Annotated in this window: 56 protein-coding genes and 3 pseudogenes (1 of these 59 cut by a window edge); 29 read left to right on the top strand and 30 right to left on the bottom strand. The window is 68.2% G+C overall.

All coding sequences use genetic code 11. The annotated features are described in order from the left end of the window. The 6 genes from FCI23_RS09265 to FCI23_RS09240 all read right to left on the bottom strand — a co-directional run. Positions 1-474, bottom strand: the start of a protein-coding gene (locus FCI23_RS09265; RefSeq protein ID WP_136722980.1) for an MFS transporter. Its footprint begins 1059 nt before the window's first position; only the first 474 of its 1533 coding nucleotides appear in the window; the start codon lies at positions 472-474; the stop codon falls past the left edge of the window. Between the two features lie 164 nt (positions 475-638). Next, the gene (locus FCI23_RS09260) at positions 639-1070 is read right to left on the bottom strand and encodes a GlcG/HbpS family heme-binding protein (RefSeq protein WP_136722979.1); all 432 of its coding nucleotides are present in this window, start codon (positions 1068-1070) and stop codon (positions 639-641) included. A gap of 21 nt (positions 1071-1091) precedes the next feature. Further along, a complete protein-coding gene (locus FCI23_RS09255; protein ID WP_246143577.1) occupies positions 1092-2642 on the bottom strand; it encodes a DHA2 family efflux MFS transporter permease subunit in 1551 nt (516 codons plus the stop codon). Continuing rightward, on the bottom strand, positions 2639-3223 hold the full coding sequence (locus FCI23_RS09250) for an NADPH-dependent FMN reductase (protein ID WP_136722978.1): 585 nt from the start codon (positions 3221-3223) through the stop codon (positions 2639-2641). The genes FCI23_RS09255 and FCI23_RS09250 overlap by 4 nt, the downstream gene beginning before the upstream one ends. Before the next feature lie 17 nt (positions 3224-3240). Then, complete coding sequence (locus tag FCI23_RS09245) at positions 3241-4188, bottom strand: fumarylacetoacetate hydrolase family protein (protein ID WP_136722977.1); 948 nt, start codon at positions 4186-4188, stop codon at positions 3241-3243. A gap of 145 nt (positions 4189-4333) precedes the next feature. Then, positions 4334-5182 (bottom strand): hypothetical protein, encoded by an 849-nt coding sequence (locus FCI23_RS09240; protein WP_136722976.1) that lies wholly within the window; start codon positions 5180-5182, stop codon positions 4334-4336. 350 nt (positions 5183-5532) lie between these two features. Between FCI23_RS09240 and FCI23_RS09235 the strand changes: the two genes are divergently transcribed. Continuing rightward, positions 5533-6360, top strand: a complete 828-nt coding sequence (locus FCI23_RS09235) for a FadR/GntR family transcriptional regulator (protein ID WP_136722975.1) — start codon at positions 5533-5535, stop codon at positions 6358-6360. 264 nt (positions 6361-6624) lie between these two features. Further along, positions 6625-7233 (top strand): hypothetical protein, encoded by a 609-nt coding sequence (locus tag FCI23_RS09230; protein WP_136722974.1) that lies wholly within the window; start codon positions 6625-6627, stop codon positions 7231-7233. Between the two features lie 272 nt (positions 7234-7505). On the opposite strand, the gene FCI23_RS09225 is transcribed toward FCI23_RS09230, so the two are convergent. From FCI23_RS09225 to FCI23_RS09210, 4 genes and pseudogenes are all read right to left on the bottom strand, one after another. Then, complete coding sequence (locus tag FCI23_RS09225) at positions 7506-9341, bottom strand: vWA domain-containing protein (RefSeq protein WP_136722973.1); 1836 nt, start codon at positions 9339-9341, stop codon at positions 7506-7508. Beyond that, positions 9338-10399 carry an ATP-binding protein gene (locus FCI23_RS09220; protein ID WP_136722972.1) on the bottom strand — a complete coding sequence of 354 codons (1062 nt, stop codon included), beginning with the start codon at positions 10397-10399 and terminating at the stop codon, positions 9338-9340. Before FCI23_RS09220 ends, FCI23_RS09225 begins: the two co-directional genes overlap by 4 nt. Positions 10400-10518: 119 nt before the next feature. Further along, positions 10519-10861, bottom strand: a pseudogene (locus FCI23_RS09215) (ATP-binding cassette domain-containing protein); the annotation flags it as partial. Then, positions 10845-11036, bottom strand: coding sequence for a hypothetical protein (locus FCI23_RS09210; RefSeq protein ID WP_136722971.1), 192 nt, complete (start codon positions 11034-11036; stop codon positions 10845-10847). The gene FCI23_RS09210 and the pseudogene FCI23_RS09215, both read right to left, overlap by 17 nt. Positions 11037-11245: 209 nt before the next feature. Between FCI23_RS09210 and FCI23_RS09205 the strand changes: the two genes are divergently transcribed. Next, positions 11246-11620 carry a hypothetical protein gene (locus FCI23_RS09205; protein ID WP_136722970.1) on the top strand — a complete coding sequence of 125 codons (375 nt, stop codon included), beginning with the start codon at positions 11246-11248 and terminating at the stop codon, positions 11618-11620. A gap of 100 nt (positions 11621-11720) precedes the next feature. Here FCI23_RS09205 and FCI23_RS56255 read toward each other — a convergent pair whose 3' ends face one another. From FCI23_RS56255 to FCI23_RS09185, 4 genes are all read right to left on the bottom strand, one after another. Beyond that, positions 11721-12035 carry a hypothetical protein gene (locus FCI23_RS56255; protein ID WP_169316731.1) on the bottom strand — a complete coding sequence of 105 codons (315 nt, stop codon included), beginning with the start codon at positions 12033-12035 and terminating at the stop codon, positions 11721-11723. 384 nt (positions 12036-12419) lie between these two features. Continuing rightward, the gene (locus FCI23_RS09195; RefSeq protein WP_136722968.1) at positions 12420-13913 is read right to left on the bottom strand and encodes a CoA transferase; all 1494 of its coding nucleotides are present in this window, start codon (positions 13911-13913) and stop codon (positions 12420-12422) included. Positions 13914-14425: 512 nt separating this feature from the next. Then, the gene (locus FCI23_RS09190; RefSeq protein ID WP_136722967.1) at positions 14426-14737 is read right to left on the bottom strand and encodes a helix-turn-helix domain-containing protein; all 312 of its coding nucleotides are present in this window, start codon (positions 14735-14737) and stop codon (positions 14426-14428) included. Next, the gene (locus FCI23_RS09185) at positions 14734-15108 is read right to left on the bottom strand and encodes a type II toxin-antitoxin system RelE/ParE family toxin (protein ID WP_136722966.1); all 375 of its coding nucleotides are present in this window, start codon (positions 15106-15108) and stop codon (positions 14734-14736) included. Before FCI23_RS09185 ends, FCI23_RS09190 begins: the two co-directional genes overlap by 4 nt. Before the next feature lie 335 nt (positions 15109-15443). Here FCI23_RS09185 and FCI23_RS62325 point away from each other — a divergent pair, with 335 nt between their 5' ends. Next, a complete protein-coding gene (locus FCI23_RS62325; RefSeq protein ID WP_265737731.1) occupies positions 15444-15572 on the top strand; it encodes a hypothetical protein in 129 nt (42 codons plus the stop codon). Between the two features lie 144 nt (positions 15573-15716). Here the strand turns inward: FCI23_RS62325 and FCI23_RS09175 are convergent, their stop codons facing one another. Beyond that, entirely contained in the window at positions 15717-16745 is a 1029-nt protein-coding gene (locus FCI23_RS09175) for an aldo/keto reductase (protein ID WP_136722965.1), read from the bottom strand. A gap of 112 nt (positions 16746-16857) precedes the next feature. Between FCI23_RS09175 and FCI23_RS09170 the strand changes: the two genes are divergently transcribed. After that, complete coding sequence (locus tag FCI23_RS09170) at positions 16858-17436, top strand: TetR/AcrR family transcriptional regulator (protein ID WP_136722964.1); 579 nt, start codon at positions 16858-16860, stop codon at positions 17434-17436. Here FCI23_RS09170 and FCI23_RS09165 read toward each other — a convergent pair. The 3 genes and pseudogenes from FCI23_RS09165 to FCI23_RS63025 form a co-directional block, all read right to left on the bottom strand. Further along, positions 17433-17573 (bottom strand): annotated as a pseudogene (locus FCI23_RS09165) (IS701 family transposase); the annotation flags it as partial. The gene FCI23_RS09170 and the pseudogene FCI23_RS09165 sit on opposite strands and share 4 nt — an antisense overlap. 32 nt (positions 17574-17605) lie before the next feature. Next, positions 17606-18106 carry a GNAT family N-acetyltransferase gene (locus tag FCI23_RS09160; protein WP_136722963.1) on the bottom strand — a complete coding sequence of 167 codons (501 nt, stop codon included), beginning with the start codon at positions 18104-18106 and terminating at the stop codon, positions 17606-17608. Between the two features lie 277 nt (positions 18107-18383). Further along, positions 18384-18758, bottom strand: a complete 375-nt coding sequence (locus FCI23_RS63025; protein WP_322973815.1) for a hypothetical protein — start codon at positions 18756-18758, stop codon at positions 18384-18386. Between the two features lie 920 nt (positions 18759-19678). Here FCI23_RS63025 and FCI23_RS09150 point away from each other — a divergent pair. The 7 genes from FCI23_RS09150 (at position 19679) to FCI23_RS09125 (ending at position 24428) form a co-directional block, all read left to right on the top strand. After that, positions 19679-19927 (top strand): AbrB/MazE/SpoVT family DNA-binding domain-containing protein, encoded by a 249-nt coding sequence (locus FCI23_RS09150; RefSeq protein WP_136722962.1) that lies wholly within the window; start codon positions 19679-19681, stop codon positions 19925-19927. Beyond that, positions 19915-20325, top strand: coding sequence for a type II toxin-antitoxin system VapC family toxin (locus tag FCI23_RS09145; RefSeq protein WP_136722961.1), 411 nt, complete (start codon positions 19915-19917; stop codon positions 20323-20325). Before FCI23_RS09150 ends, FCI23_RS09145 begins: the two co-directional genes overlap by 13 nt. 473 nt (positions 20326-20798) lie before the next feature. After that, the gene (locus tag FCI23_RS09140; protein ID WP_136722960.1) at positions 20799-21272 is read left to right on the top strand and encodes a hypothetical protein; all 474 of its coding nucleotides are present in this window, start codon (positions 20799-20801) and stop codon (positions 21270-21272) included. Between the two features lie 556 nt (positions 21273-21828). Next, the gene (locus FCI23_RS63635) at positions 21829-22299 is read left to right on the top strand and encodes an NUDIX hydrolase (RefSeq protein WP_407645941.1); all 471 of its coding nucleotides are present in this window, start codon (positions 21829-21831) and stop codon (positions 22297-22299) included. Further along, a complete protein-coding gene (locus tag FCI23_RS56250) occupies positions 22193-22429 on the top strand; it encodes a hypothetical protein (protein WP_169316718.1) in 237 nt (78 codons plus the stop codon). The genes FCI23_RS63635 and FCI23_RS56250 overlap by 107 nt, the downstream gene beginning before the upstream one ends. Positions 22430-22431: 2 nt before the next feature. Further along, positions 22432-23847, top strand: a complete 1416-nt coding sequence (locus FCI23_RS09130) for an alpha/beta fold hydrolase (protein ID WP_169316730.1) — start codon at positions 22432-22434, stop codon at positions 23845-23847. Beyond that, a complete protein-coding gene (locus FCI23_RS09125; protein ID WP_136722957.1) occupies positions 23847-24428 on the top strand; it encodes a nucleotidyl transferase family protein in 582 nt (193 codons plus the stop codon). Before FCI23_RS09130 ends, FCI23_RS09125 begins: the two co-directional genes overlap by 1 nt. A gap of 56 nt (positions 24429-24484) precedes the next feature. On the opposite strand, the gene FCI23_RS09120 is transcribed toward FCI23_RS09125, so the two are convergent. Then, the gene (locus FCI23_RS09120) at positions 24485-24934 is read right to left on the bottom strand and encodes an ATP-binding protein (protein WP_136722956.1); all 450 of its coding nucleotides are present in this window, start codon (positions 24932-24934) and stop codon (positions 24485-24487) included. Positions 24935-25082: 148 nt separating this feature from the next. Here FCI23_RS09120 and FCI23_RS09115 point away from each other — a divergent pair, with 148 nt between their 5' ends. Both FCI23_RS09115 and FCI23_RS09110 read left to right on the top strand, forming a co-directional pair. Continuing rightward, a complete protein-coding gene (locus tag FCI23_RS09115; protein WP_136723043.1) occupies positions 25083-25985 on the top strand; it encodes a helix-turn-helix domain-containing protein in 903 nt (300 codons plus the stop codon). Next, the gene (locus tag FCI23_RS09110; RefSeq protein WP_136722955.1) at positions 25982-26188 is read left to right on the top strand and encodes a DUF397 domain-containing protein; all 207 of its coding nucleotides are present in this window, start codon (positions 25982-25984) and stop codon (positions 26186-26188) included. Before FCI23_RS09115 ends, FCI23_RS09110 begins: the two co-directional genes overlap by 4 nt. A gap of 150 nt (positions 26189-26338) precedes the next feature. On the opposite strand, the gene FCI23_RS09105 is transcribed toward FCI23_RS09110, so the two are convergent. Then, entirely contained in the window at positions 26339-27847 is a 1509-nt protein-coding gene (locus FCI23_RS09105) for a hypothetical protein (protein ID WP_136722954.1), read from the bottom strand. Positions 27848-27858: 11 nt separating this feature from the next. Here FCI23_RS09105 and FCI23_RS09100 point away from each other — a divergent pair, with 11 nt between their 5' ends. Continuing rightward, positions 27859-28242 carry a hypothetical protein gene (locus tag FCI23_RS09100; RefSeq protein WP_136722953.1) on the top strand — a complete coding sequence of 128 codons (384 nt, stop codon included), beginning with the start codon at positions 27859-27861 and terminating at the stop codon, positions 28240-28242. A 39-nt stretch (positions 28243-28281) separates the two neighbouring features. After that, positions 28282-29082, top strand: coding sequence for a DISARM system phospholipase D-like protein DrmC (drmC, locus tag FCI23_RS09095; RefSeq protein ID WP_169316729.1), 801 nt, complete (start codon positions 28282-28284; stop codon positions 29080-29082). A gap of 183 nt (positions 29083-29265) precedes the next feature. On the opposite strand, the gene FCI23_RS09090 is transcribed toward drmC, so the two are convergent. After that, positions 29266-32748: a type ISP restriction/modification enzyme gene (locus FCI23_RS09090; RefSeq protein WP_136722951.1), complete on the bottom strand. Its 3483-nt coding sequence runs from the start codon at positions 32746-32748 to the stop codon at positions 29266-29268. A gap of 584 nt (positions 32749-33332) precedes the next feature. On the opposite strand from FCI23_RS09090, the pseudogene FCI23_RS09085 reads away from it, so the two are divergent. The 5 genes and pseudogenes from FCI23_RS09085 to FCI23_RS56245 form a co-directional block, all read left to right on the top strand. After that, a pseudogene (locus FCI23_RS09085) lies at positions 33333-33491 on the top strand (TerD family protein); the annotation flags it as partial. 19 nt (positions 33492-33510) lie between these two features. Continuing rightward, a complete protein-coding gene (locus FCI23_RS09080) occupies positions 33511-33747 on the top strand; it encodes a 3'-5' exonuclease (RefSeq protein ID WP_246143575.1) in 237 nt (78 codons plus the stop codon). Positions 33748-33841: 94 nt separating this feature from the next. After that, positions 33842-35218: an AAA family ATPase gene (locus FCI23_RS09075; RefSeq protein WP_136722950.1), complete on the top strand. Its 1377-nt coding sequence runs from the start codon at positions 33842-33844 to the stop codon at positions 35216-35218. 44 nt (positions 35219-35262) lie between these two features. After that, a complete protein-coding gene (locus tag FCI23_RS09070) occupies positions 35263-35961 on the top strand; it encodes an HNH endonuclease family protein (RefSeq protein WP_246143573.1) in 699 nt (232 codons plus the stop codon). 318 nt (positions 35962-36279) lie between these two features. Continuing rightward, a complete protein-coding gene (locus FCI23_RS56245; RefSeq protein ID WP_169316728.1) occupies positions 36280-36450 on the top strand; it encodes a hypothetical protein in 171 nt (56 codons plus the stop codon). On the opposite strand, the gene FCI23_RS09060 is transcribed toward FCI23_RS56245, so the two are convergent. Together FCI23_RS09060 and FCI23_RS09055 are read right to left on the bottom strand one after the other, a co-directional pair. Continuing rightward, a complete protein-coding gene (locus FCI23_RS09060) occupies positions 36443-37102 on the bottom strand; it encodes a hypothetical protein (RefSeq protein WP_136722948.1) in 660 nt (219 codons plus the stop codon). The two genes, FCI23_RS56245 and FCI23_RS09060, sit on opposite strands and share 8 nt — an antisense overlap. 9 nt (positions 37103-37111) lie before the next feature. Further along, a complete protein-coding gene (locus FCI23_RS09055; protein ID WP_211265255.1) occupies positions 37112-37477 on the bottom strand; it encodes a hypothetical protein in 366 nt (121 codons plus the stop codon). Between the two features lie 339 nt (positions 37478-37816). Here FCI23_RS09055 and FCI23_RS09050 point away from each other — a divergent pair, with 339 nt between their 5' ends. Both FCI23_RS09050 and FCI23_RS09045 read left to right on the top strand, forming a co-directional pair. Continuing rightward, the gene (locus tag FCI23_RS09050; protein WP_136723041.1) at positions 37817-39616 is read left to right on the top strand and encodes a DUF262 domain-containing protein; all 1800 of its coding nucleotides are present in this window, start codon (positions 37817-37819) and stop codon (positions 39614-39616) included. 101 nt (positions 39617-39717) lie between these two features. Continuing rightward, positions 39718-40647 (top strand): CBS domain-containing protein, encoded by a 930-nt coding sequence (locus FCI23_RS09045; RefSeq protein ID WP_136722947.1) that lies wholly within the window; start codon positions 39718-39720, stop codon positions 40645-40647. Between the two features lie 407 nt (positions 40648-41054). Here the strand turns inward: FCI23_RS09045 and FCI23_RS09040 are convergent, their stop codons facing one another. Next, positions 41055-44933 (bottom strand): hypothetical protein, encoded by a 3879-nt coding sequence (locus tag FCI23_RS09040; protein WP_136722946.1) that lies wholly within the window; start codon positions 44931-44933, stop codon positions 41055-41057. Positions 44934-45137: 204 nt separating this feature from the next. Between FCI23_RS09040 and FCI23_RS56240 the strand changes: the two genes are divergently transcribed. Then, positions 45138-45311: a hypothetical protein gene (locus FCI23_RS56240; RefSeq protein WP_169316717.1), complete on the top strand. Its 174-nt coding sequence runs from the start codon at positions 45138-45140 to the stop codon at positions 45309-45311. A 402-nt stretch (positions 45312-45713) separates the two neighbouring features. Beyond that, complete coding sequence (locus FCI23_RS09035; RefSeq protein WP_136723040.1) at positions 45714-46523, top strand: class I SAM-dependent methyltransferase; 810 nt, start codon at positions 45714-45716, stop codon at positions 46521-46523. A gap of 87 nt (positions 46524-46610) precedes the next feature. Here FCI23_RS09035 and FCI23_RS09030 read toward each other — a convergent pair whose 3' ends face one another. Continuing rightward, positions 46611-46763, bottom strand: a complete 153-nt coding sequence (locus FCI23_RS09030) for a CGNR zinc finger domain-containing protein (protein ID WP_246143588.1) — start codon at positions 46761-46763, stop codon at positions 46611-46613. 561 nt (positions 46764-47324) lie between these two features. Next, complete coding sequence (locus tag FCI23_RS09025) at positions 47325-48254, bottom strand: LLM class F420-dependent oxidoreductase (protein WP_136722945.1); 930 nt, start codon at positions 48252-48254, stop codon at positions 47325-47327. Positions 48255-48912: 658 nt separating this feature from the next. Here FCI23_RS09025 and FCI23_RS09020 point away from each other — a divergent pair. Beyond that, positions 48913-49857, top strand: a complete 945-nt coding sequence (locus FCI23_RS09020; protein WP_136722944.1) for an aminoglycoside phosphotransferase family protein — start codon at positions 48913-48915, stop codon at positions 49855-49857. 202 nt (positions 49858-50059) lie between these two features. On the opposite strand, the gene FCI23_RS09015 is transcribed toward FCI23_RS09020, so the two are convergent. Both FCI23_RS09015 and FCI23_RS09010 read right to left on the bottom strand, forming a co-directional pair. Further along, positions 50060-50419 carry a hypothetical protein gene (locus FCI23_RS09015; RefSeq protein WP_136722943.1) on the bottom strand — a complete coding sequence of 120 codons (360 nt, stop codon included), beginning with the start codon at positions 50417-50419 and terminating at the stop codon, positions 50060-50062. A 470-nt stretch (positions 50420-50889) separates the two neighbouring features. Then, a complete protein-coding gene (locus tag FCI23_RS09010; protein ID WP_136722942.1) occupies positions 50890-51228 on the bottom strand; it encodes a hypothetical protein in 339 nt (112 codons plus the stop codon). Between the two features lie 129 nt (positions 51229-51357). Here FCI23_RS09010 and FCI23_RS09005 point away from each other — a divergent pair, with 129 nt between their 5' ends. From FCI23_RS09005 to FCI23_RS08990, 3 genes are all read left to right on the top strand, one after another. Further along, positions 51358-51660, top strand: coding sequence for a hypothetical protein (locus FCI23_RS09005; protein WP_136722941.1), 303 nt, complete (start codon positions 51358-51360; stop codon positions 51658-51660). Beyond that, on the top strand, positions 51657-53243 hold the full coding sequence (locus tag FCI23_RS09000) for an amidase (protein ID WP_136722940.1): 1587 nt from the start codon (positions 51657-51659) through the stop codon (positions 53241-53243). The genes FCI23_RS09005 and FCI23_RS09000 overlap by 4 nt, the downstream gene beginning before the upstream one ends. Positions 53244-53928: 685 nt before the next feature. Next, the gene (locus FCI23_RS08990) at positions 53929-55362 is read left to right on the top strand and encodes a DUF2786 domain-containing protein (protein ID WP_136722939.1); all 1434 of its coding nucleotides are present in this window, start codon (positions 53929-53931) and stop codon (positions 55360-55362) included. Between the two features lie 19 nt (positions 55363-55381). Here the strand turns inward: FCI23_RS08990 and FCI23_RS08985 are convergent, their stop codons facing one another. Continuing rightward, on the bottom strand, positions 55382-55570 hold the full coding sequence (locus tag FCI23_RS08985) for a hypothetical protein (RefSeq protein ID WP_136722938.1): 189 nt from the start codon (positions 55568-55570) through the stop codon (positions 55382-55384). A gap of 13 nt (positions 55571-55583) precedes the next feature. Further along, positions 55584-56360: an SDR family NAD(P)-dependent oxidoreductase gene (locus FCI23_RS08980; RefSeq protein ID WP_246143571.1), complete on the bottom strand. Its 777-nt coding sequence runs from the start codon at positions 56358-56360 to the stop codon at positions 55584-55586. Between the last annotated feature and the right edge of the window lie 130 nt (positions 56361-56490).

Here is a 56490-nt window from a genome sequence, read left to right as displayed (position 1 = left end):
CGGCGGGTACATCTGGTGCATCAGTCCGACGACCTGGGGGGCGATCAGGCCGGCCGAGATGCCCCTGGCGAGCCTGGCCGCGACCAGCCAGGTGGCGTCGGGTGCGACCCCGCACAGGACGCCCGTGATGATGAACAGGACCATCCCTATGAGGAAGAGCTTCCTGCGGCCGAACTCGTCCCCGAGCCGGCCGCTGGGGACCAGGATCAGGCCGAAGGTCAGCGTGTATCCGGCGATCGACCAGGTCGAGTCGGCGGACGTCAGGTGCAGGTGCTGCTGCATCGAGGGCAGCGCCACGGTCACGATGCTCACGTCGAGCAGGGTCAGGAAAGCGGCGGCGATGCAGACGGCCAGGGCCTGTGTGCGTCGCCTGGGGGTCAGTGCGAGCGTGTCGGGTGTTCCCGGTTCCCCGGGCGGCTGTGGTGTTGGCGGAGGTTCGGGTATTTCCGTGAGGCCGTCAGGCGTCTTTGCCATGGTGCACCTCTGTTTCCCATCGGCTGTCCGGGCGGGGAGTTCTGCCGTGGGGGGCGCGTGGTGCGCCCCGCCGGGGAATGCGGCTCCTGCGGTTGAGCCGCATCCGCTTCCGGTAGTGGTGGCCGGGACCGTCCCGAGCGCCGGTCCCGGCCATAGGGCTGCGGTCAGCCCACGTCGGCGACCAGGCCGGCCTTCTCCACTCCGAAGACGGCGACCGTCTCGTCGTTCTCGGGGCGCTCACCGCTGACGCCCACCGAGCCGAGCAGTTCGCCGTCCTGGTCCCGGACGAGCACGCCGCCCCGGGAGGAGGCGACGCGGCCCTCGGAGATCGCCGCCAGGGCGGCGAAGAAAGCGGGGTCGCGGGTGGCGTGCCGCGCCCCGGCGGCGCCGCCCGAGCCGGTGCCGAGGCAGCCCCATGCCTTCGCGTGGGCGATCTGGGGGCGCAGGATGCCGGCGCCGTCCTCCCGCTTGACGACCTGCGGGTGGCCGCCCGGGTCGAGCACGGTGATCGTCAGGGGTCGCAGTCCCAGTTCGCGCGCGTGGCTCAGCGCGGCGTCCACGATCTCGGACGCCTGGGCCAGGGTCAGTCCACTCATTTGTGTCGCTCCTCTGTTTTCTCAGTGCTGGGTTGGTTGGTCGGGTGAGGGAGGGGGTGGAGGCAGGGAATCTCCCTTCTGCCGGGATCGGGTGGCCCTCTTCGTGCTTGCACGTCGAGGGGGGATGGTGCTCGCCGCGTCGGCGTCGCTCACCCGCGTGGCCGCGTAGAGGCCCAGCAGGTTGAGTGCGGCGGCGGTGAGGAAGGCGGCCCGGTAGCCGGACATGTCCGGGGCGCCGCCGGCCGTGGCCCTGCCGCCCGTGGCCGTCACGAGGACGGTCGTCGCCACCGCGACTCCGAGGGCGCCGCCGAGCCTGCGGCCGACGTTGAACAGGGTTGAGGCGCGGCCGGAGGAGGCCGAGGTGACCATGGCGAAGGACGCGGACTGGGTGCCCACGAACACCTGGCCGACGGCGAGCCCCAGGCAGAAGAGCAGCAGCCGGACCAGCCACAGGTCGGTGTCCTGGTGCCACAGGCTCATCAGGGCGATGGCCGCACTCGTCCCCGCCGTGCCGAGCATGAGGTGCCGGCGCGGGCGGAGTCTGCGGTAGAGCAGCCGGCTGGCGAGCTGCGAGCCGATGACCACGCCCATGGCCTCGGGGAAGGTGCTCAGTCCGGAGGCCAGCGGGGTCATGCCCCGCTCGTCCTGGAAGTAGAGCGTGATGGTGAACAGGGTGCCGAGGAAGGCCACCGAGTGCACCGTCATGACCGTGCTCCCGGAGGCGAACAGACGGTTGGTCAGCAGTCGTACGTTGATCATCGGGGACTCCTTGCGGAGTTCGACGACGACCATCGCGGCGACCAGGACGACTCCGCAGGCCAGGCCGACGGCCACCGGGGCCGTGGTCCAACCCTGCTGGGGTCCCTCCGAGACGCCGTACATCACCAGGCCGAATCCGGACGCCGCGAGCAGGAACCCGGCAAGGTCGAAGCGCTCCGTGGGCCGTGCGGGCTCGTTGCGAAGGCACAGCACCCCGAAGACGGTCGCGAAGAGGCCGATCGGCACATTGACGTAGAAGATCGCCCGCCAGGAGACCTCAGTGACCAGCAGGCCGCCGAGCACCGGGCCGAGGGTGGGGGCCAGGCCGTTGGCGATGCTGAGCACGGCCGAGGCCCGCACCCGTTCCGCAGGGGGGAAAGCGCGCAGCAGCATCGCCATGCCGACCGAGGCGAGCATCCCGCCGCCCACGCCCTGCAGGACGCGGAACGCGACGAGCTCGCCGAGGCTGGATGCCGTCCCGCACAGGGCCGAGGCGGCCGTGAAGACCGCGACGGCGGTCAGCAGCGTGCGCTTGCCGCCGAAGCGGTCGCCGAGCCAGCCGGAGGCCGGCACGAAGACGGCCAGGCTCACCAGGTAGGAGACCGACACGGCGTCGACGGCCGTGGACGGGACGGAGAAGGCGCGACCGATCGTCGGGAGTGCGACATTGACGATGGTCGTGTCCAGCGTGCTCAGGAAGAGCCCGGCCACATAGACGACGCCGACGGCCACCTTCTGGCTGATGGCGATCCGCGGGCCTCGCCGCCCGTCCGACGCGCCTTCGGCGGGCACCGCGACCGGGGCCGCGCTCACCCGGCAGGGGCGGCGAGCCGGGCCGCGGAGAGTGCGGTGGTCAGCCGGAGCAGTTCGTCGATCACGCCCGTCGCGTTCTCGTCGAGCCCGGGGGCGGGCTCGAACACCCCGTCGCGGTTCACCGTCTGTCGGATGAACGGGATGTTCACGGAGCGTGTCACGGGCAGCATGCCGAGCGCGCACACCACGGGCAGCAGAGCCTGTACGGCTCTGGCGCCCGCGGCGACCCCGCCGTAGCCGACGAAGGCGACCGGCTTTCCGGTCCATTCCTTGGCCAGGTAGTCCAGGGCGTTCTTGGTGGCCGCGTTGTAGCTGTGGTTGTACTCGGGGACCACGAACACGTATGCCTCGGCGGCGCTCGCGATCGCGCTCCAGCGCCGGGTGTGCTCGTGGTCGTACTGGCCGCGCTGCGGGGGGCGCGGTTCGTCCAGCAGCGGCAGGGCGACTTCGGCGAGGTCGACGAGCCGTACCTCGAAGCCGGCGTGCTGGACCGCCAGGTCGTGGATCCAGGTGGCGACGGCGTGGCCGCGCCGGCCGGGGCGGGTACTGCCGACGATGATCTGCAGGTGCGGTCGGGACATGGCTGACCTCCGGTTGCTCAGTTGTCGAGGACGACTTTGTTCTCGATGACTCCGAGCGCCTCGATCTCGCCGCGGATCACGTCGCCCGGCTGCACGTTGCCGTGGCCGAGCGGGGTTCCGGTCGAGAGCACGTCGCCGGGCGCGAGGGTGAGCGCGGCGGTGAGCCAGGCCAGTTGCTCGGGAATGGAATGGAACATCTCGGCGGTGTTGCCGTCCTGACGCGGCTCGCCGTTGACCCAGGAGCGGATGCGCAGCCGGTGCGGGTCGGGGATCTCGTCGGCGGTGACGAACCAGGGGCCGGTGATCCCGTAGGTGTCGAAGCCTTTGCCGCGGTCCATGCGGTTGTTGTCCAGCTCGGAGACGTCCCGCGAGCCGGTGTCGCAGAACCCCACATAACCGGCCACCGCCTGCAGGGCGGTGTCGGGGGTGAGGAGGCGCGAGCGGGGGCCGATGACGACGGCCAGCTCCATCTCCGGGTCGACCTTCTTGCTGATGGCCGGATGGCGGAGCTCGTCGTACGGGCCCGCCAGGGAACTGACGGCCTTCAGGCAGCCTTGGGGACCTCGCGGCCGCTGCCTCCCTGTGGCGGTCGGTTCGGCTCCGGGCCGCTCGCGGGGGTAGTTGGCCAGCATGCACCAGATGGTCTGCGGCCGCCCGATCGGCGGGCCGAGCCGTCCGGGCTCGTCGGACCAGAGGCAGTCCTCGTCCAGTTCGCCGGTGTCGGCGTGATCGACGGCCCAGTCCCAGACCCGGCGGACGGCGGTGAGCTCCGGGTCCGCCTGCAGGAGCACGGGCAGGTCGCCGGGGACGGCGAGCCGGGCCCGGGCCAGGGCGTCGTCCCGGTGGACACCGCCGGTCTCAAGGCGGCGTACGAAGGCGGCCTGGATGTCGATGAGGTGGTGCGGAACGACTTCGGGGAAGCAGAGTCGGTCGCCGAAGGGGGTCCGCCGAGAGGCGATTTTCACGGGGAGTTGGGTGCTTTCGGTGAGGGTGGGTGCGGGTGAATCGGCCGACGGGAGCTCGGGAGGGCCGCGCCGTCCCGAGCCGCCGCCTGCCGGAGGGCCGGCTGCCTGCGAGCCGGGGTGAGTCCGCGCCGGTCTGCGGCCGTGTTCAGGCGGTGTCGGCGTCCTTGGGGTTGTCGAACCTGATCCCGCCGTCGGTGGTGACGATGTCGAACTGGTCGGAGGGCACGGCCGGCAGCTCGATCGGGGGCAGGCCGACGGTGTACAGCACCAGCTCGTCGGTCGCGACGAAGCGCGCCTTCTCCCCGGGGTCGGCCTCCACCGCGCCGAGCCTGCTGATCTCGGTGTCCTCGACTGTGCCGGCCCCCGAAAGGACCACGGTCAGCCGGCGCGCGTCCTCACTGGTGGAGATCCATTCGGCACCGGCTTGGATCTTGATGAACTCGATCCAGAACTGCCGCTCGGTGTACGTGCCGATGTGCTTGCGCTCCACTCCGGGGTACCCGGGCACGGGCAGATAGTTGAAGTGTGCCGGGTTGCTGATGACTACGCCGTTGTAGCGCGGCCGCGGGAACTTGACCTCCCGGCGCGCGCGCCGCTCGGCCTGTGCCTCCTTGTTGTCGGGGCCGCGACCGCGGCCGGCTCCCATGCCGAGCCCGGAGGCGCCGGCGAACTGCAGCACGAGCTGCAGCTGCTTGGGGTCGCCGATCGGGTCGTCCTGCGGCCCGTAAGTCTGGCCCTCGGGGAAGTAGCCGACCTCACCCTCGTGCAGGATGCCCTGCTCGCCCAGATTCATGTCGCCCACCAGCGGCAGACGGATCTGCTCGAAGGTGTGGCAGTGCCGGGGCATCAGGAAGTCGGCCTCGTTGCGGCCCAGGATGTAGCGGTAGTTCTCGAACGGCTTGCTCCTGTCGCCCATGAGCAGGTAGTTGAACGACACCGTTCCCCTGGGATGGTCCATGCGGAACGCGTTCTCGTCGTAAGGCGTGATCTTCATCGCTGTCCTCCGTTGTCCGGTGGTTGCCCGGGCGCGGCCTTCGAGTCCGATGGGACCTTGGCGCGAACGGGAGTGATGACTGTCTGCGACCGGCCGAGGCGGCATCCGCGCGGTTCCCGCAGCGTCAGCCCTTCTGGATGGCCTCCGGTCGTCATCTACGAAACCTTCTTAGTAGGTTTGTTGTCAAGGTAGGTCGCGAGGTTTTCAGAGAACCTCAAGGGATCACCCGGTGTCCGCGAAGTGGGTTGAGTTAACCTACTAGGTAGGCTAACTTTCTTGGTGGACCACCGTGGTCCCGTGGTCTTGTGGTCCCGTGGTCCGTAACGGTCCGGACGACATTGGGGAGTGACATGTCTGTGCCTCACACCGGGAAGCTGTACCGCGGCCGGGTGGCCGACCAGATCGCCGAGGACCTGCGCGAGCAGATCCTCAGCGGGGACTTGCCGGACGGCTCCCGACTGCCGGCCGAACGGGAACTGGCCACCTCCTACGACGTCAGCGGCCCCACCATCCGCGAGGCGATCCGGGTGCTGACCGCGATGGGCCTGGTCAGTACCCGCAACGGCAGCAGAGCGACGGTCACCGCACAGGGAGACACCCTGCTCGCCATGTCCATCGCCTCCGTCGTGCAGTTCGAGAAGGTCGGCGCCCGCGAGGTCCTTGGCCTGCTGGGCGCCCTCAACGCGTACGCCGCCGAGCTGGCCGCCGAGCACGCCTCCGACGAGGAGATCGCGGACCTGCGGGCCGCGGCCGAGGAAACCGCCTCGACCGAGAACGTGGAGCAGTCCTCCGCCGCGCTACGTCACTTCTTCGTCGTCCTCTCCGCGATCTCCCACAACCCGCTCCTTGCCGCGCTGTGCCGGTTCACCGCGGAGGTCCAGATCGGGCTCGCGGTCAAGCTGTCCCGTGGCGAGGGCGGGAGCTGGGGGCAGGTGGCGGGCGCCCTGCATCCCGAGCGGTTGAGGATCGTGGACGCCATCGCCGGCCGCGATCCGGCCGTCGCGGCCTCCGTGGTCCGCGACTACCACCGGCATGTCGTCGAACGGATCCGATCCGTCCGCAAGGGCGAGGAGCCTGCCGCGTCCGACGCCGGGCTCACCGAGGCGCTCACCGCCTGGCTGCGGACGAACGTGGGGCTGGGCGGTCAGGCCGAGAGCCGCAGGACCCCACAGTCGTGACGCACACAGCGGGGACAAGCCCGGTCGAGACGCACGCAGGCGTGACCGCACCGTCCGCGACGCCTCCTCCGACGTCCTGCGCCTGTCCGGGTTGACCACCGTGTTCGCCAGCCGCGGGCTCGACGGAGGTGTCCCTGCCCGAGGACCTGCCCGAGGACCCGGACTTCGTGCCGGCCCTGCACCAGGGCTCGGTGGTGGGCGCGCCGGCCACCGCCCGGGTCAACCGCGCGTCCCTCGTGGTCCCTGTGGGCCCGCCTCCAGGCCGTGGAGCGCGCCGCGCGCGTAGCGGCCCAACGTCAAGCCCGCGAGGAGCAGCTCCGTCAAAACCGTCTACGCCAGGCTCAACAGGATCACGCCCGCCGGCTGTCCGAGTGGCAGCGACGACGCGACGAACTGGCCGCCCTGCACGCGCTGGCCGAGAACCTCCGGGGCGAGGAAACGAATGTCACCGACTTCCGGTGGGGCCGCCATCGCGCCGGGGAGCGGGTGCTGCTGGTCGCGTCGGTGTCCCTGGTGGAGGCCCGGACCCGCCAAGGGGTGATCTTCACCGAGCAGACCGAGCGTGGGGAGATGGCGGTCACCGACCGGCGGGTGCTGTTCGACGGTGCGGGCAAGCGCCGCGAGTGGGCGTACGACAAGTGGCTCTCGCACGAGCACCAGGAGGGCACCGGCCAGACCATGATGATGGTCAGCAACCGCCAGAAGTCCTCAGGCGTCGCCTACTCGGCCGCCGAGGCCGCCCGCGTCCGCCTGGTGATCGACCTGGCCGTCGCCTCCTCCCGGGGCCGCCGAGCCGAGGTCGTCGAACGAACCCGCCGCGCCCTCTCCGACCACGACCGCACCCGCCCCGCCGCACCTGCGGGAGTCGGGTGACGGTGGCGGCAGAGGTGATAGGCATCAGTCTTTCCTGGGAGCAGACATGACGCCCCAGCGCCGTCATCGCCCGTGAACGTTCGCGAGCCCGTTGGTCGCCAACTGCTGCGGAAACGCCCCAACAAGTGCTGTCACTGGAAGTGAACGAAGCGATGCTCCGTTCCTCAAGGCGCACGCGTATCGGCACCACAGGGTCCGGGGCCATCGCCGTGGGCGGTAGTCCGCGACAGCGGCGAGGGCTTCTCTCGTCGGCGCCTCGGCACCGCGGCGCCTCAGCGCATCCGGAAGACCGGGCCCCGGGCCGTGAACGGCAGCGAGGCGCCCTGCGGAACCAGGAAAGCGTGCTCGCGGCGTACCCGCAGGACGTCGCACTCGCCGTCCGTGATCACCAGGATCGGTGCCGCCGACGGGAAGTCCTCGGCCCGTTGGAGGAGGTCGATGCCGGGCTGCAGCACAGTCCCGCCGCGCCCCCGGACCCTTACCCGGTGGGCGATCTCGGTCACCGGCAGGTAGCCCGCGTCGAATGGGGCCGCGTCGCAGAACACCACCCGGGCCGCGGTGACATCCCGGGCGGCGGCGTACGACGCGATCGCGCCGAGCGCCTTGCCCAGCAGCGTCCGGCTCATGGATCCGGAGGTGTCCAGCACCACACCGAAGGTGCAGCGGGCCACCTCCTCCGGCGGGAAGTAGCGGCCCGCCCGGGGGATGTCCGGCGTGGACGCCTGCCGCCGCGCCGGGCGGGAGAAGCTGCGCACCGCCTCCGGACGCGGCACATACTCGTCGAACCAGCGCGCCAGCCTGGCGTCCCATGGGAGCGGCGGGTGGGACAGCGCTCGGATCTCCTCGACCAGTCCGGCCGGCAACAGCCCGCGCTCGCGCCGGTGCAGCTCGAAGCCCTGCAGCAGCCCGCGCCGGTAGAACTCGTCCAGATCCACCCACGTGGGGGCGGCCTTCCCGGGTCGCGGCAGCGGCTCTCCGAGCACGTCACCGAGCCCCTTGCCGCGCAGCGTGGACAGGCGGCGCAGCCGCCTCTGGTCACGGGCGATGCGGTCGTACACCTCCTCGCTGGACAGTCCCGCCAGCGCCGGATCGTGCAGCAGTCCCTCGGGCATCTGCCCGACGCCCATTTCCACCAGCCAGCCGTTGATCACATAGTCGGCCGCGACGTTGAACAGGTAGGGATCGCGCCCGCCGCGGCGCTCGCCGTGCCGCAGCGCGGCGTGCAGCATCTCGTGGGCGAGGATGAACCTCCACTCCTCGTCGGTGTGCCGACACAGCGGATTGAGGTAGATCTCCCCCGCCTCCGCATTGACCGCGGCCACCGAGATCTGCTGGGCGCGCGCCAGTTCGGCGTCGGCGACCAGGGTCATCCCGGCAGCGATACCGCCCAGCAGCGGGTACGAGGAGACGAACCAGCTCAGCGCACGCTCCCAGGGCCGCTGCGGCCGCCGCGCCCCGGTGAGCTCCTCGCGGCGGCCGCCCGCGACATCCATGGCCGCCGACATCGTCCGGGTGAGGGAGCTCGCAAAGGCGACGGTCCAGTCCTCGGGTGCGGTCCAGAGCTCGTGCCAGGGGCGGAGCAGTTGGTCGGCGTACGGTCCTGCGGCGCCGCAGGCGGCGTACTCGGCCGGTATGCCGTCGCGGCGCCAGCGCGCGGCCAACTGCTCCTCGTCACCGCCCGGATACCGCTCCGGCAGCGCTACGGGCGCACGGCCGACGGGGAAGGTGTCCAGGAAGCGGTTGACCACCGTGCAGCGCGCGGCCAGATCGAAGCGGTCGGGCTGCTCCCGCACGCCCTTGGCAGCCGGTACGTGTCCGAAGCCGAGGTGCAGCAGGCAGTGCGCCAGCACCCACGCCCACTCCTCCGGCTCCGCGCGGCGCAGCGGGTCGACGTGCACGATGCCGTTGGAGCTGACCACGGCCCAGCCACCATCGCGGGGGTGCGCCTCGCAGTCCTTGTCGCGGCACAGGGAGCCATTGACCACGGACAGTGCGGCGAGTGCGGTGTTGCGGCGCAGCAGATCCACTCCGGCGGCGAACGCCTCGGCCGCCGGATCGGGTACGACTCCTTGCTGCGCCCGGGCTTTGCCACCGCGGACACCGCTCACCGGCGCGCCTCGACCAGTCGCGGCATGTCCCGAGCGGCCTCGATGAGGAACCAGGAGGGCAGCACCGGGTTGTCGTCGTCGCCGTCGGCGATCACGGTCTGGGCGACCTCGACCGAGATCTCGGCCAGTTGCACCAGCAACGACTTGGCCCGGTAGGCGGTCTGCCGTACGGCGGGGGAAGCGTGCTCCTTGTTCGTCGGCAGCTCCTTGATCAGGCGGCCGCGGAAGGAGTCGGCGAGGTAGTACAGCAGGTCGCGGTCCTCGATGCGGCGCGGCCAGGACGCGTCGCCCTTGAGGATGGCGTCCAGGCCGTAGGCGTGGCGGACGATCTTGACGTAGCCGCAGAAGGCCGCGGCGTGCGTGGGGGTGAGCGTCCCGTACGCCAGCACCTTGAGCGTCTCCTCGTCCAGGGCGAGTCCGAAGGAGTGCAGCGCGTCGGAGAGCATGTGCCAGGCACGCGGGGTGGAGAACGGCTCCTCGGTCTTGGGCGGAGCGGACCACAGGTGGTCCGGCCGGTCGGTGAGGTGGTCGGTGATCCACGGATGGATACCGGCACCCGCCGCCCAGACCAGCCAGTCCGCGGCGGAGGCCCGCAGATGGACGTGCGCGAGCCGGTTGACCAGCGCGGAGGCCATCGGCCGGGCGAGGGCGTTGTCCGTGGCCCGGTTGCCCGCGCCGATCACGATGCTGCCGGACGGCAGCTCGTACGAGCCGATCCGACGGTCGAGGATCAGAGAGTAGAAAGCCTTCTGCACATCGGGGGTGGCGGCGTTCAGCTCGTCCAGGAAGAGGCAGTACGGCTCGTCGCGGGCGATCGTCTCCGGCGGGCAGAACCGGGAGCGGCCGTCAACAATCTGCGGCACCCCGATGAGGTCCTCGGGGGCCAACTGGGTGCCGATCAGGCTTACGCAGTCCAGACCCAGCCCGGCGGCGAACTCCCTTACCAGGGAGGACTTCCCGATGCCCGGCGCACCCCACAGGAAGACCGGGCGGACAGTGGCCAGGCCGAGCAGCAGCTCGGGCACCTGGGACGGCGAAACCGTGACAACACCCTGCAAGTGCGGGCTCCTTGGCTGATCGGGGATGGCGTGCGCGCGGGTGGCGCATGACCGACCCGACTCGATGAGTCTCACCCCCGCAGCCACCCCGGCGCACCTGCTTTTCGCCCTTTCGCCGCTCAGGCGACCTCGACCGGCTCGACGCCGTCCTCCGCCCGGAACTGGGTGCGGTACAGCTCCGTGTATCTGCCGTCCGTCGCGAGAAGTTCGGCGTGCGTACCGCGTTCCTCGATCCGTCCGTCCTCGACGACGAGGATCAGGTCGGCGGCGCGCACCGTGGAGAGGCGGTGGGCGATGACCACGGCGGTCCGGCCCTCCAAGGCCTCGGTGAGGGCCTCCTGGACCTCGGCCTCGGAGGTGTTGTCCAGATGGGCGGTGGCCTCATCGAGAATGACGACACGACTGCCCGGCCAGGAGCAGCCGGGCAATGGTCATACGCTGCCGCTCACCGCCCGACAGCCGGGACGGCGAGCAGCGCGGTCGCCACCCTAAGCAGCACGAACTGGGTGATGCGGCGGCGGTGCGGCCGCGCGAACGCTCCGACACGGCGCAGCGTGTCGCGGGCCAGGGGGCGGCGGTCCTGCGTGGCGTTCATGACGCTGTACAGCTGGGTCCAGGCCGTGCTCTCCATGCTCATGTACGGACCGTAGAACCTCAACCAGGCTTGAGGTCAAGAAAACAGCACGACGGAACGACAAACCAGTCCTGCGGCCCGTGAAACGGGTGATATTCAGCGGCGCCAGGTGCTGCCGACGGGTACCTTCACGTCATGCCCCTCCGAGCACGCGGCGCCCACGGATTCCGGTAGCCACGCCAGGACCCTCCTGGCGGGCTACGGAGTCCTCCATGTCCCGCACCATCAGCCACATCCCCGCCCGGCACTCGGGCACCGGCGGCCCCTGGTACGAACGCCCTCGCGGCCGACCGTACCGCCAGGTCTCACTGCGGGCGCTGCGGTACAGCGCCGCGCACCTGACCGAGGCCGCCCGCCGGCGCCGACGACCGATCCCCGAGGAGATCCGCCACCACCTCGAGATATACGACTACGCAAGCGCGTTCCGCCCCAGCCCCTGGATGCGTCACGCCGCCGACGTCGCCGAGCGCAGGGCCCGCCAGACGGCGAGGCTCCGCATACGCCGAGCCGTGCTCCTCGCCGACTTCGAGGATGCCGACATCCCACCTTGGCGGCACCGCCACGGTGCTCTCTGGCACTCGTGGTGAGGAGAAGGCCCCCGGCGTGCGACGGCCCCGCCCGGGGGCCGCCGGGCGGGGCCGAAGGGTGCGGCGGTCAGTGCCGGGGGGAGCCGGTCGTCCCCCCGTCTCACCATTCGAACTCCCGCATCCCCTCCTCCGTCGCCGCCCGGTAGCCGACGATCTCATCCCCGTCGAACTCCACGACGCACAGCGTGTCGTCGTCACGGCCGCAGGAGGGGCAGGGCTCCGGGTATCCGACGACACCGAAGCGGCCCGACCGGGGCGATCCCTCGGTCCTGCCCGACCAGTCGATGGCGGAGCCGGTGGAGAAGTTCTGCATGCGCTTGCTGCCGAAGTGGAACTGGATCACCAGGTCGGTCTGGGAGCCGCACCGCGGGCACGGCAAAGGCCTGGGCACGACCAGGCGGCTGTAGAGGCCCATCAGTACCTCTCGTTCGGGTAGCCGGGCAGGTCCATCTTCTCGTAGTAGTCGTTGGTCATCATCGGCAGGAGCAGCGGCAGCCGGCCGTCGCAGGATCGGCCCGGGGAGATCGGCGCAGACCGCCTCCACGATCCGCTCCGGACCGACTCCCGGCCGCAGCCACTCCCCCACGGCGGGCGCCAGCCGTGCGACATCCCGCTCCGAGAGCAGCAACCGCGGGTCACTTCGAGCCTGACCGGGGCGCAGCCGTGTGCAAAGCCCCTGCTCAGCCGCCACTCGGCGAGAAAGACACCCTTCAGTCGTCTGCGGCCAGGCTTGCGCCCTTGGCGGCGTCGCGGGAACTGCCAAGCGATGGGCCGTCACCATGGGCGCGGATGCGAGCGATCAGGGGCGCGGCAGCCACACCGGGCGGTTCGAGCCGCGCGGTACCAGGACGGTTCGGTAGGCGCCGGGCGTCTCGGTCATCACCACCTGGTCGGTGACGCCCTGATAGCGCCCGCAGGGCGTCTGGGCGGTGAACAGGTCGGGGTCGAGGTAGGCGTGCTCCGTGCCCTGTCCGGCGGTGGCGCGAGCGTAGTCGAGGTCGAAGACACCCAGGCTGAGGATCCACAGTGCGACGCGGGTGAGGGAGACATGCACCCGGTAGCTGCCGCCGTCGGTGGCGCGCCGCAGCAGGGCCCTGATGACGCCTGTCGTGGCAAGCCAGGACAGTACGTAGTCGTTGACGACCTTGATGGGCGGCAACTGCGGGGTGGTGCCGCCGCCTTCCAGCAGCATGGTGCCGGTGACGCAGCCCGCCGTCTGGTCGAAGCCGACCCGACCGGCCCACGGGCCGGTCTCGCCATGCAGGGAGACGTTCACGTGGATGATGCCGGGCCGGATCTGCGCGGCTTCCTGAGCGGTGAGGCCGACGCGTTCCAGGAACCCGCCGCGGCGGTTGGCGTAGAAGACATCCGCGCCGCGCAGGAGTTCGCGGATGACGGCGCGGCCCTCCGGGGCGTACGGGTCGATGGTGGCCGAGCGGACCCCGACGTTGGCCGTGTAGTAGGTCACGTCGTTCTCCCACTCGGTGGGGCGCCACAGGTTGAGCGCGTCGGCGCCGTGCAGGGCGAGGTCGCGGCCGATGCCCGCGCCGGCGATGACGTGGCCCATGCCCAGGGCGCGGATGCCCGTCAGCGGCTGGGTGGCCCCGGCGGACAGGGGTTCGGGATCGCTGTCACCGATCCTCTCGACCTCGATCAGCGGGTGGTCGGTCAGCACGTCGCGGTACTGGGCTTCGGTCAGGAACTCCTGCGCGGTGCGCAGCATCGGCATCACCACGCCCGTCTGTGCCCCGGCCTGCTCCAGGTCGGCGGCGCTCCATTTGGCGACGGCGTCGGCCACGGCGGAGGCCTCGTCCCAGCAGCGCAACAGCTTCAGCGTCTCACGCTTGAGCTTGGGATAGATGTTCAGCGGCATCACCCAGCGGCCGTCTCCGGCCTGGTAGAAGGAGAGCGACAAAGGGCTGTCGGGATCGTTGGGGGTGCCCGGGCTGTAGCCGTTGAGCTTCTCCCAGCGGCGGTCGTAGAAGGGACACAGGCGGTGCGGGGCCTTGCGCAGGTCCATGGTGATGTCCTGGCCGGCGCCGCCGCGGTGGCGCCACAGGGCGGCGATCGCCACGGACTTGGCGGCCATGCCGATCGCCGGGACGGCGCCCAGCCGCAGGGTGGAGGGAACGACCGGGTCGGCGCCGAGGAAGGTGACGGCCCCGCCGCTGTCCTCAGAGCTCAGCCCGACTCCGGCCAGCACCTCGCCCAGCTCGGCGTGGATGTCGAACTGGTCGTCCCGGGCCAGGGGATGGGTCACCGCGTGGGTGATCTTCTCGGTGAGCGTGGGCATGCTCGTTGCCCTTCTTCCTGGCCGGGTCGGCCCGGTCCGTGCGGTTGTGGTTCGGCCCCCACCCGCAGCGTTCCCAGCCGAGAATGCCCACCAGGGTGTCGCTGCGGCGCAGCCCCCGTGGTGTTCAGTCTGCCGACACCTTGACCAGCACCTTACCCACGGTACTTCCCTCGACGGCGGCGTGCGCGTCACCTGCCTGCCGCCGCAAGCGGCCCAGGTTCCGGAGGACGAGGCGCGCCTTACGCCGTCCAGCCCGTCCCCCGCAGCAGGACAAGCTCAAGCTCGTCCTCGCTGCAACGCACGCCCTGGGATACGCGGCAACGGCCCGCTCCACTTCCAGCGGTTCGACCACGTACTCATCCTCGGCGGACTCATGCGCGCCTGCCCCCGTCCGCACCACCTACTGCTGCCTACGCCATCCGCACCTCAGCGGTACAGGCCAGGTCGATGCGGAAGATCCGGGACGCATGGCTGCAACCTGGAAGGACACTCCTATCGCCGCCGGATCCCGTTCACGCGGCGGACGCGATGAAGGAGACGTGGGTCTCGTCGTCCTCGATCGACAGATCCAGTTTGGCGTCCAGGCCCTGGGCCAGCGCTCGCAGCAAGCGCAGCGTCGGCACGGTGGCACCACCCTCGATCAGCTCGACCTCCGATGCGGTCAGCCCCGCCCGCCGGGCGAGCTCCTCCTGGGACAGGCCGAGCTCGCTACGCCGGTCGAATACAGCCTGGCCAAGAGCGATCGCGGCGCCCGCCTCAACGTACGCCGGATCCCCCCGATGCTCGTCCGGGATGTTCCACGCGGTGTGGTAACCCCTGCTCACGGCTGCTCCTCGAAAGTACGGTGATACGTGCTCCCGGCCGGGGGATGCTCCGATTCGCACTCCTTCTGCCGCCAGAGTGCGCGCTGCACCTGTGCCTCTTCCCACATACGCGTCTTACGGAAGACCGTCAGCAACACAATACGGCGGGCCGGCGCCAACCAGTAGCTGATGCGGACCGCGTCGGTGCCGAGGATGAAACACAGCTCCCGCACGGGCCCGTCCAGGTGCCGCGAGTACGGCTCGCCCAGCGTCGTGGGACTCTCCGCCAGACGATCCGCATGGCGTTCGACGGCACGGTACCGCTCAGGTGGCAGCACTTCCAGCCACTCCCGCACCTCTGGTTCAAGCTCAATCTCCCAGCGCTCGGGCATGACGGTGAGCGTATGAGCGGTACTGACAATCCCGCGCGAGTGCCCCGAACGGGTGACAATTGGCGCCGTGCCAGGCGGCCTGGAGCCCGATCGGGTCCTGGAGCGCGTTCCGCATCGTCGTGTCCGACGAAAACGATGACCAGGCCTGCCTGAGCATCATGGGTCCTATCGCCGCCTTCCGGGTACCGACACGCATACACCGTGTAGCGGCTGCGTGTGCGGCCGCTACGAGTCCGGCCTGCTCCCGGAAGTGGTCGTTCTCGGCGGCATCAGCCTCTACCAGGTTATCTATACCGAGGCAGGAGTCCCGAACGGCGCAATCCGTTACACCGACCGTGATCTGGTCGAGCGATTGGGAGAACTACATCAAGGCGCACTACACGGTGGGGGAGGATGTGATCTCCTACTTCGACCGTGAGGTTGCCCCCCTTGCTCCGCCGAAGCTGGACGCGGGAACGGAGTAGGCCGATCACAGCGCCCGATGGACAGGACGAGCGTCCCGGCAGCACTCGTTCCGAGCTGTCGGGATCTTCACGTGACGTCGTACAGGCCCGGAACATCAGCGGAGGAATTCACTTCCACGCCTGCGGGCCGTTCCCGGGGACGGGTCAGGCGGCGGAGCGCTCGTCGGGCAGGCGGCGGCGCAGCGCGGTCTGCTGGATGGCGGGTGGGTTGTAGGCCATGTCGAGCGTCCCGATGTCGGTGCCGGGGGGCACGATGGCGTCGATCTGGTCGAGGATCTCGTCGGTCAGGGTGGTCTCGGCGCCTGCGAGGAGGTCGTCGAGGTGGTCCATGGTGCGCGGTCCGATGATCGCGGAGGTGACGCCGGGGTGGGAGATCGCGAAGGCCATGGCCAGGTGCGTCAGCGACATCTCCGCCTTTTCGGCGAGGGGGATGAGCTGTTCGACGGCGTCGAGCCGGCGTTCGTCGCTCAGGTGCTTGAAGCCGAAGCCGCCCCGATGAGTGGTGGCCTGCTGACCCTTGCGGTAGCGGCCGGTGAGCAGCCCCCCGCCCAGCGGACTCCAGACCAGCGTGCCCATCCCGTAGCGCTGACAGACCGGCAGCACCTCACGTTCGATACCCCGGTTGAGGATCGAGTACGACGGCTGCTCGGTCCGGAAGCGCTGCAGGCCGCGCCGTTCGGCGACCCACTGCGCCTCGACGATGTCCGAGGCGGGGAAGGAGGAGGTGCCGATGGCCCGGATCTTGCCCGCGCGCATCAGGTCGGTGAGGGCTGAGAGGGTCTCTTCCACGTCGGTGTCCGGCGCAGGCCGGTGGATCTGGAACAGGTCGACGTGATCGGTCTGCAGCCGGCGCAGCGAGTCGTCCAGTGCGCGCATCAGCCAGCGCCGCGAGTTGCCCTGCTGGTTGGGGTCGTCCCCCATCGGGAGGTGCGCCTTGGTGGCGAGCACGACGTTGTCCCTGCGGCCCTTGAGGGCCTTGCCGACGATCTCCTCGGACTCGCCGCGCGAGTAGGCGTCCGCGGTGTCGATGAAGTTGATGCCCGCGTCGAGCGCCTTGTGGATGATCCGGACGGAGTCGTCGTGGTCGGGGTTGCCTATGGCGCCGAACATCATGGCGCCCAGGCAGTAGGGGCTGACCTTGATGCCGGTGCGGCCCAGGGTGCGGTACTTCATGGTTCTCCTCCTGCATGGACTGCTGGTCGCGGGCCCCGCTAAACTAAAAGCGGAACACTGTTCCTCACGAGAATACGGAACACTGTTCCGAAACGCAAAGGGAACCCACTCCATGCCTGATCGCCCCACCGAAGAACCGGCCGCCCGCCGCGTACGACCCGACGTTCAGCGCAGCCTGGACGCCCTGCTGACCGCGGCCGCCGAGGTCTTCGCGTCAGACGGCGTGGACGCCCCCGTACGACGGATCACCGCCAGGGCCGGAGTGGGGGCGGGCACCCTCTACCGCCACTTCCCGCAACGCTCGGACCTCATCACCGCCGTCTTCCGCCACGAAGTCGACGCCTGCGTCGAGGCCGCCCCCGCCCTCTCGGCCCAGCACGAGCCGGCCGAGGCCCTCACCCGGTGGTTGCAGCGCTTCGCACAGTTCGTCGCAGCCAAACGCGGCCTCAAAACCGCACTGCACTCCGGCGACCCCGCCTACGAAAGCCTGCCCGCATACTTCAAACAGCGCTTCGTCCCCGTCGTGACGGAGCTGCTGGACGCTGCCGCCGCATCCGGCGACATCCGCTCCGACGTCGCCCCGTACGACCTGCTGCGCGCCATGAGCGACATCGTCGCACCAGACGACCACGGCTACACCCAGCGCATGATCACCCTGCTCGTCAACGGACTCCGCTACGGCACTGAGTAGGCGAGTCCGCCGTTGCTGCGGTTGCGGCGGATCAGCAGCCGGCGGCTGCCGGGGCCGGGGTAGGCGAGGTCGATGACGGCCCAGTCGTAGAAGCGGTGGCCCTTCGCCCCGGTTCCGGCGGAGAGCTTCCGCCAGGCCGGTAGCGACCCCCTACCAGCAAAATCACGATCTACGGCTGGAGTACTAGGTCGCGCTGATACCAGGTGCCTGGCTTACCGCCGAGGTCGGCCGGATCGGCCGGGCCAACCAGGACGAACCCGGCCTTGGTCAGCACTTTCTGGGACGCGGCATTCTCGCGGGCGGTGGCCGCCCTGAGTGTGCGCAGCCCGTGCCGCTCCGCCGCCAGCCGGCACAACTCCCGCACGGTCGCGGTCGCCACGCCGCGGCCGGCGACATGCTGCGCGACCCGGTAGCCGAGTTCCGCAGTGCCGTCCTCGAAGCGGTACAGGTTGAACCGGCCCAGGACCGAGCCATCCTTGGCGACGAGCACGTAGAAGGCGCAGATCCCGGCCTCCTGCTCAGCCAGCAAGGCGCTGTGCCGGTCGGTGAACTGGTCGTAGAACTCGTCGCCGCGGTCGGAGACCGAGGCAGCGAAGTAGGCGCGGTTCGCCAGCTCGAAGGCCAGGACCGCCGGGGCATGGCCAGCATGCAGCCGCTGTAGCTCGGGCACTGCCCAACTCTACCCAGACGGCGCGCTGCGGCCACCTGAGTTTCCGCCGGGACAGGCTGGCCCCGGCGCTCAGCGACGTCAAACTGGCTAGTGCCGTACCCGGCGGATCAGGCCGACGTCGGTGATCAACGGCTGTGCCGCCGACCAGCACCATCCCCGGCCCGGCGGCGAACGCGAGATCCGGCTGGCACCTTCTACGGCGAGCCGTTCCCCGGGCCGGGCGTGCAGGGCCCGTCAGACACGTTCGACGATCTGGACGTCGGCCCCTCGTTCCCGATCAGGCGGCTGCGGAGACGGTGGCGCAGTCCCGGCACAGTCCCGGATGCTCGGCCCGGTATCCCCGGTCGCACCCTTCGCAGTTCTGCATCGGGACGATGTGCCGGCGCTGGTCCTGTGGGCTGGGCAATGGCGCCGCTTCCACCGGTTTGAGGTGCCCCAGCCGGTACGCGATCAGCCCGGCCGGCCTTCGCAGGAGCGGCCCCGGAAGGTCGGCGCAGACCGCGTCCACGATCCGGTCCGGACCGACCCCGCGCCGCAGCCACTCCCCCACGGCGGGCGCGAGCCGGCAGACATCGCGCTCCGAGAGCAGCAACCGCGGATCCCTCAGCCGCAGCGCGGCCAGCACAGCGACGGCCTCCGGCGCGGGCGGCAAGCCACGCGCCTCCGGTGCCGCTGACGGTGCCGGACGCGGGGCAGCGCACGGCGCGGGCTGCTGCTCGGGCTGCTGCTCGCGCTGCTGCTCGGGCTCGGGCGCCTGCTCCGCAGGCGGCAGGGGCTGCGGCTGCGGCGCGGGCGCCGGTCGGGCCGAGGCATCGGGCGGCGGCGCACTGCGCGGGATGGGCCGGGCGGCCCGGTCGGCTGCCTGCGCGGGGGCGGGGACGTCGTAGACGTACGTACGCGTACGGACCTGCCCGTTTCGCCACCCGCACGGTGACCCGCTCTAGGAAGCCTTCCGCCTCCAGCTCGTTGAGGGCCCGGGCCAGCCGGGTCTCCCCCTCGGTGAAATGCGCACGCAGCGCCTCGATGCTGACAGGCACCCCGTCCCGCACCGACATCAGGTACGCCCCGACACCGACGGTCACGGCACTGCCGGGACGCTGCGCGAGGCTGTTGGACAAGATCGTGAAATTCGCCGTGAGACGGCGTCGTACGTGCACGACACCAGCCGTCACAGGCTCGGCGGACGCGCGCAAGGGCGCGATAGACTGCGGCTCAGCCATTGGGAAGCTTCACTCTTCCTGGTTGGTCAGGCCTCGGTCGGGATTGCAGTCCCAGCCGGGGCCGTCGTCTGTGTGAGGTTGTTTGCCGCGACCATACCCCCACCATCCACCCGCGCACGCCCAAGTCCCCCATATGGGTGACTCTTTGGGGAGAGGCCAAGTGGGGTGAGGTTTTAGTCCTTGCTTCACAGTCCTTGGTACTTGTCGCCCGAACCACCGCCCCCCGGCCTCCCACCGCCCGCCCACACCCACCGGCCCCTGGCCGACCAGGAGCCGGTGCGGTCTTGCGCGGGCAAGCGGAAAGACACTCACCTCACTGCGCCCGCCCTCAGGAGGGCTTATCCTTTACCTTATGGAGAAAAAAGTAAGGAAAAGGCGTTGCACCACCAAGCTGTCCAGCAAGAATCAAGTGACGCTTCCCGTCGCGGCACTGCGCGCCGCCCGTGTCGAGCCCGGAGACGAGTTCCGCGTAGAGGTCGACGGTGAAGGCCGCCTCCTGCTGATTCGGCAAACTGATCCGCTCGACGAGGTCATCGGCGCGTTCCCCGGCTTGTCCGCGGCTGCGGATCTCGAAGGGGAGCGTGACGCATGGCAGCAGTAGTGGTCGACACAAGCGTGCTCCTCGGCGTACTCGACCCCGATGACGCTCTGCACTCTGCCGCGCGCGCAGCCGTAATGGACCAGCGGTCCTCCGGGCACACCTTGGTGATTCCGAGTTCGGTACTCGCCGAATCCCTCGTCGGTGCCATACGGCAGGGAACAGCAGTAGCCCAGCGGGTGGAGAACGCCATCGACATACTGATCGACGAGATCTGCCCCATCGACCGAGCCATCGCCCGGGAAGCCGCCAACCTGCGCGGACAGATCCCCGCCATCCGACTCCCGGACGCCCTGGTCATCGCCACCGGCCGGGCCGCCGACGCGGTGGCGGTCCTCACCGGCTGCAAGCGCTGGCAGGGGATCGACCATCGAATCAAGCTCGTCACTCCTGGGGCCTAGTCGGGCCGAGGACCCGCACCCGCACCCGCACAGCCAGCACGCCAGCCCGCGCCGGGTGGTGGTCCCCGTCGTCGTATCCGACGAATCCGATGACCAGGACTGCCTGAGCGTCGTTGACATGGCGGAAAGCGCTCCTCAGTCCACCAATGAGACAGGTCATACGTGTACGGGCACTTCGAGCAAGTACCCCTCGTCGGATCGGGCACCGACCCAGTGACCGACATCGACCGCTGGCTGGCGGCAGAGCCGGTGCACCAGCTCGTAGGCAACCACCGCTGATGGCCTGGAAAAGCGTCTCTGCCGGGACCTGCACGCACTGTGGTGAGAGCTCCCTCCCAGCCCATAGAATGCGTTTCCTGCATTCCAAAGATGCTGGAGCGTGGATGGCTGGCTTAGTTGGACGTGTTCGGCGCACAGCGACCGCCCGTTTCAGGGATACCCAGACGGTCACCACGTTCACGGTCGGTACAGCGTTGGCACTCGCCACCTTCATGTTCCAGACCACTCAGGTATGGATGGACGAGGGCAGCCACACCACCGCGCTCCGCTGGATCTTCCCGTCCGCACCGGCCGCCATGGTGATGCTGCTCGGCGCCACACTGCTGATCGGCTACCTGCTCTTGCGCGGCCAGCCCGCATCAGCCGCCAGGGACCCCTACCGCCAATACGCGGATGGCATCATCGCGATGGGCAAGGTGCTGCACGAGGAACGACGGGACCCAGCACTTCTACGACTACGAGTGAACTCCTCCCTGACCCTGCACATCTGGGGCTTCCACCACGAGCGCGTCGTCCTGGGCACCTGGGCACTGGAGTCAGCTCAGTTCACCGACGACAGGCTGACCGAGGCCTCCGTCCTGATCGATGATCTGGGCTGGGCTGGGCGAACTACCTCCTCGGGAACGAGGACGCGATCGCCAACATCCAGCGCGCGATCGCCCGGCTGAAAGATCTCCCGCCCGACCCCTACGAACCCGGAAAGGGCATCTTGATCGCCAAGGCCTATCGGCACCTGGGGGTCATCAAGACCGACCAAAGCGACGCGTTGGTGAGTTCCGAGTTCGATCAGGCACACCGCGCGCTGGAAGGCGTCCAGAGCCTGACCCCGCAGGAGGTCCAGGTTGATCTCACGCTTCTGGCACACGCCGAGGCGCTGGCCATCGCTGCAATGTTGGGCGTCAACTCATCAGGCACGATTCGGCAATCGGACACCGAGGGCACACGGCTTCTCAGGCAAGCTCGGTCCCTCGTTCGGGAGGCCACGGAGGGTTTTCGTAGCGCAGGTGATCAGGGGCGATACGCCAAATCCCTGGTCCTGGAGGTCCGCATCCTGGAGGCCCTGCATGAGGTGGAGGCTGCTCGACGACTCGCGCCACTCCGCGACCGGACCGTAGCGGCCACCGGTCTGGTCAAGTCCCGACGGGACAGTATTCATCACCGGAAGGTAGTTCCTTGGCCGAGCGAATCGACATCTACGACGCCAATCTGCACCATCTCGGAGCGATGGACCGTATCGAGGCCCACCTGCAGGGGAAATGGCATCGGACCGTCCACTGCTGGGTGGTCTCCGCCGAGCGGGGCGGGCAGATCCTTCTGCAGAAGCGCTCGGACACCATGAAGAACTTCCCCGGCCTGCTCGACGTGAGCGCCGCCGGGCACCTGGAGGCCGGGGAGCCCGTAGAGGCGGGACTGCGGGAGGTGACTGAGGAGCTAGGCATCGAGGTGGACCGATCGCGCCTGCATCACCTCGGTGAGCGTGTGGAAGTGGCCGACCAGAAGAATGGGCAGCGCAACCGCGAGTACCAGTCGGTGTGCCTCATACCAGTGCGACATCCCGCTGTCCGAGTACGCGGCGGAGCCGGAAGAGGTGTCCGCCCTCGTGTGGCTGCCGATCGAGAGTGGGATGCACCTGCTCACCGGGGCCACGGACTCGTTGACGCTGCTGGGCCACACCTACGAAAAGTCCGGCGGTGAATCATGGGAGGAGTTCGAGATGGAGGTGACCACCGACTCCTTCCTCCCGAGGATCCAGCAGTACTACCTGACCGCGCTCATCATGGCCGAGAGGCTCCTCACCAACGCCGGCCCGCTCGCGATCTCCTGACGGTGGCGGCATCCATCGGCACTTCGGGCACCGGGTCGGCAGACAGCCAAATCATCCTTGCCCGCCACGTCGAGACGGACAAGAACCTGCTCGACGTCCACGGCAACTCCGATCTGGACACGATCACTCCCCGAGGGCACGAGCAGGCGACACGGCTGGCCCAGCGGCTGACGTCCGGCACGCTCAGCACGCCGACCGGCATCGTGGCGACACCGACACCCCAGGCGATCACCTCGGCGGAACTCCTCTCGGAGCTGCTCGGGATCCCGTACGAGGGAGAGCTGTCACTGACGCCGATCAACCTGGGAGAAGCCGCCGGAAGGTCCAACGCGGAGCTGCGGACCGCTCTCCCCCAGGCCTTCGCGTCCTTGGACCTCTTCCGCAACAGGGTCATCAGCGCATCGGAACTCCGCATCCTTGAAGCAGAGACCGCGTCCATTGCCGAGGCGCGGCTTCTGAAGTGGTGGGCAGACGAAGGCCGCAGCCGCTGTCCGGGCCGGCTTATCGTCGGCAGCAACTCGACCGTCCTCATGATCTCGCACCTCCTCAACGGCATACTGCCCAGCGACCCGCGCTACCGGTACCTGGGCGTGCCCAACGGGAGCTTCCGATCCTGGCGCGGCAACGCCGACCGCTGGACGCCCACACCGGCGTTCGCGGCGCATACCTGGCCCGACGTGCAGGTGACACGGCTGCCCTCCCGGAGCGGGTCCGTCGCCATCACCCACAGCAGGCCGAGCTGGGCTCCCCGCAGCCGCGGAATCATCATCGTCCCCGGATACTTCGGCAGCTCCCGTCACGGACCGTACGGCCTCTACAGCCGACTGGCCCGCGCGTGGGCCTGGGAAGGATACGAGACCGTCTGCCTCGATCCACTCGGATCGGGCGACTCCAGCTCCGTCTTCAGAACCTTCGACACTGAGGTGGAGTCGGTCGAGACGGTCAGCGCCTGGCTGGTCGAACAGGTCGAGTCCCTGGTCATCGTCGGCCATTCCATGGGCGGAGCGACTGCCCTGCAGGCATCCCACAACGCGTCCCGAAGCACCGACGCCGTCTGGTGCCTGGCACCGCTGTGCCGGCTGGATGACCTCTCCCGGGCTTTCTTCTCACCGGCCCAGCTGGACGAGCTCCTGGCTACGGGACGCACACACCGGCACGGCCTGGAGCTGCGGATGGACCTGGTAGAGGAAGCCGGTACCGCATGGGACCGTCACAACCGCAGCGCAGCCGCTCTCTGGCTCGCCGGGGCGGACCCCTATACCCAGGGGATGAGCTTCCCGGGCGTCCCCCCAGAACGCTTACGCACCGTCCCGGAGGCCGATCACAACTTCTCGACCAATGGAAGCGCCCGCCACCTGGTCGAGTCCACCACCCGGGCCCTGCTCGACTCCGAGTCCCCGATCACGGGACGTCTCTGATGGAACCGATCAGCAAGGACACCTACGCCGTCTGGACGGGCCGCTTCCAGCCGCCGCACATCGGCCACTTCCACATCCTCCGGCACAGCATCGAGCGCCTGCACCTCCCCCACGCAGCCATGCTGACTGCCCACTTCGGCTGGCAGTCCGAGGGCGAGTACGGCCGGCACTCCCACGAGGCCTACCAGCCGCACCGCAACCCCTTCACCCCCTGGGAACGGGCCACCCTCATGCGGCTCGGCCTCGCGGAGTACGGCCTCCAGGACCAGGTGACGGTGTCGGTGGCACCGCGCCACGACATCGGCTGGAACCTCGCCGCCGACTTCTACCCGCCGAACCGGATCATCTGCCTCACGGCGAAGGACGACTTCGAGCGAGTGAAGGCCGACCTCTGGCTCGCGCGAGGCGAACGCGTTCACATCTTCAGCGACCTGGGCGCCGACGTACTGACGACAACCGAGATCCGACGCCGCGTCGCCTCGGGAGAGGACTGGCGCAACTACCTTCCCCCCGCCTGCCACACCTACTTCACCGAGATCGACGGCCCGCTCCGGGCATTCAGAGCCGGTCACTCCGGCTGACTCCGAGACGTAGCAGGTGCTTCGTGGCGCGATCCAGACGCACACGCCCCCAGGCATCAGGCAGATGAGACCGAGGCGAGATCGAGTTCGACCCAGACGGTCTTGCCGGAGGGGTGACGAGGCTCGGTGCCCCAACGGGAGGCGAGCGCCTCGACGAGGAGCAAGCCCCTGCCGGACTCGGCGTCCGGGGCAGGCTCCCCAGCTTCCGCCGGCACGGGGGGCTTCTCGCCGCGCGAGTCCGAGACCTCGATCCGGAGGACCGCCGGGCTCGGGACGATAGTGAGGCGGAGCCTGAAGCCCCGGCCGGGTAGGCGCCCGTGCCGGGCGGCGTTCGCGGCCAGCTCGGCGATGAGGAGCGCGGCGGTGTGGGACGTCTCGCTGTCGCGCGGCCAGCCCCAGGCCGTGAGTTGGTGGGTGGTGGCGACGCGGGCGAGGTGCGCGCCACGGCGAGTCGAGCTGAACTGCTGGCTGAACGTGGTCACTGGAAGGGCGATTTCGGACTTCATGTCACCGAGTGTGGCCGTCCCGGGCGTAGCCTGACCAGAGAATGACCCGGTACGGAGCGTAGGCGTACGGGTGCGGATGGTTGACAGTCCGGCCCGGCGGACGTAACCGGGTACACGGGCGGACGTATGAAGCGGTGGACGCATGGTGATGGGTGCGGGCGGAGGCGGCGGCCGGGAGGACCAGGGCCGGGGCCGGGACGGGGAACGACGTCCGGAGCCGCCCGAGGACGCCGATGGCGCGACGGATCTCTTCCGGGCCATCGGGAAGCAGGTGAAGCTACTGCGGGAGCGGGCGGGCCTGACACAAAAGGAGTTGGGCGACCGACTCGGGTACGGCGAGGACCAGATCGGGTCGGTGGAGCGCGGGCGGCGCACGCCTCTGCCGGAGTTCCTAGACACGGCGGATGAACTTTTGGGTGCGGGCGGGCTGTTGAAGGCCGCGAAAGACGACGTAGTGCGGGCCAAGGCTCGGGCGCGGGTAAAGCACCCGGCATGGTTCCGGGACTACGCGCGGTTGGAAGCGGAGGCGGTTGAGCTTCACGATTACAGCACGCTGGCTTTACCTGGGCTGCTGCAGACCGAAGGGCATGCACGGACTGTGTTCGCCAGCCGTCAGCCGCTGTTGGACGAGGAGACCATCGAACAGCGGGTGTCGGCGCGGCTGGCTCGTCAGGAGATCCTGACCCGCTGGCCCGCTCCACTGGCGACCTTCACCATTGAGGAATCCGTCCTCCGTCGGCCCATCGGCGGCTGGGACGCACATCAGGGGCAGCTGGAGCAGCTTCTCCGCTTCGGCAAGCTCCGGAGCACGGAACTTCAGGTAATGCCGATGGATCGTGAGGAGCACCCGAGTCTGGGCGGACCCTTCATCCTTCTCACGCCCAAGGGGCGGCAACAGGTGGCGTACCTGGAGGTACAGAACATCAGTCGCCTGGTCACTGGCCCGGAAGAGGTCCGTATCCTGGCCGCACGGTACAGCAGTATCCGGGCCCAGGCTCTCACCCCTCGGGAGTCCCTGACCCTGATTGAGAAGATGCTGGGAGAGCGATGAACATCGAGAAACCCGCACACGGCTCATCAGAACTCACTTGGTTCAAGAGCAGCTACAGCAGTGGTGAAGGCGGTGCATGTGTTGAGGCCGCCATCTGCCCTGGTGTTGTCCACGTCCGGGACTCCAAGGACAAGCAGGGCCCGCAGCTCGCCCTCTCGCCCACCGCCTGGACAGCGTTCGTCTCGCACGCGGCGAGTCGCTGACCGGACGCCGACCCCGCCGCCAGGCGATACCTGGCGGCGGGGCGACCGCAGCATCGTTGGCGATGGTGAGCCACGGCCATCGTGAGCCTCGCGATCCACGAGGAATGAGCACTCGACAAGGCGGACAGGTTGTCTCCGTACTCGCCACCCTCACGACCGCCTTCGGCTCGAACGTGGCGCCTCCGTTTCATCGTCAACTACAAAAAGCACGCCTTGTTCCGCATCAGATGAAGCGCCAGGTGCAACAGGTGGCTGAGGCTTGGAGCGACGTCGGCCTGCGGCTTTCTTCGCCTTACCGCGCTGGCGGTTGATCTTTTCGCGCTCCCTAACCGACTCGCGTACGGGAGCGGTGGCGTGCTCTACAGCGATGGCGACCGCATAACCCTCTTGGGCTCGTTCCTCGCCCAGAGTAAGCAACTGGTCGAGGGACGTGCCCACTGTTCCTGCCAGGCCGTGCTGAATGAGTTCGACGAACTGGGTATTTACCAGGTACCTATCGACATATCCGTAGCCAAGCCGCCGCCCATCCATAGGCCCGAGTGTGCAGTCGTCGTCGAGCAGGAGCCGGATATAGGACAGTGGCAGATACATGCCGGGAGCGGGCCCGGGGGCGACCTTGTCGTCTCTGGGCCAGTAGGCGAGTTTAAGAAAGCAGGGGTCCCTGCCGAGCCGCCATTCGTGGGGTGCTTTGGGTTCCCGGCTCAGTTCGCTGACAGCCTCAAGACGATCAAGCTGGTCGCGCAACTGATCGTCGATGTAGATCCATCTCTCGCCGGCATACGGCGAGAGGCGCTTGTACTGCACGAGGACACAGCTCTGGGTCGCCTCGTGATAGTAGATCAGGTCCGTGCCGAGCCGCCTCTCGACGGTTGTAGCGTTGACGTTGGCCACCTCGACACGGCGGCCCTGATGCTCGAAGACGTGGATGTCGCAGCGGAACTCGCTACCGAGGGCCTGAAGCCGTTCCTCGCTCCAAGCGGAGAAGACACGTGCCCCTGGTACGGAATTCTGGGTGTCGTACTCAATGAGACTCTGCTCGCTTGGATCCCGGATGATCCCGGAGAGGTAAGGGGCGTCAGGACGGGCGGGCCGTCGCCACGCGGCGAGCCGAGACGGGGGAATGTGTCCGATGCTGAGCGCGGCGCGAGCCGCGTCCTGCTGCTCTTGCCACGATCGGTCCTCCGGGCGCGAGCTGTCCAGCAAGTCCGGCTCGGCGACGGCCGACAGCCAGTCGAGCAGTTTCGGCAGTGCGGGGTGCAGTCCGCGGAGCGCTGAGAGTACGGCCTTCTCGTGTTCCGGCAGAAGAATCGTGGCCTCCACACGCAGCGCGCCCGACAAGGCGGTGGAGACCTGATCGCCAAGGACGCCGAGCAGCTTGGTGCCGCTGATGGGTCCAGGACACTGACGCAAAGGCTCGATCTTGATGCGCCTGTCCCGCGTCGCCACCTTGTCGCCCCATGCGTCCCTGACGACGCCGAGCCACCGCAGTACGTACTCACCTCGGGTACCCCCAAGGCGGGCGAACATCAAGGTGATCTCCGGCGACGGAGTCGGCGGCCGGAGCGCATCGGGGACCGTCTTGGTGAACGACAGTTCCAGACTCAACTCGTCGTCCATCTCATCGAGTGCAACAGCATCGAGCACAATGACGTAGGCCACCCAAGGATCCTATGGCCACCGTTGTCAACACCAGTTCCGATGCAGTGATGAGGTCGGGGGCGCGGGCGGTGCAGGTATGCCGTAGACGAGGGCAAGGGCTCCGGAGACGCGTATTTCGAGCGGCAACGCGGCGTCGGTCAAGCAACCTTCAGGCTGAGACCGTCAAGCTTGCCGGACTGACGGCGAAGCAGTTCACCTCCGCGATCGCGACCGAGCCGACCGGCGCACAGATCGGCACGCTCGACGCGGTCGCCCACGGCCGCCTGCACGGTGCCGCCTGTCACGCCTGCCTGTTCGCTGCGGAAACGTCCTGCGAACGGGGCAACCACTTCCTGGACCGCGAACTGCTCGTTGAGACATTCAGCGGCCGACCGGGCGGATTCTTTACGACATGACCGGCAACAATGCCAGCCGGGCTGTGTCTCCTGTCCGAAGTGCTCTCTGGACTCGTCGCTAGCCTCCCGGGGACTCACCTCACGGCCTGGATCCGCGTCCTGCGCACCACTGACGCCCCCGACGAACTCACCGAGTCCCGTCTCATCGCCGCGCACCCGGGCGCAGACCTCGGGCCGCGCGCTGCCCTGCTGCTGTCTTCCTGGACGGCAACAGATCCGCAGTTGCCCGGCACGGCGCTGGCCCTGGCCCTGGAAGCTGTCAGCAACCGGTACGAGCAAGACCTCGCCTCCCACCATGTCGACATCGCCGTCTCCGGCCCCATAAGTGACACCGTCCCGGTCAGGCTCACCGCATCCGTCGCGATCGAGGTCATCCGAAGCGCCACCAGCACGCTCCTGGTCACCAGTTACGCCGCATTCGGTATCCAAGAGATCGTCAACGAGATCAGAGCTGCCGCAGACCGCGGTGTGAGTGTGGATCTGGTTCTGGAGACCGCGCGCTGCGCCGGCGGCAAGTTGTATGGAGAGATCGACGGGCGCAACGCGTTCCACGAACTGCGCTTCCACGCAGATGTACACCTGTGGCAATGGGCCAATGACGAGCGGCGCGGCCCTGGCGGCCAGCGCGGCAGCATGCACGCCAAGGTCATCGCCGCCGACCGGGGAACCGTCCTGCTCGGCAGCGCAAATCTCACCGACAACGCATACAACGACAACCTGGAGATCGGCGCTGTCATCCGCGACCCCACCGCCGTCGCTAACCTCGTCGATCACTTCAAGGCCTTAATGCACTCAGACGACAGCCCCCTGGTCCGGCTGCCCTGGGCCAGGAAGCCCTAGAGAAAACCGAAACGCCTGGTGCCCCGTGCGAACAAGCCCTGGGCTGTCCGCCCTACCGCGTCTTGCTCGCCCCTCTACTGAACACGAACTCGCTATGTTGGCTTGATCAGGTGTCGACGATCACGAATTTCGTGATCGTTCACATCCTGGGCCGCGCCAGGCCGACGGAACGATCTGACTGTGTCAGCCCTCGCGCCGGGGCTTACCGGGTTCGTGCCGAGGCGGGGCGACGGGGAGACGTCGCCTACTTGCGGGCGGCGAGACCGCTGAATCGAGCGGCGCCGGATTCAGCGGCGTGACAGGCGGTATCGGCTGTCCGTGAAGACCCTCCAGGCCGGGGAGAACGTCTTCGTCGGGCACGGCCAGCCGTGCCCCCTTTGTGTATCCCGGCGGTTCGAGGACGCCCCGGCGGGTCAGTTCCGCGACGTCGATCAGCGGCCCCTCCAACACACGCTCCAGCAAGGACGCCTGCGCAGGCTCAAGCTCCGTCAGGTGCCGCAGCACACTGAGGACCTCGGCAAGTTCCGTGCTCCACTCCGGCTTCCAACGCTTGCTGCGTGTGCGGTCCAGCGGGCTGCCGATACGTCCGGTGGGCCTGCTGCCACGAACGGCGAGCCAGCCGTCGAGGACCTTCCTGCCACCCACGTCATAGTACCTCATGCGTTCGCTGACTCCCAGAAAGACACCAGTGCCCACCAGCAACGCTTGGCGTTCCGAGTCGTATCCCAGGAAGTCCGGCAGTACGGCGGGGTCGATGCCCGTGGGATACGTGATAGACGGCACGGCGCTGTTCTTCACTCCAGCGATTCCGCGGGAGCGGCCCTCCTCCTCACTGGCGCAGCGCTCGCCGAAGGTCGATGCCCAGATGGCTCGCCGCCCCAGACGAACGGCTTCGCTCCACAGTTCACGATCTGCTGTAAGCGGGACTCTGACTCCCAGCGAGTTGAGATCCTCAGTAAACCGCTGGGTGAAGGCCGGGTGAGCAGTGATCCCGGCTAGGTATGAGAGGAGGTCCTCTGCCGGGACAGCCATCACGCCGTATGAGTTGGCAAGGTGCTCAAGCAGGCCCGGGGCCGTGTTGGGGGAACCATCCGCATGCTGCAAAGGGAGGACCCTGCCCCCGTTGTTGTTGAAGCAATGCATATCAGGGATGAGCGAGGAGAAGATGACCGCCGGTCCTGACCTAATGGGCTGACTGTGCTGCTCGATGACAAAAATCTGACTGCCCCGTTCCGCCTCCCACAAACTAAGGCGAGGGTAATCGATAACGCGGCTGTCGGGCAAAAGCCACTGCCGGTCGAAACTCCGGTGGATGACAGGGACTGGCTCCGGGTACCTTCCCCGCTCCTCCATAAGCGTTGTCGGACGCGGACGTTGTCTGGGAAGTGATTTCTTGACCACGCTTCCCAGCTTCAGATCCCGGGTCTCTTTGAACAGGCCTCGCTTCACCTCAGGATCGGGCTCAAGCACAAGACGATCCCAACGCTCTCTCAACTTGTCGCGGTCCGGGCCATACACCCATGTGCGGTTCGTCTTGACCCCGGGCTCCTGCCAGGGCATCAGTTCCCCAAGCGCCGGAAAGTCATCCCAGCCGGTCTCGGAAGCCGGGGTGAAGGGTGATTGCGGGGCCGGCCGTGCCGTGCGCCAGCCCGGCCCATCAATACGCAGCTCCTGTAACTGCCGGAGCTTGTCTTCCCGGCTTCCGGTAAGAGCGACGTAGTGCACGGGGGACGACTTTCCCGGGTCTTCATTGCGCTTCCGCACGAACAGCGCCACAGCGAGCTTCCGCTGGACGCCGGGGAAGAACCGGGTCAATACTGGGGGCAACTTCTCCTCTGGCGTCAGATCGATGATCCACCCTTCGGTACACGTGCTGCGCAGGTACTCACGCATACCCCGGAAACCAGGCCCGCGCAGAAATCCGGCAGTAGTGACGAAGCACACCACGCCTTGCTGGTGCTCGGGGTGATGCTGCTCGAAGACCTTGTACGTGGCCCAGCGCCAGAAGTACACATACAGATTCTTCAGTTTGTTCTCATGCGTACCGTTCGCGCCACGAAGCCGGAAGTCGTCAAGCAGCGGCTGGCCGTGCCCCTCCCTCCCCTGCTCGATCCAGCCACCTTCCCCCTGGGCGCGCTCGCGATAGGGCGGGTTCCCGATGACGACGGTCACCCGCTGCTCGCGCTTGATCTCATTCGCCAGCTCTGTCTCCTGACGCAGCACCTCCGAGGCAGCGCCCCCGAACAGCGTGTTGCGCTTCCAGGGGTCGGCGAGAGTGTCGTTGAGATGCAGCCGCAGATCCTTGAGTCGGATGTCCGAGTCGTGGCCCCGGAGGGTCTGGGCGATGCGCATCTGGGCCACCGCATAGGCGGCCATCTGTTTCTCGAATCCCATCAGGCGCTGGGCGAGTTCCTCAACGGCCTCAGCGCGGAAACCGTCATTGCCTCCTGCAGACCTGCGCTTGACAACACGGTCGATGATCGCGCTCAGGAAGGTTCCCGTGCCCATTGCCGGGTCGATAATAGAGACCTGGGAATCAGCGAATCCCTCCTCACAGTTCAATTTGAGCCGCAGCACCTCATCGACAAGTCGTACCATCTCGTGCACGAGGGATGCAGGAGTGTAATAGGTGCCGGACGCCTTGCGCAATTCCGGGTCGTACTCCTGCAGGAAGTGCTGGTAGAGGTAAACGTGCGCCTCTGGCTCGCGTTTGATGATGGCTGCCCAGTCCACCGCGTCTATTACCCTCACCAGCACATCGAGACTATTCCTAAAATGCTGCCCAACGTCGTCGGTAAGGAGCTGAAGAGCCCGTCCCATGACGGTGTGGTCCGCGCGGAGCAGATCACCTACCTCATGCAGGGTGCGGCCGGTGAGGGAGATTTCTTCGACGCGCGCAAGCAGAAGGGCAAACGTGATTGTTTGCGCATACCGATCAGCAAATGCCGTCTGATGATCCCGCTCGTCGGTACGGGGGAACAGAACATGCTCCCATTCCTCGGCCAGTTCAGAGAACGGACGCCGCCCGCGCCTCCCGCCGCTTCCCCCGTTCCCGCTCCGCTCCTCCTCTTTGAGCCGGTCGTAGACCTGGGCCCGGAGCAGCCGGCACAGCGGGGCCACGGAACTGACCAACTGTCGCACGTTTCGGAGCGGCTTGGGCTGCCAGATCAGAAATTCCCGCAACAGTTTCTCGAAAGCAACCCCCACCGCACCCGGAGCGCGCAACCGGTCGCCTGCCCGGTACAGGTCCCCCTCCAGATAGACCGCACAGCCGATCTGCTGGCCAACCCGGTACAGGAACCAGGATTGTCCATTGGTATAGATAACATTGGTCAGCTGGGCCATTCCTTCCCATTGCTTGCGGTCGTCGCCGCGCAGACCACCGGGGCTGATGTCCTTCTTTGTGGGACTCTTCAATTCCAAGTAGCCGAAGATGCGTTGCTTGTCTTCGCCAATGCTGGCGGCGAAGTCGGGCCGGATTCCCAAGTCAGGCATTCGCGCCTCGGGATGCAGGTTCAGCCGCAATCCGAACTCCCGGGCCGCGTCATCGAGCAGCCTCTCCACCGCACTGCGGATTCCAGCTTCGTTCTCCCCCACGCCCAGGATCTTTTTGCAGTCCACCCCGAACCGCGCGACGATGCGCTCGATCCAACCGCTGGCCTCCATGCCGCGCCCCCGTCCGGCCCAGCAGGTCCTCCCGGCAACGGCCCAGCACAGCAGCGCCCCCACCGGAAGCGCACCCGCTACAGAGCGCCGATCTCTTCAGCGCCGTACGAATCATTGACGTTACAGACCTGCCCGCAGCACGTCGAGGGCAATCACAGAGTTGCACCGCAGTGCTCGACAATACGCAGAAGGAGTGTCCTCATGTTTTCATCGCCCCTACGATGGGTAAGCATGGCGGGTCGTCTATCTCGTCGGCGTCAAATCGCACCCTCATAGCGGGCTCACCGGGACGCACATCCGTGACCTACTGGACGTCGCCTGAGCATGCTGCAACGCGAGTGGAATACTGCGCCGAGACGAGTACCCGAACCATTGGTGCGGCACCTTTCGAATTACCGACTCGGGCGATCTTGCCGTATCGATTCGCCCACGTGGATGACACCGGTGCAAGGTGGATCGCCGCCCACAAGTGCCGTTTCGGACGCTAGGGTTCAACTCATACACTTGGGGATGCGTTCCAACGAAGTTCAAGCACAACCGGTTGTCCGGGCACCTCCGTGCAGCCATTCACCGGGGGGGACCTCATGCAGGAGATGGCCAGGGGCGCCAATGTCAGTCTGGCAACGCTGAGCGAGGACGCCGACTACGCGATCGTGAGCCTGAGTTGGAGCAGCGCTGCCGGAGACGGGGACGCGGATGTATCCGTGCTGCTGCTCGACTCCAATGGCAAGGTGCGCAGTGATCGGCTCCGGGGGACATGTGATGACGATGCACCGGATCAAGGGCCTGGAATACCGAGCGGTCGCGATAATCGGCGGCGGCGCGGATCACGTCCCGCAGCCCGGTGCTGCTACCCCAGTCTCCGAGGAACGCCTCCAGCACAGCCGCGACCTGCAGCGTGAGCGCTCCCTTGTGTTCGTCGCCGCCACCCGGGCCCGTGAGCAGCTCGCCATCACGTGGTCGGGGACACACAGCCCATTCTTGAAAGGAAGCCACTGACCTGCGGCGACCCAACGCAGTGCCGGACTAGAGTCACCGCAGAGCCATCCGTTGTCCGGCTCTCACCTCAGATCGGGATCCAGGCGGACGAGACATGTACCTCAAGAACCTACGGCTTCGGAACATCAGGTCCTTCCACGGTGCCCGCAAGGTCGACCTGGACCTGACCAGGCCCGACGGCTCGTACGCCGGTTGGACGGTGCTGGCAGGCCGCAACGGCTCCGGTAAGACCACCCTGCTGCGCGCGGTCGCCCTGGCGATCAGCGGACCTGCTGTCGCCCGGAGCCTCGTCCCGGGGTTCGACACGTGGGTCGCCCGGGACGAGACGTTGGCGAAGGCCGAGGTGTGCCTGATCCACGACCCTCAGCAGGATCAATTCACCGTGGGGAGGCGTCCGGTTCGGCCGATCTGGGCAGGGCTGCGGTGGACTGCGGCGGACAACTCGTCGCTCTCTGGCAAGCCAGGTGCCAGCCGGGCCGGCCAGCCCTCGCTGAGCGCCATCGGCTACCAGAAGGAACGCCCAGTCGCCCAACGTGGCCCGTGGGCTGACAACCCGGTTGGGTGGTTCTGCGCGGGATACGGACCGTTCCGCAGGCTCGCCGGAGGCTCCAGCGACATCCAGCGACTAATGTCCAGCTCGGGCGCAGTCGCCCGGCTGACGAGTCTCTTCCATGAGGACGCGTCGCTGGCGGAAGGCGTGAGCTGGCTCATCGAGCAGCACCTGCGCGCGTTCGAGGACCGTGACGGCGCCCGGGACCTCAAGACCGCCGCCCTGGCCATTCTGGGCGACGATCTGCTCCCCGACGACTACCGCATCGACAACGTCGACTCCGAAGGGCTGTGGGTCGTCCACCAGAACCACCGGTTCCCCCTGCGTGAGATGAGCGACGGCTACCGTACGGTGGCGGCCCTTGTCGTGGACATCCTCAAGCAGATCCACGACGCCTATGGCGAACTCATCCTGGACACGACGGACAGCATCCCAAACGTTCCCAGTTCCGGAATCGTCATCATCGACGAGATCGACGCCCATCTGCACGTCTCCTGGCAGAAGCGAATCGGCGGCTGGCTCAAAGCCCACTTCCCGAACATCCAGTTCATCGTCACCACCCACAGCCCCTACATCTGCCAGGCAGCCAACCCCGGCGGCCTGATCCGGCTCCCGGGCCCCGACGAGGAAAGCCCTGTGGAGATCGTGCCGCAGCACCTCTACGACCGGGTGATCTTCGGCAGCGGGGACGACGCCGTACTCTCCGACCTGTTCGGGCTCGACACCCCCTACTCGGAACAGGCCGAGCAGAAGCGGGATGAACTCCTCGCCCTGGAACTGGACGTCGTGCGCGGCCAGGCCAACGACGAGGAGAAGGCTCAGTACCGCCATTTGAAGCGCAAGTTGACCAGTTCCCCAGCAACCCGCGTCGACGAGATCACGGCCCGCCTCCGCTCCCGCCGCCCCGGGCACGACTCATGATCCGAATCACCCGGGCTCCGCTCCCGCAGGCTGCGCTGACATCAATGGCCGGCTACACCGGCGACATCGGGCAGGCCACCATCCCCGGGCAGCGAGCAAAGGAGTTATGGAAGCACACCACCGTCAGGAGGCACGTACACCCGGTGCTCAAACGCACCCTGGCGGAGATGGCACCAGGGCTGGAACGCTGCATGTACTGCGGAGACAACCAGGGCACGGACATCGACCACTTCGAGCCCGTCCGCATCAATCCGTTGCGGACCTTCGACTGGCACAACCACCTGCTGGCGTGCTCCCTGTGCAACAGCCACTTGAAGCGCGACCTCTTTCCAATCTCATGCGACGGAACGCCCCTGCTCATCGACCCGAGCAGCGAGGATCCCGCCGCGCATCTGCACCTCTCGCTCGCTGCCGGCGCCTATGTCAAACTCTCGGACAGGGGCGAGGCGACGATCAAGGTCTTCGGTCTCAACCGGCCCATCCTCATCCGGGGACGCCGTCGCGCCTACCTGGCCACCCCGCCCTTACTCAACCGTTGGCACGAGGCCTTCGTGAAGGGCGACCTGGACGAAGCGGCGGACTGGGCGGACACCATCTGGGAGCAGCCGACCGCCGACGTCGTCCACGCCATGTTCCACCAGGCGGTCACCCCAGGAGCCGAGGACGTCTTCGCGGACGAGTCTGAGACTCTCGCGTTGTTGCGCGACCCCGTGATTCGGGCCGCGCTGTTGCGCACGGACTGAGCCGGGAGTGCCTCGCGGCCACCGGCACCGCGCTCAATACCGCTTCGGTCTCCCCGTCGCCTCCGCCCTACTCGGCTCCGCCCAACGGCGGTCACGGAGAGAGCGGGGTGGCACTGACCGCTGGGGCGCTGTGGAGCTCCTGTCGGGACCGCGCCGGAGACCCCTTCACCCGGAGCAACACCGCTGCGGCTTGGTTACGACTCGCGCCACTCCCACATGCCGCGCATGCGCTCGCGGGCGTCATCAGGAGCCAGGAGGCGATCGAAGACGCCCGGGGCGGTCCGTTGGATGATGTTGATGCCGTAGTGGTGCAGCAGGTTGTGTTCCCTCCGCGCCAAGGGCTCGGGGGAAGAGCGCGGCGAGGCGGTCGACCCGGTCGGGGACGTACCGGGCGTAGTCGAGCAGTTGGGCGAGCGCTTCGCGTACGTGGCCGCGCTCGACGCGGGACTTCGCCTCGATGAGCTCACGTCCCTCGGGCCGTTCAGATAGATGTCGCAGATGCGCCCGCCGGGCTGGAGAAACGATTCGCCTCGGTGTCGGTGAGAGTGCCACAGAATTCGATGACCAGTGCCGACTCATCCCGGTTGAAGAGCATCTGCTGGGCGGCTCGCTCGACCGTCGTGGTGCGGCTGTGCTGCCGCTCCACCGGCATCTCGCGCACCGCGCCGGGCGGCGTCTCGGCACCGGCCTCCTCAAGGGCGGTCCTGGTCGTGATGAGCAGACCATTGATCCCGGCCTGGGCCCGCTCACCGGACAGTACCAACTGGCCGGGATACTGGTGGTTGAGCTTGTACCCGAGGAGCGCGCTCAACGTCGCGTACGGAATCTCCGCCGGTACGAACTGGCGCAGGCTGTAGACCGTGTGCCAGCTCTCGCCACCCGGCTTCGGCGGCCACATCACGTCGGCGAACGAGCTGTTCCGGAAGATTGCTCCGACTTCGCCGATGGCACGTACGTGGTTCTTCCCGGTGAACAACACGACATCCCCGGTGGTGACTTCGGCCATCTTGCCGTCGTGCCCTGACGTGGCTCCCCAGAAGCGGGACTTCCCGTCGGGGTGGAGTTCGGTGAGGCGCCGCAACTGCTTGCCTGTCAACTTTTCGGCGTACTCGGACTCCGCGAACGGCACCGTCTGATCCAAGGTGTCCTGTCAGTGCCGGCGCGACTCGGCACTGCCGAACGCCGGGGAGACCAGTAGACGGGCCGTGAAAGTTGAGCCGGCGATCCCAAGTTCCGCGGAGGAGGGACCCTCGACAACGAAGCCGAGCTTCTCCAGCACGGGAACGACCGTCGCAGCGCCTCCGGAAAAGTCGCCGGAGGTCAGAGCGTGACCGTTCACATGGCGGTGAGCCACACCGACGATGGCCTTGGAGTCGTACCGGCGGCCGTCATGAACGAGTCGGTAAGTCCGAGCGGGCTTGAAGCCGTAGCGCGCGAGGAAGACCTCGCCGCCGACATCGTCGTACTCCGCCAGTGCCTGTAACACGCCGTCACGAGTGACATCAGAGATTCCCACCCGTCGATCATATGACTAATGAAGAGGTCGGCCTTGAGGTGTGCACGCCATGCTCTCGGTCACGACGCGCTCCGCTATCACCGCATCTCCCGGCGACCGGCCTCGAGACGGGCACCAAGTCCCGGTGCTGTTGGCCGCTGACGGCAACCGCGACTGCACGGGCCGTCCTGTGCCCACCTCGCGTCACCCCATCACTGCCCTGGACTACCACGCCTCGCTGTCCGCCTGGCGAAAATGACCTCCCCGGGACACAACCCAGTGGGATGCTTGCCTGACTTACGATCAGGAACACTGCAGCCGGGGGTTTGCGTGGCGCTGGACGGCCCAAGCTTGGGCAAGATGCTGGATGACGTGGCGGCTGGGAGAATCCAACTCCCAGACTTCCAGAGGGAGTGGAAGTGGGATGACGACCGGATCAGGGCGCTGCTCGCGACCGTGACCCTGGACTACCCGCTCGGCGTGGCGATGACGTTGGAGACGGGTGGCGAGGCCCAGTTCAAGGCGCGGCCCCTCGCCGGTACCCCGGTCAGTCCGAGCGAAGCACCGCAGCAGCTTCTGCTGGATGGGCAGCAGCGGCTGACCTCTCTGTACCAGGCGCTCAAATCAGATCTTCCGGTGGAAACCGCCAATGCCGCCAACAAGCGACTCAAGCGGTGGTACTACATCGACATCGCTATGGCCGTGGACGAGAACGCCGACCGGGATGATGCGATTCTGTCCATCCCCGAAGAGCGCACCGTGCGGGGCGCGTTCGGCCGCGGGGCGACTCTCGATCTCACGACTCTTGAGAAGGAGTGCGAGGAGAGACTCTTCCCTCTGAACCTGGTTTTCGACCCGGAGCGCACGGGCAAATGGCACCGTGCGTTCGTAAGCAAGGGCGATGACCACTGGGACATGTGGGCCGCGTTTCAGCACAAGGTGATTGACAAAATCAAGAGTTTCCAGATCCCGCTCATCCGCCTCCCCAAGGAGACGCGGAAGGACGCGGTGTGCTCTGTTTTCGAGCGGGTGAACACGGGCGGCGTAGTGCTGAACGTCTTCGAGCTGCTCACCGCGACCTACGCGGGCAACTCGGGCTACGCGACGGACCACGGAAAGGACTTCAACCTCGCCGAGGACTGGCGCACCACCAAGGCCCTGCTTGCCACCGTGCACCCGGTGTTCGGCATCGTCGACAACGGCCGCGAGACCGGGCTGACCAGCCTGGACTTCCTCCAGGCGATCGCGCTGGTCACGACCTACGCTCGTAAGCAAGAGTTCCTCACCGTCCATCCGGAGTCGGCCACTGCCCCGGCGATCGGCTGCAAGCGCCGGGACCTGCTCGATCTTCCGCTCGCGGAATATGTGGCGACCGCCCCGAAGGTAATGGACGCCTTCGACTGGGTCGGTCAATTCCTCGCCGCCCAATCGGTCTTCCGAGAGGTCGACCTGCCGTACCGGACTCAGCTTGTGCCGCTGGCGGCCATCCGCGTCATTCTGGGAGACGCCGTCGATGATCCCGAGGCAAGCGCGAAACTGGCCCGCTGGTACTGGTGCGGCGTTCTCGGCGAGCTCTACGGCGGTTCCACGGACAGCCGGCTCGTCCGCGACGTCGAGCAGGTGACGGCCTGGATCAAGCAGGGCGGCCCGGAGCCCGACACCATTGCCGAGGCGACCTTCCAGGAGCAGCGGCTGCGTACGCTGGCCACCCGCAACAGCGCTGCCTACAAGGGAATTTACGCACTGCTGATCAAGCAGGGCGCGATCGACTGGTTCTTCACCGAGAGCCCGATCACCGCCGAGACACTGGTCGGTCAGTACGTCGACATCCGGCAGGTGTTCCCCAAGGCGTGGTTCGAGCGCAATGGCCTCCAGGCCGACACCAGGGCTTCCAGCATCGTTAACAAGACGCCCATGTCCTATCGGGCCGGCATCACAGTGGGCAGGAACGCGCCGTCCGACTACCTGCAGGCTTTCGAGCAGGAGGCCGGCACACCGGGCGCGTGGTTCGACGACCTGGTCGGCACTCATCTGATCGATCCCAAGGCGTTGCGCGCGGACGACTTTGAGGCGTTCCACCGGGCCCGGGTAGACAGCCTCCTGCAGCTGGTGGAGGAAGCTACGGGGAAGCCGCCGGTTCGTGAGCGGAGCGGCTCGTGATCGCACCGAATGACGACGTCCTCATCGGGCTGAAGGGCGCCACCCTCCGGATCCGCGACCTCTTGGCCGTCTGGGGCTGCCGTACGCGGAACCACGAAACGGTGCCGCGGATCCAGCTTGATCTGGCGCGCGTCGACCTCACAACCGTGCCACCATTCGCCGCCGGTTCGATCGATGACGAAGTCCGCGTCGTGCCAACGGGTGAGCCAAATGCCGAGCCCGAGCCGGAAGAGCCGATGGCGGCTGTCGGTGACGAGGAGCCTGCGGCCGAAGAGGACGCTGTCGGCCTCCTCCCCCGGATTGCCATGCGCGTCGGCGACCTGCCCTGCGCCCGCGAGGGCGTGGTGTCGGTCACACCCCGGGACTCACTCACGCGTGCGACGACGATCATGACGGGGCGGGGTTACTCCCAGCTGCCGGTGCTCGATGGTGCCGCGACGGTCCACGGCGTCGTCACATGGTCTTCCATTGCCCACATGCACTCGACCGGACGGGAGCCATGCCTTGCCAACGCGACCACCAACGAGTACCAACTCGTCGAGGCCACGACTCATCTGCTGCCAACGCTGCCGCTGATCCGCAGGCACGAGTTCGTACTCGTCCGCGGACTGGACGGCACGGTGAACGGAATCGTCACCGCGGCTGACCTCGCCGACCAATTCGCGGTCGTCGCGAAGCCGTTCTTCACGCTGGGGGAGATCGAACGGCGTCTTCGACGCTGCTTGGGGCGTGCCTTCGACGAGAACGACGTGCGCGTGGCGACCGGCAGGAAACAGGCGGTGGACCACATGATGTTCGGCGGCTACGTCAGGCTCCTCAGGCGTGAGGATCTCTGGCCGAAGCTGGGCTGGCCGGGCGTTGACCGAGAACTCTTCGTCGAGCAGCTCGATCGGGTGCGGCTGGTGCGTAATGACGTCATGCACTTCGATCCGAAGCCGCTCACAGCCGATCAGCTGGCGCTCCTGGACGGATTCGTCGGCATGATGAGGCAATACGACCCCGACTACGGCCACTCTGCGGCTCAGCCTTGACGGCATCAGCCGGCCCGGTGCCTCCGCACGGGCCGGCCAGCACGAGTGCTCCTCACGACCAACGCACGGGCCGGTAGGCGGTAGAGCACGACCTACCGAGCGGGCACGCTGTTTTGGCCTCTCTAGCCTGCGTGTTTCGTTTGCGGCGGCGTCCGGATCTTGATCGGAAAAGCGAAAGTGCCGTCATCCATGCAGGGTCCGGTCTGCTGGCCGACCTCACCCGCCGCCCGCGTCTGCCCGGCATGGTCCTGGACCTCGACGCCACGCTGGTCACCTGCCACTCGGAGGAAGAAGACCGCAACCATCTACCTGGCGGGGCTCCACATCGCAGGCATCCTCTGGTCCGCCCGCTGATCCAAACGAATCTTCTTGGTCGGGCGCCGTCCCCGGGGTCGGCGGGCCGCCGCTCAGGCAGGGGCGTTCACCGACAGGCTCGCGGTGTACTCCGGCTGGGCTCCGATCGGGACAGGCCGCAGCCACTCGTCGGCCAGAACGGACAACGCGCCGGGCTGGAGCCGGGCCAGAGCGCCCAAAGCCACTGTCCACTCGGTGGTGGCCAGCACCGACACCAGGAGGGCCGAGGCCCGAGCGGCGTCAGCCTCGGTCGCAACCGCGACGAACGCCGTCGCCCGGGTACGCGGGTCCGGGATGTCCTGCGCGACAGACAGTCCGCGGGCGATGTCACCTCTCGCCGCCGCCCGGGTCAGCACGACGTAAGCCGACGACTGGAGCTCGGAGTTGTCGATCTGGCGGATCAGGGCCAGCGCCCGGCCGGGCTGACCGGTGAGCCCGGCCAGCCCCACCACGGGTATCAGCGCCTGCCAGCGCTGCCGTAAGTGCGGGATGGTCAAGGCGAGCGCCTCGGCCCGGTCGAGGTCGCGGGTCGCCGTCACCGCCCGTACCGCTTCCACGAGTGCTTGCCTGCGGCGCGAGTGGTCATGAATCCCCGCGGCGATTCTCCCGACAGCTGCGGACAATTCCTCGGCGCGACCCGGATCCGCGGCCGCGACCCGCTGGGCGATGGCGGCGAGGGCCTGCGCCTGCAGGTCAGGGTACGGCAGGTCGAGTGCCAACCGCTGCGCGCGGTCCGGGTCGGCGGCCGCGATGCGCCGGACCACCTTGAGCAGGGCTTCGGACTGACGCCAGGGCTCGGCGATGGGCCTGGCGAGCCGCTCGGCCAGTTCGGGGTCGTACGCCGCCACCGCACCGGCCACGCAGGCCAGCGCCTCGCCTCGGTGTTCTGCTGAGGGGATCGAGCCGACCACGTCCAGCGCACGCTCGGTGTCGCCGCCGGCGGCGAGCGCGGAGGCCACCGCGACGAAGGCCGCAGCACGTTCGAGGGGAGGGCCGATGCTCTGCGCCACTCGTTCCGCCGCGCCGGCGTCGCCGTCCGCCGCGAGCGCCAGAGCGATGGCACGCAGCACGTTGGCCTGGTGCCGGGTTGCCGTGCGGGCTCCCGCTTCGGCGACCCGGGCCAACTCCTCGGCTCGTTTCCTGTCGCCCGCCAAAGCGACTTCGTGGGCCACTGCGATGAGCGCGCTGACCCGCGGGTTCGCGTCCTCGATGCGCCCGACGACCGAAACAGCGCGGTCAGGGTCGCCATGGGCGGCCGCCGTCTTGGCCACAGCCGTCAAGGTGGTGTACCTGTCACCGCGATAACCGATACGGGAGGCAAATTCCTCGGCACGGCCGGGGTCGATCGCAGCGGTCGCCTCGGCCATCGCCGCGAAGGCCTGGTATCCGACTTCTTTCGCGATCTCCAGAGACCGTTCGGTGTCGCCCCGCACGGCCACGCTGGCCGCCACCGCGGCTCGCGCCTGTCTACTGGCGGACGGCGAGTCCAGTTCGGCGGCGAAGGCCAGCGCCCCGTCGACATCGCCCGAAGCCGCCACCGCCCCCGCTGCCGCGCCCGCCGCCTTTTCGCACCGGGTGCGAACCCGCGGCGTCTGGTGCACACCCTCAAGTAGCTCCAGCTCGCGGCACGCCGTGGTGGCCAGTCGTGCCGCCTGGTAGCTGTTCCCCTTTCCGGCCAGGGCCTCTGCCACGCGGCATACCGCCTCCACCCTGACGGCCGGATACGCGATGCCGAGGGCGATTACCTCGGCTTCTGCCGGATGCTCAGCAGCCGCCGCCCATGCCACCGCCAGCAAGGCGCGAGCGCGAGCGAGCGGGTCATCAATGCCGCCGACCAGGCGTTTGGCATCCGTCAGGGCACCGCTTGCGGCTGCCGCGCGTGCCTCGGCTGCGTTGGCTTCCGCCCGCAAACGCCCGTCGAATCGCTCCGCGATGACACGCGCCCGGTCCGGATCCGTGGACGCCACGGTCCGCACCACTGCTGCCATGGCCTCATGGCGCTGCAGCGGGATGTCGATGGCCCGGGCCAGCGTCTCCGCGCTGTCCGGGTCGCCATCGGCGGCGATGCGCGCGACGGAGACCAGTGCTTCGGCCTGGTCCCCCGGCTTCTCGATCGTACGGGCAAGGGCCTCGGCCCGGGCGACGTATCCCAGGGCTGCCCACAAGGGCGGCAGGGCGCTCGGTATGCGGTTGTTGCGGTGTTGCAAGAGGTCCCGGTGGGCTGCCAGGCGGGCCATGGTGAGCATGAATTCGCCGGGGCGCGGCTGCGCGAGGATCATGTTCTGGACATTGGTGACCTCGGTAAGGGACGCGGTGTCGCTTCCAGTAAGGTCGAGCATCCTCTCGTGTCGCGCGGCGTCGTGGGCGAGCGGGATCATACGGTCAAGGTCGTCGTCGGCTCGCAGCATCCCGAAGTAGCCGTTGAACAGGTACTCCGGTGTCTGCGCGGGCCATTCCTGGTGACGGTGGCGCTCGGCCCAGCGGTGCACACGGTCCCGGTAGTCCGCCAGTGCCGAGCCGTACGCCTCCACCGCGGTGGACTGCAACTCCTCGTGCCCGAGGATGTAGACCTCGTTCCCGGCCTCGGGACGCCACCGGCTGCCGCGGGGCTCGAAGGTCCGCCCCGCCGCCGTACGCAGGTGGCTCTTCACCGTCCAGGGGTCTGCGCCCGTGAGATCGGCCAGGTCCGCAGCGCTCAGGCCACCGCCCGCCGCGGTGATCAGACCGAGGAGGTCCCGCTCCAGGCGGGTGCCGTGCAGCAGGCGCCGCAGTTCCCGCTCCAGGTCGTCCTGGATGGCGGTTGCGTGCGGGGAGGTGGCCAGGTCGCGGAGAATGGACCGATCCCGCAGGGGGTGGTCCTTGGGGACATCCGCCGGTACCGGCGGGTTGGGCCGACTGGCGACGATGACCCGCAAGTGGCACGAAAGGGGATCAGGAAGCAGGGCGGCGATGCTATGCGCGTCCGGACCGGCGGTCACGCCGCGGTCCTCGTCGAGGCCGTCCACCAGCAGCACGAGACGTGCGCCGGACTCGCCGCACATCTCGGCCGCGCGGTGGAGCAGGTCGAGCAGATACGGTTCGCGCGCGGCATCGGTCAGATACTGCGATACGAGGTCCTCGCCCAGCAGGCCCGCCAGTTGTCCGATGACCATCTCGGTGAAGGCGTCGCGGTCGTTCTGCGAGGCGTATCGGGCGGTCACGAAGAAGGGGACGATGTGCACCGAGGGCGGGGGATGCAGGGCGAACCACGACATCAGGGCGGTTTTGCCCGACCACTTCGGGGCACGCCACCAGTTGTACGAAGCCGAGTCCGGCGCGGTGCAGAAATCGGCGAGTTCGTCCAGCTCCTGCTCCCGCTGGAGGAGCAGGCCCGGCGCGATGCGCCGAACCTGTCGCCAGTAGACCGAACGTGCCGCCCGTAACCGCCAAGCCGGGGTGTCGGCTTCGGACGCCGTCAGTGCCGAGGCCCCGCCCTTGGACTCCCACCCGTCGACCCGGCTGTCGGGTGTCAGCCGGGCTGCCCCCTCGGCCGCGTGTGACGCCCCGTGAGCCGTCTCCCCCCGCGGACCTTCAGCGAACCGTCGGCCGTCGGCTGCGCGTTCCCGCTCGCGTTCGCCCCGGGCCAGCCTCAGCTGTCGGCGCCACGCGCGCTCATCGACGCCCTCGCCCGACCAGCGCGACCACACGGTGACCAGCGCCACCACCGCATCGTCACTGTCCTCGCCGGGTACCTTGAAGCGTTCCACATCCTTTGGCGCCCAGTCGCTGGCGCGCTTTCCGGTGAATCCCTCCGCCCCCCGCAGGGAGCAGGAGCGCACATCGCGTTCCAGCACAACCTGGCTGCACGGCTTGTTCACGACCTTGCGCGCAACCTCGGCCCGTTCGCGTAACCCGCGCAGTCGCGCGTGCAGCTCCCGTACCTGGGTCCCCATACGTCGTCCCCGGACTCCCCGCAGCCAACTCCCCGGTCTCCCGCCACGGCGGCGGCGGGTGCGGCGGGCACGTAGATATTGACCAGCAGCTTAGCCGCCCGACTCCCCTCCCCACCCGCCGGGCGCAGACAAGTCGGGGTCCGGGAAGCGAGTCTCGAACCGCCGCCGGTTCCGACGGCGTTCCCCTGACGCTCTGGAGACGTGATGACCACCCCGGCCACCGGCCCCAACAGGTCCATTGACGACAACGCCGCCGGCACGACGGCCGGCGTCCGGCGTCTACCGGCGCTGATCCTGCGACGCGCGGCCTACAGTCTGGCCGGTGCCGCCGGGCCGGCCGCGCTCGCCCTGCTCCAGTGGTGGACCCACAGCCACTAACCCGCGTGTTCATTTGGGGCGGCGTCCGGATATTGAGCGGGAACACGAAAGTGCCTTCTGAACTGGGATGATGAGGCTTCTAGGGCTTCTGTAAGGCCTCCCAGGACAAGAACGGGCTTGGCCGCCCAGCCGGCGAGGATGCCGGGATCGCAGCCAGGAAGGGCTGGATCCATCTGCCTGACGAGGGCAGTCTGCGTCATTTGCCGTAGCGACGTCAGGTGTCGGCAGCGGGGCGCAGGAGTTCGTCCAGTACGGCGGTGATCGGGGTTGGCGTGAACGAGCGGCGCCGCCTCACCCGGGCCAAGCCATTGCTTCGCCGTCCGTCAGACCCGTGGGGGTCAGGCACGATTGAATGGTGTGGTGAATCAAACGTCACCCTCATTTGAACCCGCCGTCCTGCGCATGATGGCGGCCAATCAGGCAAACTGGGACGCACGAACGCCTGTTCATCTGCAGAGCAAGTTCTACGGGCTGGACAGCGAGCTCGATGCGCAGCGGTGGTTCGGCAGCTTCGAGTGGTCTGACCTGGGACCTCTACAAGATCGCGACGTAGTACACCTCCAATGCCATTTGGGCACCGAGACCATCGCCTTCGCCGAGCGCGGGGCCCGAGCGGTCGGCCTGGACATCTCCGCCGCCTCGATTGCTGCGGCCCGCGACATCGCGGCCCGCGCGCGCCGGACTGTCGAGTTTGTCGAGGGCAACGTCTATGACGCGCCCAGCCTTCTCGGCGGCAGGCAGTTCGATATCGTCTATACAGGCAAAGGGGCACTGTGCTATCTACCCGACCTGGATCGGTGGGCGCAGGTGATCAGACAGTTGTTGCGCCCGGGCGGGCGGCTTTATGTCGTGGAGTTCCATCCCCTGCTCAATGCCCTCGGGCCCAAGCCCGGCGCGGGCGAAGGCCCGGAGTTGCTGCTGCGACATGACTACTTGGGCGGGCGTGGTGCCATCCACAGGAACTCCTCCCGTACATACACCGATGGTCCGCCGGTCGAGGGGGCCACTGACAGCTACGAGTGGACGCACGGCCTGGACGAGGTACTGAACGCGCTGACAGACGCAGGTCTTCGACTCGCGAGGCTTCGCGAGATCGACGAACTGCCCTGGCCACGATGGGATCGAATGATGCCCACCCCCGAGGGCTGGTGGCGCCTTCCTGACGATCACCCCCGCGTGCCCCTGCTCTACGCGCTGCTTGCCGAGCGATAGGACTGCCGTCGATTCCGGCCAGTGGGTCGATGGGAACAACCGCCGGAGGCGCTTGCCAGCTGCTCATCCGGCTGCGCCCGGTATGGCCTACTGCGCGGCGGCGTCGGAAGGTTCCGTCCGGCGGTTTCGGTAAGCGCGGGCCTTGGCCCGGTTGCCGCACTCCGCCATCTGGCACCAGGTGCCCGATCTGTTCTTTGAGTGGTCGTAGAAGGCCCACTGGCAGTGCTCGGAGGGGCAGATCTTGAGCCTGCGCCAGGTGCCGTGGAAGCCGGCCGGGGCGGTGAGGGACAGGAGGCGGCCCAGGGCGGCTTGGGGGCCGGTGGGCTGGCCTCAGGGGCGAGGTCTTGGGTGCCGTCGGGTGGAAGTGGAGCCGGACGGCGGTGTCGCGGGTGAAGGTGTGGAGGGCGGCGGGGGTGCCGGTGTTGGTGCGTCCCCGCGCTGTTGCACCGTCCGCTGCTCTTGGCGGGCGCCACCGTCAGCGTCGTCGCCAGTTGGTGCTCACAGTGTCACCTCCAGATACCCACGTACCGGCACGGCGCTTGCTTCCGAAGGCGGCTCTTCCGGTATGTCCGGCAGTCGGCAGCGCTGCCACCAGTCGTCCCATCGTCCTCGGTCCCGAAAGTATGTCTGCTCTTCGGCGGACATGGTCCGTACGTCGAAGACCGACGCTACTGGCCGGTACCCGATGCGCAGAGCCGAGACACCGAACTTCTGGGGAATCGACCGGCGGCTCAGCCGGCGCACGGACCTGCCGGGGCCCGCCGTCGCTGGACTGCGGGCCCCGGCACCATCGTCGTACTGTCAGACGCCCGCCGCTCGCGCCGCCTCGTACACCTCGGCCGCCACGTCGACCAGCTCCGCGGCATCACGGGTCGTGCCCTGGAGCTCCAGCATGAACTCTGATACGCCCGTCCCGGCGTGCGCCACCAGGTCCTCGACGATCTGCGCCACGCTGCCTTGGAAGGGCTGTCGGCCCTCACCCTGGAACGGCTTGGCGCTGTACTCCGCGTTGACGCGGGCACAGACCTCGATCGGGCGCTCCCGGCCGCGCTGAGCGGCCAGGTCCTGTATCTGCCTCCACTGCTCGGCCAGCTGCGCGGGGCCCATGGCCACGGGCATCCAGCCGTCCGCCCGGTCCACCAGACGACGGGTGGCGCGCGGGCTGTTCGCGGGCAGATAGACCGGGATGGGGCGAACCGGCTTGGGGCCGACGTTGGACGGGGCGATGGTGGTCAGCTCGCCCTCGTACGAGACAGGGTCCGGGCCCCAGACGGCTGCGCACACGTCCAGCAGCTCGTCCAGGACCGCCCCGCGCTTCTCGAAGGGGGCGACGGAGGCGGCTGCGTACTCGTCCAGGGACCAGCCCGTGCCGAGGCCCGCGATCACCCGGCCGCCGCTGGCGACGTCGAGCGAGGCGAGCGAACGGGCCAGCTGGAACGGTACGTGCAGCGGCGCGACCAAGACGCTGGTGCCGAGCCGGGCCCGGTCGGTGGCCGCGGCGGCCAGCGTGAGCGTGACCAGCGGGTCGGCGACGCTGCGGTACCACTCGGGCCATGGCAGCCCAGGGATGCCGTACAGGCCCTGGGTGGCGGGTTCAGGGAAGAGAATACGCTCGAAGACCCACAGGCTCTCGTACCCGGCCTCTTCCGCCGCCCGTGCCACGGTGGCTACATCGCGGCCGATGTCGTACTGCTTCATCTGCGGAAGACCGAGACCGAGTGAGACCGGCATCTCTAACTCCTTCATACGGACGGCGAGGAAACTACCCTATGACATAAGCTTGTTGACTGCTCAACCTTCGACTGACCTTCGATGAGACATGATCCCGATCCGGTGAGAGGAGCCATCGACGTGTTCTTGAGGCGCAGCTCAAGGCTCTTTGCGAATCCACGCGGCTCTCGCCTTCGATCCGCATGGGCCGCGTAGTAGAGGCCCCTCGCCAGCGGTTGGATCCTCGACTTGTGTGCTGAATCGACCCGTTTGAGCGCGGTGAGGGCCGCGTGCCTCGACGGGAGCGCCGGCACGTACAAAGGTGTCGCCACAGTTGGTCTCCCCCATCCGCCCGTGTACGGGATTGCCTCTGACCGGAGAGTGACTCCGGATGAGCAGATACGAAAGAGTGCATGTCAGGCCAAGGCTTGGTTCCGCCAAGATCCGGACGAAAGGGGCACTTCATAGTGTATCTGCACAACCTCGACCAGGCCCCTTCGGCGGCGCCTTGCCGGGACAGCTCTCGCTGCGCGCCTGCCTGATCTGAGCGGTCGAGGTGCTAGCTGGTACTCCAGCTTTAGACCGTGATCTTCATGCCCGATTGACAGCTCGCCGCCGGTAGTGACTGGCTTGGGCGATGGCCTGGTGGCGGCGCCGGGCCGGCGCGTAAGGTGCCCGGATGATCGGGGTACCAGAGGCATTCGCGCGGAGCACCATCGAGCGCGAAGGAGAGGGCGGAGCGGCGTGGCTCGCCGAACTGCCCAGGATCGTAGAGGAGCTGCTGGAGCGCTGGGGGTGCGCGCCGGACGGGGAGGTCATGCACGGGGGCGTCGGGGTCATTGTCCCGGTGCAGCACGGGGTTGAGGGGGCTTCCGTGCTGAAGGTGTCGTTTCCGCACCCCGGCAACGTCTATGAGCCGGACGCGTTCGCGGCGTGGGGCGGCCGCGGAGCCGTCCTGCTGCACGAACGCGACGACGAGCGTTTCGCGATGCTGCTGGAGCGGGCCCAGAGCTCGACCTTGGCGGAGGTCGAAGACGGCGATGAGGTGGTGACGGTGGCCGGGCGGATCAATCGCCGGCTGGCCATCCCCGCGCCGCCCGGCCTGCCCCGGCTGCGGGAGCAGGCCGACGCCTGGGAGGAGCAGCTGCGCAAGGATGCCGGGGAGCTGACGCACACGCTGGCGCCCTACGTGGTGGATGCCGCAGTGGCGACCGTCCGCGAGCTGGCCCGTGTCCAGCCGGACACCCTCATCCACGGCGACCTCCACGCCAGAAACATCCTGCGCGCCGACCGTGAGCCATGGCTGGCCGTCGACCCCAAGGGATACGCAGGAGACCCCGCTTACGACGGCGGCACACTCCTCAAGTCGCACGCGCTGACGCTTCTCGAAGCGGACGACCTGCACAAGGCTGTCCACCGCACTCTGGACGTCTTCGTCGAGGCCGCGGAACTCGATCGCGAACGCGCCCAGCGCTGGGCTCAGCTCCATGCCGTCCAGACTGCGTTCTGGGGCCGCCGCCACGGGTTCCGTATGGCCCGCAGCGGATCCCGACTGGACTGGCTCACCGACTTCGCAGACCGTCTGGCGAAGTTGCTCACGGAACCGTCCCAGCCGCGGTGGTGACCTTCCTGGACTGGTGGTAGCAGCGGCCACCGGCGCCGCAACGCACCCGGCGCGGCCGTTGCGGCTTCATCGCGTGGGAGGGGGCGACCGCTACGGTCCGGCCGCCGCTGCTGCTGCGCTGCACCGACATGGACCTGATCGGGCTGCTGACGGGGCTGGAGCCCGGCGAGCGGGCCGGGGTGCGCTCTGTAGATCGGAGCGACTATTCGCCCATCATCCTTGCACGCTCGGATCGATAGATCTCGACTGCCCTGCCATCTCCATCCATGAAATCCTCCCAAAAACCTGACACGCTCCACGCAGCCGGACCTATCGTAAGAGATCCGTCCCATTCAAGGGACAGCTCCCAAGAAGCATGGAATTCAGAATCCAGGATCTCGAACAATCGTGAATCAAACAGCGGCGGCAACTCACTGTCCGAGTATTCGATCCTGAAACGATTGGGTCCATCAGCCTGACAGGAGACCTCCAGGACCGTGTATTCAGCACCCGGACTCAACGCATCGGACCCTTCTCGGACTCCCTGATCCATGCCTGCCGAACCCTTGAAGCGTACCTTCATTTCGAACTACCCCTTGCCTTCATTACCACTTTATAATCGTAGTCGTACATCACTTCGCCGGTCACTGAATTTCGGTAGTAGTGTACCTTAAAGTCGCCGTATGGACTCTGATTAGTCGGGGTGCTGCACCTGCCCCATTGCGACGCGCCACCGCACTGTGAGAATCGGGCCTGAAGCTCCTGATTCCCAAGCGTCCGTCCTTCGATTACCAGTCGGGAGCTGTCGAGGGGCGGCCTGCGTCAGGACTTGGGTGCCGGCGAGGAAACACTTGCCTGACTTCCCCGCCCCGCGTGCGATGTCAATAGTCCTGGCGGGTCAGACCGTACCCCTGCTGGTCGGCGGCGAAACCCGCGACACCAAGCCCACCGCCTGGCCTACGGCTGGAGTAAGCAGCTCCGGCTTTACCCCGACTGGCCGGACGGACCAACATCGCCGAAGCCATCGACCCGTACCACAGCCACCCGGACGCATCACTCCTGCCCCGGCCGGTCGACACCAAATTCATGCAGCATGCGCACCGTCCTTTCTCTCACAGCATCGCCAAGAAAGGGAAAAGCATTACGTAGCACAGACTCCGACTCCATCAGAGTTTCAAGAACCTGAAAGTGAATCGCCCCCCGAGGGGCATCGCCAGGACTCTTGAACTTCTTGTTGGGGGCGTAGTAGTTGGTCTCCTGCTGCCAGTTGACGACCATGGCGTTGCCGTGGACGTCGACGACCTTGTCCAGGACCCATTGCCATGCCTGGGCGCAGCTGGAGTCGGCGAAGGCGTCCTTGTGGCAGGGCTCCTCGGGGTCGTTGCCGAGCACCGGGACGGTGAAGACGGAGGACACAGGCAGCAAGACCGCGCATGTAACGCCGCCGCATCACTTGATCAATACGCTTGACACATAAGACTGGTTGATTCGCGGCACGCGAAAGTGATCACTGGAGGATCCGTGAGCGAGCCGCAGCAGCCGACCGACGAGCAACTGGACGCCTACATACGCGCCAGACTCGCGCTGGCCGGAGTCGACCTCAACCAACTCCCCGAGAGCAGCGATCCGACGACGGGCGCGCCGACCCGGTCACAGGCCCTGGCATCGCTGCTCGCATTCGTCAAAAGCACCCCGCCCGCCATCGCCGACTGGACGCCGTCCGCGAGCGGCGCCTGGGCGGCCGCGTACGCGCAGCAGGCCTCGCCGCCGCTGGAGTACCCGTCGGTCACCGAAGCCTGGACCGGAAAGGCGGGCGGACGATGAGCCGCGAGGTCAACCGCCGGGCCTTCCTGGCCCGTTCCACCGCCGTCGCCGCAGGGGTCACCCTGGCCGCGCAGGCCTTTCCCGCCTCCGCCGCGACCCGTAAGCCGACCGTCACCGTCCCGGACGTGGACGTACGCGAGGCGGCACGCAAGGATCCGGCCGAGGCAACCCTCGCCGAGGCCGCCGTCCTCATGCGTCGGGGCCGGCTCAAGGCCGTCGACCTCGTGCAGGCGCACCTGGACCGGATCAACAAGTACGACGCGACTTACCAGGCGTTCGCCGTGGTGGTCGGTGACCAGGCCCTGGCCGCGGCGGGTAAGGCCGACCGGGGGGAGGGCAAGCGCGGGCCACTGTCCGGTATCCCGTTGTGTATCAAGGACAACTACTTCACGAACGGCATCGCGACCCGCGCCAACTCCTTCATCTTCGCGGACTTCGTGCCCGACGAGGATGCGACCGCGGTCGCCCGGCTCAAGGCAGCGGGCGGCATCGTGCTCGGCAAGGGCCAGATGGGCCCGCTCGCCACCACCCGCGCGACCACTCCCAACGGCACGATCACCACGGTCAACGCCTGGACGCCCAACGACCCGTCCACAGACCCAGGAGGGTCCTCCACCGGCCCGGCGTGCGCTGTCGCCGCCCGCATGGCGACATCCTCGATCGGCACCCAGACCGGCGGCAGCATCACCGCTCCGTCCAACCAGCAGAACCTGACCGGGCTGAAGCCCACCATGGGCCGCACCTCCATCCACGGTGTCATTCCACTGTCCTTCACCCGCGACCACAGCGGTCCGCTCGCCCGCGACGCAATGGACGCGGCCCTCATGCTGGCGGTTCTCGCCGGGCCCGACCCGAACGACCCGCGCACCCTCGGGCTGCCCGCCGTGCCCGATCTCATACGCTCCGCCACCCCCGTCGTCTCAAGCGGCGGAAAGGTCCGGCTGCGCAGGGCTACGCGGATCGGCGTCCCCGCCGACTACCTCGGCAGCGCGTCCGGTGATGTGCTGTCCGTACGCAAGACCTTCCTCGACAAACTCGCCGGCGTCTCGGGCGCCACGCTCGTCGACGTCACCTATCCCGACGACTGGGCACTGCTCACCGGGGCCTTCAACGCCATTCGGCTCAGCGAACGCACCGAGCCGTTCCGGCACTGGCTGCGCGCGGATCTCACGTCCTTCGGTGTCTCGCTGCTCACCTGGCTGCAGGGGCTGATGCTCTCCGGTGACGAGTGGATCACCGGGCAGCGGGCCAAGAACCACCTCCTGCGCGAGGTGCTCGACGGCGTCCTGAGCAGTTGCGACGTGCTGCTCCAGACCGGCCCCGTGCCTTTCGACATCCTCGGCCTGCCGGAGATCGCCTTCCCGATCGGCTTCGACAGCTCCCATGTGCCCGTCGGCGCGATCCTCGGCGGCGGCCCGTACGAGGAGGACCGGCTCTTGGAAGTCGCCGCTGCCTACCAGGCGGTGACGGACTGGCATCTGCGCCGTCCCACCGACCCGGCCGCCGCGAAGCCCCGCTCCCTGACGGCTGAGCCGAACCGGCCCAGGATCACGGCAGAGGAGGCAGCAGCAACCTCATCGTAAGTGTCCCGACGGTGCGCGATGCCCGCCGAGTTGGAGGAAAACTCCAGGCCGGCTGCGGGGACCTCGAAGGCGTTCCACCAGGAGCCGGAGTATCGGCGGAACCAGTCGGTGACGTCCGGGGTGTTGCTGGTGACGGTCATGGCCGCGTCGACGGCACCCCCTCGTCGACGAACAGATGCTCGTCCAGGGCATGGCGACCCGGGAACCCCACCGCTGTCCGCGCCGGCGCAACGTCAACGCCCGGCACCCGGCGTCCTGGCCGCCCAAAGACGCGGGCGTGCCCGCATCCGCAGTGAGAAAGACCTCCGATGCGGCGGACGCCGCATCGCACGGCGCCGGCGCCCGCCCATGGCCAGCTCCTCGGCGGCGGGTTCTGGACGCCCACCCAGACGTCGAATCCGGTGCCGGTGTCGTCGACGACGAAGCCTCCGGCTCCCGCGTACGCGCCCGCCGTCTCACGGCCCGCTCGATGCACTTCTCAGTCACCACCGCTGCCAATCCGGACCATCCAACCGTATTCCGATGGTACGGATCAACGGGGTGATGATCACTGCATTGTGGTGCCATCCTGGTCCGGGCGCCTCGGGCCCGTGGCCTGTGCTCGCTGCACGGGGCGCGGACCGCTGGGCGCGGACGAGGCGGATGTCCAAGCGGATGTCACGGAAAGCGTGGGGAGAAGCACCAGGTGGGCAAGAGGAACCAGGAGCGGCGTCGCGGCAGGAAGAAGGAGCGCGAGGCCCGGCAGCGGGCCCGCTCCACGGGCCCGGGCAGCACATTCGGGAACGCGGACCCCGGCTCGTTCGAGGGCCCGTACGGTTATGTGCCCCCGCCGCGTGAGCGGTCACTCGTCCAGGTGGTGGAGACGGCGCTGCGGCGGGTGGTGGAAGCTCCGGAGGACGGCGTCGCGGTGGCCGTCGGCAAGGCCGCCGCAGTCCTGTCGGAGCCGGCCGGCCGGTGGCCCGAGGTGGGCCGCGCGCTGCTCGTACTGACCGACAGCATGATCGACCAGCTGTGGGCGTACGGCTGGCAGCCCGCCGACCTGGTACGGATCGTGCGGCGCGAACTGAGCGCCAGGCACACCCGCCTGGCCGTGGACCTGATCGCCGCCGAGTCCCGGAAGTACGCTCCCGCTTCCCTCGATCCGCGCTGGTCGGCCCAGTTGCGTGAGGTCGGTGCGACGGTGTGGTGGGAGGCTGACGACACCTTCCTGCCCGGGTACGCGACCCGGGAGAAGCTTGACCGCCTCGCCACCGCGACCTGTGCGCTCGAGGTGCTGCGGCTGCTGGGATGGCTGCCGCGGATCAACCCGGTCGGGCCACCGCCGGGAGCGGGCGGCGGCAACCGGTGGCGTCGCGGCCAGAAGGCCGGTTCCGGGGACGAGCCGCGGATGCTCGGCCGGATCCGGGCGCTGCTTGCCAAGGCCGAGTCTACGGAATTCACCGAAGAGGCGGAGGCGCTCACCGCGAAGGCGCAGCAACTGATGGCCCAGCACAGCATCTCGGAGGCTCTGATCACCGCCGACACCGGGCGGGAGGACGCCCCGGGGGCCTGTCGTATCGGCGTCGACAATCCGTACGAGCAGAGCAAGGTCATGCTGTTGGACGCCGTCGCGACCGCCAATCGCTGCCGCGCCGTGTGGTCCCGTCATCTGGGCTTCAGTACGGTCATCGGCTTCGACGCCGACCTGGACGCGGTGGAGCTGCTCTACACCTCGCTGCTGGTGCAGGCGAATGCCGCGCTGAGCCGGGCCGGCAGCCGGCAGCGCGCCGACGGCAGTTCCCGTACCCGTTCCTTCCGCCAGTCCTTTCTGCTCGCCTACGCCACCCGGATCAGGGAACGGCTGACGGTCGCGACCGAGCAGGCCACCAACGACGCGGTGGCCGGCACCTCGCCGCTGGACGAGGCCACCGGGGCCGCCTCGAAGCCCGAGCCCCGCCTCCTGCCGGTGCTGGCCGCCCGGGAGGAAGCGGTGAACGATGCCACCGAGGAGATGTTCCCCGAGCTGACAACCAGCCGCTGGGCGCGCGCCAGCGACGGCGAGGGCTGGGCGCAGGGCACCGCCGCCGCCGACCGCGCGTCGCTGCACGGCCACTCCGGGGCGATCCGGGCCGATGGCTGACACGACGACGTGTTCCGCGTTACGGGGCCGCCTCCATGGCCCCCTCGCGGTCCCGGCCCGCCGACACCCGCTGAGGAAGGATCACCAGTGCGGCGCCCAGCGCGAAGCCCAGCGTGGGCAGCACCGGGAACCGGCCGTCGGGCGCGAAACCCCGGTCGCGAGCCGGTCGCGCGACGGCGGACGGGCACCGGTCCCGTCCGCCGCTCACCGAGAGCCCGCTGTCAGCGCAGGTACGAGGCCCCGTTGAGATCCAGTACCGCGCCGCTCGCCCACTCGGCCTCGGCCGAGGTCAGCCAGGCCACCGCGGCGGCGATCTCGTGTGGCTCGGCTACCCGGTCGAACGGGCTCTGGGCGCGGATGGCCGGTCCCCGCTCGTCGTCGTCCAGCAGCCGCGCCGCCATCTCGGTGCCGGTGAAGCCCGGCGCGACCGCCGTCACCGCGATGCCGTACGGGGCGAGGGCCACCGCCAGGGACTGGGCGAGGGAGTGCAGTGCCGCCTTGCTGGCGCCGTAGGCGGGCGAGACCGGCTCGCCCCGGAAGGCGCCCCGGGAGCCCACCATCAGGACCCGGGCGCCCGCCGGGCCCTCGTCCCGGTCCAGCAGATGCCGGGTGACTTGCCAGGTGAGGTCCGCGGCGGCGAACAGATTCGCCTCGAAGGTCTGGCGCCAGTCGCTCCGCCAGTTCTCGTAGGAGGTCGCCGCGATGGGGTGCGGGGTGAACACGGCCGCGTTGTTCACCAGGATGTCCACCCCGCCGAGCGCGGTGACCGCACCCTCGACCAGACCGGGGATCTCCTCCGGACGGGTGAGGTCGGCGCGCAGCGCCACATGGCCCTCACCGGGCAGGGCGGCCACCAGTTTCGCGGCGGCTTCGGGGTCGGTCCGGTAGTGCACGGCTACCGCGTCGCCGCGTGCGGCGAGGGCTTGGGCGATGGCGGCACCGATGCCTCGGGACGCTCCGGTGATCAACGCGCGCTTACGACGTATGGGCTCTTCCACGGTGCGATCATGCGGTCCGGCCCGGGCGATGGCAAGGGGCACCCGGGGTGGGCCGGCTCCGGGGCGGGGAGCCGAGGGGGGAGCCGCCCGGCCGTTATCCGCTCGCGCTCCGGCCCGCAGCCCGCGGGTC

The organism is Actinacidiphila oryziradicis (assembly GCF_005047355.1).
Taxonomy (GTDB): domain Bacteria; phylum Actinomycetota; class Actinomycetes; order Streptomycetales; family Streptomycetaceae; genus Actinacidiphila; species Actinacidiphila oryziradicis.
Note: the sequence above shows the minus strand (reverse complement) of the source record. Positions and strands in the feature narration are given on the sequence as shown.

Bases quoted from the DNA above. Each gene is read 5' to 3' on its own strand.
- FCI23_RS09260 (WP_136722979.1), bottom strand. From the start codon at position 1,070: ATGAGTGGACTGACCCTGGCCCAGGCGTCCGAGATCGTGGACGCCGCG.
- FCI23_RS09250 (WP_136722978.1), bottom strand. From the start codon at position 3,223: ATGTCCCGACCGCACCTGCAGATCATCGTCGGCAGTACCCGCCCCGGC.
- FCI23_RS09240 (WP_136722976.1), bottom strand. From the start codon at position 5,182: ATGAAGATCACGCCTTACGACGAGAACGCGTTCCGCATGGACCATCCC.
- FCI23_RS09235 (WP_136722975.1), top strand. From the start codon at position 5,533: ATGTCTGTGCCTCACACCGGGAAGCTGTACCGCGGCCGGGTGGCCGAC.
- FCI23_RS09210 (WP_136722971.1), bottom strand. From the start codon at position 11,036: ATGAGCATGGAGAGCACGGCCTGGACCCAGCTGTACAGCGTCATGAAC.
- FCI23_RS09205 (WP_136722970.1), top strand. From the start codon at position 11,246: ATGTCCCGCACCATCAGCCACATCCCCGCCCGGCACTCGGGCACCGGC.
- FCI23_RS56255 (WP_169316731.1), bottom strand. From the start codon at position 12,035: ATGGGCCTCTACAGCCGCCTGGTCGTGCCCAGGCCTTTGCCGTGCCCG.
- FCI23_RS09195 (WP_136722968.1), bottom strand. From the start codon at position 13,913: ATGCCCACGCTCACCGAGAAGATCACCCACGCGGTGACCCATCCCCTG.
- FCI23_RS09185 (WP_136722966.1), bottom strand. From the start codon at position 15,108: ATGCCCGAGCGCTGGGAGATTGAGCTTGAACCAGAGGTGCGGGAGTGG.
- FCI23_RS09175 (WP_136722965.1), bottom strand. From the start codon at position 16,745: ATGAAGTACCGCACCCTGGGCCGCACCGGCATCAAGGTCAGCCCCTAC.
- FCI23_RS09170 (WP_136722964.1), top strand. From the start codon at position 16,858: ATGCCTGATCGCCCCACCGAAGAACCGGCCGCCCGCCGCGTACGACCC.
- FCI23_RS09150 (WP_136722962.1), top strand. From the start codon at position 19,679: ATGGAGAAAAAAGTAAGGAAAAGGCGTTGCACCACCAAGCTGTCCAGC.
- FCI23_RS09145 (WP_136722961.1), top strand. From the start codon at position 19,915: ATGGCAGCAGTAGTGGTCGACACAAGCGTGCTCCTCGGCGTACTCGAC.
- FCI23_RS63635 (WP_407645941.1), top strand. From the start codon at position 21,829: ATGGACCGTATCGAGGCCCACCTGCAGGGGAAATGGCATCGGACCGTC.
- FCI23_RS09125 (WP_136722957.1), top strand. From the start codon at position 23,847: ATGGAACCGATCAGCAAGGACACCTACGCCGTCTGGACGGGCCGCTTC.
- FCI23_RS09120 (WP_136722956.1), bottom strand. From the start codon at position 24,934: ATGAAGTCCGAAATCGCCCTTCCAGTGACCACGTTCAGCCAGCAGTTC.
- FCI23_RS09115 (WP_136723043.1), top strand. From the start codon at position 25,083: ATGGGTGCGGGCGGAGGCGGCGGCCGGGAGGACCAGGGCCGGGGCCGG.
- FCI23_RS09110 (WP_136722955.1), top strand. From the start codon at position 25,982: ATGAACATCGAGAAACCCGCACACGGCTCATCAGAACTCACTTGGTTC.
- FCI23_RS09100 (WP_136722953.1), top strand. From the start codon at position 27,859: ATGGCCACCGTTGTCAACACCAGTTCCGATGCAGTGATGAGGTCGGGG.
- FCI23_RS09090 (WP_136722951.1), bottom strand. From the start codon at position 32,748: ATGGAGGCCAGCGGTTGGATCGAGCGCATCGTCGCGCGGTTCGGGGTG.
- FCI23_RS09080 (WP_246143575.1), top strand. From the start codon at position 33,511: ATGACGATGCACCGGATCAAGGGCCTGGAATACCGAGCGGTCGCGATA.
- FCI23_RS09075 (WP_136722950.1), top strand. From the start codon at position 33,842: ATGTACCTCAAGAACCTACGGCTTCGGAACATCAGGTCCTTCCACGGT.
- FCI23_RS09070 (WP_246143573.1), top strand. From the start codon at position 35,263: ATGGCCGGCTACACCGGCGACATCGGGCAGGCCACCATCCCCGGGCAG.
- FCI23_RS09050 (WP_136723041.1), top strand. From the start codon at position 37,817: ATGCTGGATGACGTGGCGGCTGGGAGAATCCAACTCCCAGACTTCCAG.
- FCI23_RS09040 (WP_136722946.1), bottom strand. From the start codon at position 44,933: ATGGGGACCCAGGTACGGGAGCTGCACGCGCGACTGCGCGGGTTACGC.
- FCI23_RS56240 (WP_169316717.1), top strand. From the start codon at position 45,138: ATGACCACCCCGGCCACCGGCCCCAACAGGTCCATTGACGACAACGCC.
- FCI23_RS09035 (WP_136723040.1), top strand. From the start codon at position 45,714: ATGATGGCGGCCAATCAGGCAAACTGGGACGCACGAACGCCTGTTCAT.
- FCI23_RS09025 (WP_136722945.1), bottom strand. From the start codon at position 48,254: ATGCCGGTCTCACTCGGTCTCGGTCTTCCGCAGATGAAGCAGTACGAC.
- FCI23_RS09020 (WP_136722944.1), top strand. From the start codon at position 48,913: ATGATCGGGGTACCAGAGGCATTCGCGCGGAGCACCATCGAGCGCGAA.
- FCI23_RS09015 (WP_136722943.1), bottom strand. From the start codon at position 50,419: ATGAAGGTACGCTTCAAGGGTTCGGCAGGCATGGATCAGGGAGTCCGA.
- FCI23_RS09000 (WP_136722940.1), top strand. From the start codon at position 51,657: ATGAGCCGCGAGGTCAACCGCCGGGCCTTCCTGGCCCGTTCCACCGCC.